Source organism: Pseudomonas sp. MWU16-30317 (assembly GCF_020515695.1).
GTDB lineage: Bacteria > Pseudomonadota > Gammaproteobacteria > Pseudomonadales > Pseudomonadaceae > Aquipseudomonas.
Window position 1 is genome coordinate 169,305 of the sequence record NZ_JAIWJA010000011.1, and the last position, 50,835, is coordinate 220,139.

At 57.4% G+C, this 50,835-nt stretch carries 49 protein-coding genes, 1 pseudogene and 1 riboswitch (1 of these 51 cut by a window edge); of the genes and pseudogenes, 35 read left to right on the top strand and 15 right to left on the bottom strand.

Features of this window, described 5'->3' with window-relative positions; translation table 11 throughout:
• A protein-coding gene (locus tag LIX93_RS25575; RefSeq protein ID WP_226506859.1) for a mechanosensitive ion channel family protein crosses the window boundary here: on the bottom strand, nt 1–1,253 show its 5' portion. 184 nt of this gene lie to the left of the window's left edge; only the first 1,253 of its 1,437 coding nucleotides appear in the window; its start codon is at nt 1,251–1,253; the stop codon falls past the left edge of the window.
• Between the two features lie 174 nt (nt 1,254–1,427).
• Here LIX93_RS25575 and LIX93_RS25580 point away from each other — a divergent pair, with 174 nt between their 5' ends.
• From LIX93_RS25580 to LIX93_RS25590, 3 genes are all read left to right on the top strand, one after another.
• Entirely contained in the window at nt 1,428–2,336 is a 909-nt protein-coding gene (locus LIX93_RS25580) for a LysR family transcriptional regulator (protein WP_226506860.1), read from the top strand.
• On the top strand, nt 2,333–3,283 hold the full coding sequence (locus tag LIX93_RS25585) for a GlxA family transcriptional regulator (protein WP_226506861.1): 951 nt from the start codon (nt 2,333–2,335) through the stop codon (nt 3,281–3,283). Before LIX93_RS25580 ends, LIX93_RS25585 begins: the two co-directional genes overlap by 4 nt.
• A gap of 120 nt (nt 3,284–3,403) precedes the next feature.
• Nucleotides 3,404–3,673, top strand: coding sequence for a hypothetical protein (locus LIX93_RS25590; RefSeq protein WP_226506862.1), 270 nt, complete (start codon nt 3,404–3,406; stop codon nt 3,671–3,673).
• Between the two features lie 7 nt (nt 3,674–3,680).
• Here LIX93_RS25590 and LIX93_RS25595 read toward each other — a convergent pair whose 3' ends face one another.
• The 5 genes from LIX93_RS25595 to LIX93_RS25615 all read right to left on the bottom strand — a co-directional run bounded on the left by LIX93_RS25595 (nt 3,681) and on the right by LIX93_RS25615 (nt 6,552).
• Complete coding sequence (locus tag LIX93_RS25595; RefSeq protein WP_226506863.1) at nt 3,681–4,016, bottom strand: hypothetical protein; 336 nt, start codon at nt 4,014–4,016, stop codon at nt 3,681–3,683.
• A gap of 30 nt (nt 4,017–4,046) precedes the next feature.
• Nucleotides 4,047–4,334, bottom strand: coding sequence for a hypothetical protein (locus LIX93_RS25600; protein WP_226506864.1), 288 nt, complete (start codon nt 4,332–4,334; stop codon nt 4,047–4,049).
• Complete coding sequence (locus LIX93_RS25605) at nt 4,331–4,546, bottom strand: hypothetical protein (RefSeq protein WP_226506865.1); 216 nt, start codon at nt 4,544–4,546, stop codon at nt 4,331–4,333. Before LIX93_RS25605 ends, LIX93_RS25600 begins: the two co-directional genes overlap by 4 nt.
• 109 nt (nt 4,547–4,655) lie before the next feature.
• Entirely contained in the window at nt 4,656–5,624 is a 969-nt protein-coding gene (locus tag LIX93_RS25610) for an ABC transporter substrate-binding protein (RefSeq protein ID WP_226506866.1), read from the bottom strand.
• A gap of 304 nt (nt 5,625–5,928) precedes the next feature.
• Nucleotides 5,929–6,552 carry a TetR/AcrR family transcriptional regulator gene (locus tag LIX93_RS25615; protein ID WP_226506867.1) on the bottom strand — a complete coding sequence of 208 codons (624 nt, stop codon included), beginning with the start codon at nt 6,550–6,552 and terminating at the stop codon, nt 5,929–5,931.
• Nucleotides 6,553–6,662: 110 nt separating this feature from the next.
• Between LIX93_RS25615 and LIX93_RS25620 the strand changes: the two genes are divergently transcribed.
• Nucleotides 6,663–7,874: an MFS transporter gene (locus tag LIX93_RS25620; protein WP_226506868.1), complete on the top strand. Its 1,212-nt coding sequence runs from the start codon at nt 6,663–6,665 to the stop codon at nt 7,872–7,874.
• A gap of 2 nt (nt 7,875–7,876) precedes the next feature.
• Here the strand turns inward: LIX93_RS25620 and LIX93_RS25625 are convergent, their stop codons facing one another.
• Nucleotides 7,877–8,518, bottom strand: a complete 642-nt coding sequence (locus LIX93_RS25625; RefSeq protein WP_226506869.1) for an HD domain-containing protein — start codon at nt 8,516–8,518, stop codon at nt 7,877–7,879.
• 114 nt (nt 8,519–8,632) lie between these two features.
• On the opposite strand from LIX93_RS25625, the gene LIX93_RS25630 reads away from it, so the two are divergent.
• The 9 genes from LIX93_RS25630 to LIX93_RS25670 all read left to right on the top strand — a co-directional run bounded on the left by LIX93_RS25630 (nt 8,633) and on the right by LIX93_RS25670 (nt 19,242).
• Complete coding sequence (locus LIX93_RS25630) at nt 8,633–9,622, top strand: GlxA family transcriptional regulator (RefSeq protein ID WP_226506870.1); 990 nt, start codon at nt 8,633–8,635, stop codon at nt 9,620–9,622.
• A 26-nt stretch (nt 9,623–9,648) separates the two neighbouring features.
• The gene (locus LIX93_RS25635) at nt 9,649–10,020 is read left to right on the top strand and encodes a MerR family DNA-binding transcriptional regulator (protein ID WP_226506871.1); all 372 of its coding nucleotides are present in this window, start codon (nt 9,649–9,651) and stop codon (nt 10,018–10,020) included.
• A gap of 66 nt (nt 10,021–10,086) precedes the next feature.
• A complete protein-coding gene (locus tag LIX93_RS25640; protein ID WP_226506872.1) occupies nt 10,087–11,268 on the top strand; it encodes an isovaleryl-CoA dehydrogenase in 1,182 nt (393 codons plus the stop codon).
• Nucleotides 11,269–11,297: 29 nt separating this feature from the next.
• Nucleotides 11,298–12,905 (top strand): carboxyl transferase domain-containing protein, encoded by a 1,608-nt coding sequence (locus LIX93_RS25645; protein WP_226506873.1) that lies wholly within the window; start codon nt 11,298–11,300, stop codon nt 12,903–12,905.
• 40 nt (nt 12,906–12,945) lie between these two features.
• Entirely contained in the window at nt 12,946–13,746 is an 801-nt protein-coding gene (locus LIX93_RS25650; RefSeq protein WP_226506874.1) for an enoyl-CoA hydratase-related protein, read from the top strand.
• Nucleotides 13,743–15,647 (top strand): acetyl/propionyl/methylcrotonyl-CoA carboxylase subunit alpha, encoded by a 1,905-nt coding sequence (locus tag LIX93_RS25655; RefSeq protein ID WP_226506875.1) that lies wholly within the window; start codon nt 13,743–13,745, stop codon nt 15,645–15,647. The genes LIX93_RS25650 and LIX93_RS25655 overlap by 4 nt, the downstream gene beginning before the upstream one ends.
• A complete protein-coding gene (locus LIX93_RS25660) occupies nt 15,634–16,530 on the top strand; it encodes a hydroxymethylglutaryl-CoA lyase (protein WP_226506876.1) in 897 nt (298 codons plus the stop codon). Before LIX93_RS25655 ends, LIX93_RS25660 begins: the two co-directional genes overlap by 14 nt.
• 43 nt (nt 16,531–16,573) lie before the next feature.
• The gene (locus tag LIX93_RS25665; protein WP_226506877.1) at nt 16,574–18,247 is read left to right on the top strand and encodes an AMP-binding protein; all 1,674 of its coding nucleotides are present in this window, start codon (nt 16,574–16,576) and stop codon (nt 18,245–18,247) included.
• A gap of 143 nt (nt 18,248–18,390) precedes the next feature.
• Complete coding sequence (locus LIX93_RS25670; RefSeq protein ID WP_226506878.1) at nt 18,391–19,242, top strand: oxidoreductase; 852 nt, start codon at nt 18,391–18,393, stop codon at nt 19,240–19,242.
• 85 nt (nt 19,243–19,327) lie between these two features.
• Here the strand turns inward: LIX93_RS25670 and LIX93_RS25675 are convergent, their stop codons facing one another.
• From LIX93_RS25675 to LIX93_RS25700, 6 genes are all read right to left on the bottom strand, one after another.
• On the bottom strand, nt 19,328–20,218 hold the full coding sequence (locus LIX93_RS25675) for an alpha/beta hydrolase (RefSeq protein WP_226506879.1): 891 nt from the start codon (nt 20,216–20,218) through the stop codon (nt 19,328–19,330).
• Nucleotides 20,219–20,304: 86 nt separating this feature from the next.
• Complete coding sequence (locus LIX93_RS25680; RefSeq protein ID WP_226506880.1) at nt 20,305–21,663, bottom strand: Fic family protein; 1,359 nt, start codon at nt 21,661–21,663, stop codon at nt 20,305–20,307.
• 765 nt (nt 21,664–22,428) lie between these two features.
• Nucleotides 22,429–24,201 (bottom strand): hypothetical protein, encoded by a 1,773-nt coding sequence (locus tag LIX93_RS25685; protein WP_226506881.1) that lies wholly within the window; start codon nt 24,199–24,201, stop codon nt 22,429–22,431.
• On the bottom strand, nt 24,191–24,676 hold the full coding sequence (locus LIX93_RS25690) for a hypothetical protein (protein WP_065992339.1): 486 nt from the start codon (nt 24,674–24,676) through the stop codon (nt 24,191–24,193). The genes LIX93_RS25685 and LIX93_RS25690 overlap by 11 nt, the downstream gene beginning before the upstream one ends.
• Nucleotides 24,673–25,833: a dsDNA nuclease domain-containing protein gene (locus LIX93_RS25695; RefSeq protein ID WP_065992341.1), complete on the bottom strand. Its 1,161-nt coding sequence runs from the start codon at nt 25,831–25,833 to the stop codon at nt 24,673–24,675. Before LIX93_RS25695 ends, LIX93_RS25690 begins: the two co-directional genes overlap by 4 nt.
• A 530-nt stretch (nt 25,834–26,363) precedes the next feature.
• Complete coding sequence (locus tag LIX93_RS25700; protein ID WP_065992342.1) at nt 26,364–26,822, bottom strand: helix-turn-helix transcriptional regulator; 459 nt, start codon at nt 26,820–26,822, stop codon at nt 26,364–26,366.
• Nucleotides 26,823–27,011: 189 nt separating this feature from the next.
• Here LIX93_RS25700 and LIX93_RS25705 point away from each other — a divergent pair, with 189 nt between their 5' ends.
• The 9 genes and pseudogenes from LIX93_RS25705 (at nt 27,012) to LIX93_RS25750 (ending at nt 37,073) form a co-directional block, all read left to right on the top strand.
• Nucleotides 27,012–27,746 carry a metallophosphoesterase gene (locus LIX93_RS25705; protein ID WP_226506882.1) on the top strand — a complete coding sequence of 245 codons (735 nt, stop codon included), beginning with the start codon at nt 27,012–27,014 and terminating at the stop codon, nt 27,744–27,746.
• An 806-nt stretch (nt 27,747–28,552) separates the two neighbouring features.
• Nucleotides 28,553–28,942: a hypothetical protein gene (locus LIX93_RS25715; RefSeq protein WP_065992345.1), complete on the top strand. Its 390-nt coding sequence runs from the start codon at nt 28,553–28,555 to the stop codon at nt 28,940–28,942.
• A 60-nt stretch (nt 28,943–29,002) separates the two neighbouring features.
• Nucleotides 29,003–29,656 carry an HAD family hydrolase gene (locus LIX93_RS25720; RefSeq protein ID WP_065992346.1) on the top strand — a complete coding sequence of 218 codons (654 nt, stop codon included), beginning with the start codon at nt 29,003–29,005 and terminating at the stop codon, nt 29,654–29,656.
• Between the two features lie 499 nt (nt 29,657–30,155).
• Nucleotides 30,156–31,127 carry a toll/interleukin-1 receptor domain-containing protein gene (locus LIX93_RS25725; protein WP_151330729.1) on the top strand — a complete coding sequence of 324 codons (972 nt, stop codon included), beginning with the start codon at nt 30,156–30,158 and terminating at the stop codon, nt 31,125–31,127.
• 588 nt (nt 31,128–31,715) lie between these two features.
• Nucleotides 31,716–33,085 (top strand): IS3 family transposase gene (locus LIX93_RS25730; RefSeq protein WP_122280370.1). Its coding sequence is split into 2 segments (ribosomal slippage): nt 31,716–32,184 and nt 32,184–33,085, totalling 1,371 coding nucleotides; the frame shifts between segments, so codons are not numbered across the junction.
• Nucleotides 33,086–33,153: 68 nt separating this feature from the next.
• Nucleotides 33,154–33,471, top strand: coding sequence for a transposase (locus LIX93_RS25735; protein WP_065992351.1), 318 nt, complete (start codon nt 33,154–33,156; stop codon nt 33,469–33,471).
• Nucleotides 33,468–33,803: an IS66 family insertion sequence element accessory protein TnpB gene (tnpB, locus tag LIX93_RS25740; RefSeq protein ID WP_065992353.1), complete on the top strand. Its 336-nt coding sequence runs from the start codon at nt 33,468–33,470 to the stop codon at nt 33,801–33,803. The genes LIX93_RS25735 and tnpB overlap by 4 nt, the downstream gene beginning before the upstream one ends.
• Before the next feature lie 50 nt (nt 33,804–33,853).
• Nucleotides 33,854–35,378: pseudogene (locus LIX93_RS25745) on the top strand (IS66 family transposase).
• Between the two features lie 214 nt (nt 35,379–35,592).
• A riboswitch (Fluoride riboswitch) is annotated at nt 35,593–35,665 on the top strand.
• 79 nt (nt 35,666–35,744) lie between these two features.
• Complete coding sequence (locus LIX93_RS25750) at nt 35,745–37,073, top strand: voltage-gated chloride channel family protein (RefSeq protein ID WP_065992356.1); 1,329 nt, start codon at nt 35,745–35,747, stop codon at nt 37,071–37,073.
• A 155-nt stretch (nt 37,074–37,228) separates the two neighbouring features.
• Here LIX93_RS25750 and LIX93_RS25755 read toward each other — a convergent pair whose 3' ends face one another.
• The gene (locus LIX93_RS25755; protein ID WP_065992358.1) at nt 37,229–38,401 is read right to left on the bottom strand and encodes a TDT family transporter; all 1,173 of its coding nucleotides are present in this window, start codon (nt 38,399–38,401) and stop codon (nt 37,229–37,231) included.
• 110 nt (nt 38,402–38,511) lie between these two features.
• Here LIX93_RS25755 and LIX93_RS25760 point away from each other — a divergent pair, with 110 nt between their 5' ends.
• The 6 genes from LIX93_RS25760 (at nt 38,512) to copD (ending at nt 44,266) form a co-directional block, all read left to right on the top strand.
• Entirely contained in the window at nt 38,512–39,432 is a 921-nt protein-coding gene (locus tag LIX93_RS25760; RefSeq protein WP_226506883.1) for a LysR family transcriptional regulator, read from the top strand.
• A 287-nt stretch (nt 39,433–39,719) separates the two neighbouring features.
• Nucleotides 39,720–39,923: a co-regulatory protein PtrA N-terminal domain-containing protein gene (locus tag LIX93_RS25765; RefSeq protein ID WP_032656495.1), complete on the top strand. Its 204-nt coding sequence runs from the start codon at nt 39,720–39,722 to the stop codon at nt 39,921–39,923.
• 143 nt (nt 39,924–40,066) lie between these two features.
• On the top strand, nt 40,067–41,923 hold the full coding sequence (locus LIX93_RS25770; protein WP_122280368.1) for a copper resistance system multicopper oxidase: 1,857 nt from the start codon (nt 40,067–40,069) through the stop codon (nt 41,921–41,923).
• Nucleotides 41,924–41,933: 10 nt separating this feature from the next.
• On the top strand, nt 41,934–42,875 hold the full coding sequence (locus tag LIX93_RS25775; RefSeq protein WP_083233251.1) for a copper resistance protein B: 942 nt from the start codon (nt 41,934–41,936) through the stop codon (nt 42,873–42,875).
• A 69-nt stretch (nt 42,876–42,944) separates the two neighbouring features.
• On the top strand, nt 42,945–43,328 hold the full coding sequence (gene copC, locus LIX93_RS25780) for a copper homeostasis periplasmic binding protein CopC (RefSeq protein ID WP_065992364.1): 384 nt from the start codon (nt 42,945–42,947) through the stop codon (nt 43,326–43,328).
• 2 nt (nt 43,329–43,330) lie between these two features.
• Nucleotides 43,331–44,266 carry a copper homeostasis membrane protein CopD gene (copD, locus tag LIX93_RS25785; protein ID WP_065992366.1) on the top strand — a complete coding sequence of 312 codons (936 nt, stop codon included), beginning with the start codon at nt 43,331–43,333 and terminating at the stop codon, nt 44,264–44,266.
• Nucleotides 44,267–44,317: 51 nt separating this feature from the next.
• Here copD and LIX93_RS25790 read toward each other — a convergent pair whose 3' ends face one another.
• Complete coding sequence (locus tag LIX93_RS25790) at nt 44,318–44,764, bottom strand: DUF411 domain-containing protein (RefSeq protein WP_065992367.1); 447 nt, start codon at nt 44,762–44,764, stop codon at nt 44,318–44,320.
• A 190-nt stretch (nt 44,765–44,954) separates the two neighbouring features.
• Between LIX93_RS25790 and LIX93_RS25795 the strand changes: the two genes are divergently transcribed.
• The 7 genes from LIX93_RS25795 (at nt 44,955) to LIX93_RS25825 (ending at nt 50,621) form a co-directional block, all read left to right on the top strand.
• Nucleotides 44,955–45,638, top strand: coding sequence for a heavy metal response regulator transcription factor (locus LIX93_RS25795; RefSeq protein WP_032656501.1), 684 nt, complete (start codon nt 44,955–44,957; stop codon nt 45,636–45,638).
• Nucleotides 45,635–47,029 (top strand): heavy metal sensor histidine kinase, encoded by a 1,395-nt coding sequence (locus LIX93_RS25800; protein ID WP_122280367.1) that lies wholly within the window; start codon nt 45,635–45,637, stop codon nt 47,027–47,029. The genes LIX93_RS25795 and LIX93_RS25800 overlap by 4 nt, the downstream gene beginning before the upstream one ends.
• Nucleotides 47,030–47,176: 147 nt before the next feature.
• Nucleotides 47,177–47,527: a metalloregulator ArsR/SmtB family transcription factor gene (locus LIX93_RS25805; RefSeq protein ID WP_226506884.1), complete on the top strand. Its 351-nt coding sequence runs from the start codon at nt 47,177–47,179 to the stop codon at nt 47,525–47,527.
• Between the two features lie 22 nt (nt 47,528–47,549).
• Entirely contained in the window at nt 47,550–48,839 is a 1,290-nt protein-coding gene (locus LIX93_RS25810) for an arsenic transporter (RefSeq protein WP_122280366.1), read from the top strand.
• A gap of 9 nt (nt 48,840–48,848) precedes the next feature.
• Nucleotides 48,849–49,319, top strand: coding sequence for an arsenate reductase ArsC (locus tag LIX93_RS25815; RefSeq protein ID WP_065992376.1), 471 nt, complete (start codon nt 48,849–48,851; stop codon nt 49,317–49,319).
• Nucleotides 49,319–50,053: an arsenical resistance protein ArsH gene (gene arsH / locus LIX93_RS25820; protein ID WP_065993189.1), complete on the top strand. Its 735-nt coding sequence runs from the start codon at nt 49,319–49,321 to the stop codon at nt 50,051–50,053. The genes LIX93_RS25815 and arsH overlap by 1 nt, the downstream gene beginning before the upstream one ends.
• A 19-nt stretch (nt 50,054–50,072) precedes the next feature.
• Nucleotides 50,073–50,621: an arsinothricin resistance N-acetyltransferase ArsN1 family B gene (locus tag LIX93_RS25825; protein ID WP_032656505.1), complete on the top strand. Its 549-nt coding sequence runs from the start codon at nt 50,073–50,075 to the stop codon at nt 50,619–50,621.
• Nucleotides 50,622–50,835: the final 214 nt, after the last annotated feature.

Genomic DNA, 50,835 nt, shown 5'->3' on the forward strand with positions numbered 1-50,835 from the left:
GTCAGCGCGGTGAAGCGCGCCTCGGACGGTGTGTCGCCAAGGATGCTCTGCTCGCCCATGATTTCGCCAGGGCCCATGCGCCCGACCTCCAGCCAGCCGTCGCCATCGGCCACGTCTGCGGTGATCACACCGGTACCGATGACCATCAGCACCTCTGCTACCTCGCCGACATCGAGAATCCGCTGACCCGCCGCGAACTCCTTGGCGACCATGGCCGCCGCCAGTTGGTCTTTGGCGTCGGCACTCAGGCCCTGGAAAATCTTCACTTCGTCGAGCAGTTCCCGCGTGCGCGTCGTGCCTTGCACGGGGGCCGTCCCCTCGGCCAGGCGGCTGATGCCGGCGGCTTCGAGATGCCGGTGGGCCAGGTCGAACAACTGATTGCGCACCTCGCCACGCTTGGCCAGGTCGGCGATAAAACCACTGGCCACATACTCGGTGACGGTCTCGCCAGAGGCTTTGACCAAGGCTTTGGGCGCTGGCGCAGACAGCAGCAGACTGGTGCCGCGCAGGCTGCGCTCCAAGGCGTCGAGCACGCGTCGCGGGCGCACGTGATTGGGCAACTGCAGGCTGATGGACACGCCGTGCAGGTTGCTGGGGCGGCTGAGGTTGATGAGCTTGGCCTTGGCCGCGACCGAGTTAGGCACCACGGCGGTGCTGCCGTCGATGGTCAGCAGGTAGGTAGCGCGCCAGTTGATGTCCAGGACCTTGCCTTCGACGCCGTCGATGCTGATCGAGTCGTCGACCTGATAGGGCTTGGTGGTGTTCAGCACGATGCCGGAAAACACATCGCTCAAGGTGCTTTGCAACGCCAGGCCGACGATGATTGCCATGGCGCCGGAGGTGGCCAGCAGGCCCTTGACTGGCAGCTGCATGACATAACCGGCCGCGGCGACGATGGCGATCAGAAATACCAGCGCGCCGATCACGTCCTGCAACAGGCGCCCGCTATGCCCGATGCGGTGGGTGAGCAGCACGCCGAGCAGTTCGGTGAGCACCCGTGCCAGGTACAGCCACCAGAAGATCGCCAGCGCCGTGGCACACATCTGCAGCAGTGTGTCGTCTGGCCAGGGCGGCGCCAGCAACGGGCTGACGCCACCGCCGATGATCATCCAGCTGTACAGCAGGAACAGGCCCAGGCGCATGCCGACCTTGGCGATAGGGTGTTGCACGGGCGCCAGTTGCCAGACCAGCAGGTCGACCACCAGCACCAGCGCGCTCCACAGCAGGAGATGATTGAACACAAGCGTTGTCATGGCGTTATCCGCAAAAGGGCAGGCTTGATGGTAGGAGGGCGCGGGGTATTGCGCCATTGCCCAAAGGTTGGGCCATTCCCAGCGCTGCGAACCCACAGGCTGCGCCAGATTAATCTGCAGCCAAACAGCCAAAAAGCCGCTATAACGAGCTTGACTGTCTACCGAGGCGAGACAATGAATGCGTTTGAAGACATGCGCCTGTTCGTACAGGTCATGGAATCCGGGAGTTTCACTGCGGCAGCCGACAAGCTCGGGCTGTCCAAGCAATACGTCAGTCGGCGCCTGATGCAATTGGAGGGCCGCCTAGGCACTCGTCTGCTCAATCGCTCGACCCGGCGCCTGGACGTCACCCCGCCAGGCCAGAGTTACTATGAATCGGCCGTGCGCCTGCTGGGGGAGGTCGAGCAGGTCGAGCAGGGCATCGCCGGCCAGAACGCCGAGCCGCGCGGCAAGATCCGCCTGAGTGCGCCGCTGTCGTTTGCCGTCGCTCATCTGGGCTGCATCCTGCCGCAGTTTCTGCAGCGCTATGCGCAAGTGTCGGTAGAAGTCGATCTCAGCGATCGCCCGGTGGATCTGCTGGGTGAGGGCTACGACGTGGTGCTGCGCATCGGCGTGCTCGAGGATTCCTCGCTGATTGCCCGGCGCATCGCGTCGATCCCGCGGGTGTACTGCTGCAGCCCGGCCTATCTGGCCGAGCACGGCGAGCCGCAGACCCCGGAGGATCTCGTCGACCATCAATGCCTGCCCTACGGCCACAGCCGCCAGGTGCAGTGGCAGTTTCAGAACCGGGGCAAGCCGCTGGCGCAGGCGGTCAGCGGGCGTATTCGTGCCAACAACGGCGAGCTGCTCAAGGACGCGGCGGTCGCCGGGTTGGGGATTACTTACCTGCCGTTGTTCATCGTCGGGGACGCACTGGCCGATGGCCGTCTTGTCAGAGTGCTGGAAACCTACGCCCCCGAAGCACTGCAGTTGTCGGCGGTGTATCCGCAGCATCGGCAAAGCTCGCGAGCGGTGCAGGTACTGGTGGAATTTTTGCGTGAATGCCTGGCCCACAACGTGGCCTTGCAGGAGAGCGTGCGATGAAGACGGTGGCCATGCTGCTGTATCCCGATTTTCTGCTGCTGGACATGGCAGGGCCGCTGGAAGTGTTCTCCATCGCCAATCGTTATCTCGATCCGGGTCAACGGTATGAAATCACCACGGTGGGCCCTGATGAAGGCCTGACTCGCGCGTCCAACGGCATCAAGGTCCAGCCCGACCTGACCCTTGCCCAGGCCGATGGCGCCTATGACCTGTTGCTGGTGCCCGGTGGTCCGGGAGCCTATACCACGCAGCACGAGGGCATCACCGCGTGGCTCCGGGGCACAGCGCACAAGGCCCGGCGCTATGGTTCGATCTGTACCGGGGCGTTCATTCTCGGCCATGCCGGCTTGCTTGACGGGCATCGGGTCACCACCCACTGGCATTACACCGAGCGGCTGCTCAAGGCGTTTCCCAAGGCCCAGGTGGGCACCGATCAGATCTACATCCATGATCGCCAGTTGATCACGTCGGGGGGCGTGACCGCGGGTATCGATATGGCGTTGTCGATCGTTGCCGAAGACCATGGCCGCAAGGTTGCGCTGGATGTGGCCAAGGTGCTGCTGGTGATCATGCGTCGCCAAGGGGGACAGGCGCAGTTCAGCCCGTTGGTAGCGGCGGTGGCGACTCAGGCTTCGCCGATCACTCGGGTACAGCATTTCATTCTGGAAAACCTTGAACAGGAACTGACCATCGAGCGTCTGTCCGGCCTCGCGGCCATGAGCGGTCGACATTTTGCTCGGGTGTTCACCCGGGAGGTGGGCATGACCCCCATGGAATTTGTCCAGAGTGCACGGATCGACCGGGCCCGCAGCTTGCTGGAGAGCACCGAACTGCCGCTCAAGACCGTGGCCTACAAGAGCGGTTTCGGCAGCGTCAGGCACATGCGGGTGTTATTCAGCGAGCGATTGGGGCGCACGCCGACGCAATATCGCCAGCAATTCACCTGATTGCAGGGAGCTTGGCCGAAATGCGCATTCGAATGGCCGTGCACGGCCCCTCGCGAATGATTTGTTTTCTCGCCAGGCTGCCAAGATAGCGCCATCTGAGATATTCCCGGGAGGCACTCCATGACCAGCAACAGCGTGACCGACGAGATCGCCGCAGCGCTGCGCGACAGCATGAGCCCGCGTGACCGTTTGGCCAGTTGGACTTTTCGCTGGTCACTGCTGTGCGGTCAACTGGTGTGCGCTCAGTGTCAGGCTTCGCAGTCTGCCAATCTGCCCGAGGCCAGTTTCGTCCATCGCCCCGGATGCCGGGCGCGGCGCGAAAATCAGCCCTGGCAGGAGCTGGAAACCTTGCTGGGTGCGGTGGCGATGCGTGAGCCGCCGCACCGGTAGCCTTCGTTCAAGGATGTTTCGCCTTGGGCGCCGCGATGGCCCCATCCCACTCGGTAACTACCGCTTTTTGCGTGGCGCGCTGGAACAGGCACAGCTCCGTGCCGCTGCGGTTGTTCATGAACTTTTGTGGGTAGGTGCCTTTGAGCAGCAGCGCGGTGTAGCCGATGCTGTCATCGAACAGCGCCGGGCTGCCGGCGGCGTGGGGGTTCTTGAGTTGGCTGGCTTGCAGGCATTTGGCGAGCAGGGTCTGGTCGTGGACGGCCCAGGCTTGCGAGGTGGCGGCTTGGGTGGTGGTGCAGGCGAGCAGGGTGATGGTCGCGAGAGATATATTGCGCAAGGTCATGGATGTTTGCCTCTGAAGTCGGATCCAGGGCTACTTCCCGGAAACGGAGCTGGGGAAATAGAAACCTATGACAAGCGTAACCAATGGAAGCGCGCCGATCTTTACCAGCTCGAACATGTTTTCCCAGGCTTCATTCGCCGGCTCCAGGCCGTAACCAATGATGACGATCATGCAAAGTACAAACAGGAACAGCAGAATCTGTTTGGCAAACCGCAGTCTATGGCCTTCATGGAAACGCACGACGTGTTCGGGTGAATGATGTATGAGGTCGATCATGTCGGCGCCCATTGACGGCCTTATATCCACTTTTTCCGTCATAGGACACGCACCTCGCAAACTGCCTGCAATCCGGTCTGTGCGTCGGCTTTCACTATCCCCATCGAACGGCCATCTCGAAGTGCGTCATCAGCGACTGAAAGCAGTGCGAAGGCCCGGCGTATCGCTTCCTCTTTGCTGATGCGGTAGCGCAGCGCAATATCCACGAGCGCGGCATCGATGTTATCGCTGACGTATAGGTCGAACCTTGCCATTGGCTTGTCTTCCCTGGGCAGGTGGAAAGTCGTCCAGTTTAGATGGGCCGCGCCAGAAAAGTCATGGGCAAGGTAGCCTTTGTCAGTAAGCAGATATTGCTAGGACCAACTAGCGAGCCGCCTGTGTTGCCGAAGGCTTCGCTCCGGCCTCGATCGCGGCGCTGAACGAATCATCGAACAAGCGCGCCGCCGGGTACGGCTTGACCAGGCCCACTTCACCGAAGAAATCCACGGTCTGTTGCGCCTGGTCGATGGCCTTGGCGTCGATCGGGCGCAAGTTGGTGGCGGCGCGGGCGAACCAGCTTTGGGCGATGTTGACGTCGGCGTGGGTCAGGTCGGCCCAGGCGGTGGCGTAGGCCTCGGTGTGCGCGGGATCGGCTGCGGCCCATTCGCGGGCCACACGCAGGCGGGTGAGGAAGTCGGCGATGGCGCTGCGCTTGCTGGCGATGGCCTTGTCGGTAGCGACGAGAAAGGTCTGCGCGGGGATCAGTCCCTTGGCCGTGGCGATGACACGGGCGCCTTGGCGTTCCTGCTGGGTGACATAGGGTTCCCAGGTGGCGATCACGTCTACCGAACCACCGTCCAGCGCGTGCGAGGCATCCAGTGCGCTGAGGTAGTTGAGCTGTACCGAATCGCGCGGGATACCGGCCTTGGCCAGCGCTGTCAGCAACAATTGCTGGCTCCACGAACCTTTCCAGATGGCAGCGCGTTTGCCCTTCAAATCAGCGAGGGTTTTGATCGGCGAATCCTTGGGCACCAGGATGGCGATGCCGTCGGGGTTCTGCTGGCTGATGCCGACCACTTTGATCGGCGCCCCCAGTGCACCGAGAAACAGCGGCGGTGCGTCACCCAGCATGCCGAGATCGAGGCTGCCCGCGTTCAACGCCTCGGCCACTGGCGACCCGGCGGTGAACTGTTTCCAGTCCAGGGTGTAAGGCAGGTCCTTGAGCACCCCGGCGGCCTCCATTACGGTGCGGGTGTTGTAGCTCTGATCGCCGACGATCAAAGTCTCGGCCTGGGTGGTGAAGCTCAGGGTGGCGGCCAGCAAGGTGGCGGCGGTGGTCAGCAGTCTGCGCATGGGGCTCTTCCGGTGGGCTCGTTGGCGAGCGAAATAGGGCGAGTCCGGTCCGCTGGTGCGGTGGCAGACACTGAGTCAGTGTGGGACGCAAAAGGGCGTGCATCGCAGGTGCGGTAGGGCGCGCCGGGGGATTTGCTTAGAAGCTGAATTGCGGTAATTCGATATTTTTATAATCTACAGCGATTTCGTTATGGTTTGAAATTCATTTTTCTCATAAGTTAATATGATTTTTTGTTATCTAATCCGCCCGGTCGGATGTCTCGCAAACGTCTGACACTCATCTGGGACAGGCCTGATATCGATTTCAATGCGCCTGCGCAGGCGGTATGGCCGGCCACACCGCCATCACCCGCGTTACTGCCGCATCCAGTACTGAAGGCGCGATCCCGTCCCTGGCCAATGGGGTCAACCCGAGCAAAAAAACTTCGAACACCGCTGCCAATACGCCTGGCTCGGTGTCGGCGGGCAGTTCGCCGGAGGCGATGGCGCGTTCGATACAGGCCGCGATGCCCGCACGGTTATCGGCGCGAGCAGCGGCCAGCGGGGCGCTGACCTGGGCGCTTTCGGCTGAGCAGCTGCTCATGGTGCCCAAGGCCACCAGGCAGCCTTTAGGGTGGTCTGCTTCGCACTGCATGCGCGCGGAGCGGCGCAACGCTAATTCGATGGCCTGGCGCGGCGGCAACTGGGTATCGAACAGGCTCTCGGTCACGCGTCCGTGGGTGGCCAGGTAGCGCGTCATGACCTCTTTGAACAGCTCCTCTTTGGAGCCGAACGCCGCATAGAAGCTGGGCGCCGAGATGCCGCCCCCGAGGTGGGTCTTGAGTTGGCTGAGCGAGGTCGAGTCGTAGCCATGCTCCCAAAACAAGTGCATGGCCTGAGTGATAGCCGTATCGCGGTCAAAGGTGCGTGGACGTCCCATCGTGGCCATGTGCGTTTCTCCTCTGCAGGACTTAAATACTAATCGATACAAAAGTCATTGACCATCGCCAGTGCGTCGGCTTACATTTGTACCGATCGATATATAAATTGGAGTGGGGCATGACACGACACGAACACGACACCGGCAAGCTGCCGATGGGGGCTTTGTTGGCGCTGGCGATGACCGGTTTCACCTGCATCGTGACCGAAACGCTGCCGGCCGGGTTGTTGCCGGCAATGGGCGAGGGCTTGCAGGTGTCGCCGTCGTTGGCAGGGCAGAGCGTCACGGTATATGCCCTGGGCTCGATGCTGGCGGTCATTCCGCTGACGATTGCTACCCAAGGCTGGCGTCGCCGCAACGTTCTGCTGCTGGCCATCTTCGGGTTTCTGTTGTTCAACTCCATCACCGCCTGGTCGCCCAGTTACACCGTGATGCTGATCGCACGGTTTTTCGCCGGGGTGTCGGCGGGCCTGGCCTGGAGCCTGGTGGCCGGGTATGCCCGACGCATGGTCGAACCTGCATTGCAAGGTCGGGCGCTGGCGGTGGCCATGGTCGGTACCCCCATCGCCTTGTCGCTCGGCGTGCCGTTGGGTACCTGGCTGGGCAATCTGCTGGGCTGGCGAGCAGCGTTCGCTTCGATGTCCGGGCTGACCTTGATCCTGATCATCTGGGTGCTGCTCCGGGTGCCGGATTACCCAGGGCAGGCGGCAAGCGAACGCATTCGCTTGCGGCCGGTATTGCTAACGCCGGGAGTGCGCCCGGTGCTGGCGGTGGTGGTGACCTGGATGCTCGCCCACAACCTGCTTTACACCTATGTGTCGCCCTTCGTCACGCCGGCGGGCCTGGGTGATCGGGTCGACGCGGTACTGCTGGTGTTCGGGTTGGCGGCCTTGCTGGGCATCGCAATGACCGGTCGGCTGGTGGATCGCCATCTGCGTAGCGCGGTATTGCTCAGCCTGGTCGCGTTCGCATTCACCACGCTGCTGTTCGGTCTGTTCGCGCACTCGGCCGCAGTGGCCTATGTCGGCGTATTCGTCTGGGGGATCAGCTTCGGGGGCGCCGCGACCTTGCTGCAGACCGCCTTGGCCGACAGCGCCGGTGACGGTGCAGACGTAGCGTTGTCGCTGAATGTGGTGGTGTGGAACGGTGCCATCGCCGGTGGCGGTGTGCTTGGCGGCATACTGCTGGACCAGCTCGGCGTGGGTGCCTTCGCCTGGGCGGCGCTGGTGCTGATACTGGTCAGCCTGGGGATAGCCGCAGCTGCCCGTGAACATGGCTTCCCCGGCGGCCATCGACAGGCGCGAACCGAAGCGCAGGCCGCGACGGTCTAGGCTCAACTCACCCACGCCGAACCGCGGATCACGCTGCAGAAATTACCCGGCTGGAACGCCGGGTCCTTGTCGACGATCACGTCGGCCTTGACGTTGCCGAAGGTGCTGCCGGGCTTGTGCTTGATGCCGTCATAGAAGGCTTGAATGATGTCTTCCTTGAACTGCTCGCCGCGTGGGTGGGCCCGCACGATGGCTTCACGCTGGGCATCGCTGTACTGCGTATAGGTCAGCCCCAGCACGTCCATTTCTACCCCCGCCGTCACCAGCGCCACCACCGGATGCATATGTTGGGGAATGCCGGGCGTGGTGTGCAGGGCGATGGCGGTCCATACCGTGTCGATGTCCTGCTGAGCGATGCCGCGCGCTTGAAGAAAGTCCCGCGCGCAGTCGGCGCCGTCGACTTCGAAGCGTTCGCAGGCGCTACTGTGTTGATGCGTCAGGCCCATGTCATGGAACATGCAGCCGCAATACAGCAGCTCGGGGTCGAAGCGCAGGCCCCGTTGCTGGCCTGCCAGCGCGGCGAAATAGAACACTCGGCTGGAGTGATGGAAGAGCAACGGCGACGCGGTGTCGCGGACCTGCTCGGTGATTTCCCGTGCCAGTTGGCTGTCAGGGATCTTGATGCCGTCGATGTTCAGGCTCATGGTCTTGCTCCGCACGCTGAATGTGGGTCCATTGTCGGTGGCCAATGATCTGGCCTCAATCGGCGTGATACGTCATATACTGCCATTTCCAGTGCAAACACGACGCCCTCCACCATGCCCAGAACCATCGCCATGCTCGCCTTGCCCGGCGTGCAACTGCTCGACATCTCCGGCCCCCTGGATGTGTTCGCCCAAGCCAACATCGAGGTGGGGCGCGCGGCCTACCGCTTGGAGATCATCGCCTGCGAAGCGGGGCCGATCCGCAGTTCCTCGGGGGCGCGGCTGCTGCCGGATCGGGTGGCGGGCGAGGCGGGCCCATCGATCGACACGCTGCTGGTGGCCGGCGCCCCCCACGCCGCGAGCCTGCGTTTGAGCCCGCCGCTACTGGGGTGGATCCACGCCACCAGCCAGCAGGTACGACGTTTCGGCTCGGTGTGTACCGGTGCCTTTGCCCTCGCCGCCAGTGGGCTGCTGCAGGGGCGGCGGGTGACCACTCACTGGGCGTGCGTGAGCGAGCTGCAGCGCCAATATCCCCAAGTGATCATCGAGGAGGACGCGCTCTATGTCCGCGACGGCAAACTGCGCACAGCGGCCGGCGTGACCGCCGGGCTGGATCTGGCGCTGGCGTTGGTCGAGGAAGACCTGGGCCGTGAAGTGGCCAAGCGGGTGGCCGCGCAACTGGTGATGTTCTTCAAGCGCCCCGGCGGCCAGCTGCAGTTCAGCCGCCAAGGCGAAGCGCGGCCGGCCGGGCGATCGGTGTTGCAGGAAGTACAACGCTGGGTCGCCGCCAACCCGCACTTGGTGTTGTCGATCGAGACGCTGGCCGACCATGCCGGGCTAAGCCCCAGGCATTTTGCGCGGTTGTTCCACGCCGAAGTCGGCATGACGCCTGCGGCCTGGGTCGAGCAGAGCCGCATCGCGGCGGCGCGTGCATTGCTTGAGGCAGGCGTCGATGCACCCAAGCAGGTGGCCGCCAAATGCGGTTTCGCCAACGCCGACACCTTGCGCCGGGCGTTTGTGAAGCATGTGGGGATCACCCCGGCGCAATACCGAAGGGGCTATGGCGGCGTAGTTGACAGCGACGACGGTGTACGTTTACGTTAACGTAAACCTGATCGGGAAATTCTACCTTGAGCACCACCTTCAGCATCAGTGATCTGTCCCGGCTATTGGACGTCACCCCGCGCACCATCAGGTTCTACGAAGAACAAGGCATGGTCGCCCCCGAGCGGCGCGGTCAGGAGCGGATCTTCTCGGCGCGCGACATGGTCGCCCTGAAGCTCATCCTGCGTGGCAAACGCATCGGCTTCTCCCTGGCCGAATGCAAAGAACTCATCGGCATGTACGACCCGTCCGGCAACAAGAAGCAGCTGGACCGGTTCCTGGAAAAGATCACCGAACGACGGGAACAGTTGCAACAGCAGATGCTCGATATCGAGCAGATGCAGCTCGAGCTGGATACCGCGGAGGAACGCTGCCGAACGGCGCTAGCCTCGCTGTAGCGAGGGGGCTTGCCCTCGAAACATATCAGTCACCGTGCGCCCAATAACAATAAGCAAGGAGTGGATATGACACTGGTACCCGGACTGGATTTCTTCCTCGGCGAAGAGATCAACATGCTGCGCGATTCCGTGGCGGCCTTCGTTGCGGATGAAATCACCCCGCGGGCGCAGGCTGCCGACCGCACCGACACCTTCCCCAGCGACCTGTGGCGCAAGTTCGGCGACATGGGCCTGCTGGGTCTCACCGTGCCCGAAGAGTACGGCGGCTCGGGCATGGGTTACCTGGCGCACATGGTCGCCATGGAGGAGATCTCCCGCGGTGCCGGCGGTATCGGGCTGTCATACGGCGCCCATTCAAACCTGTGCGTGAACCAGATCAACCGCAACGGCACTCATGCGCAAAAGCTGCAGTTTCTGCCCGGGCTGATCTGCGGCGAGCACATCGGCGCCCTGGCCATGAGCGAGCCCGACGCCGGTTCCGACGTGGTGTCGATGCGCCTGCGCGCGGAGCTCAAAGGTGATCGCTACCTTCTCAACGGCACCAAGATGTGGATCACCAACGGCCCGGACTGCGACGTGCTGGTGGTTTACGCCAAGACGGATCCCGCTGCCGGCGCCAAGGGCATCACGGCGTTCATCCTGGACACGGACACACCCGGTTTTTCGGTCGCGCAGAAGCTCGACAAGCTCGGCATGCGCGGCTCCCACACCGGCGAACTGGTGTTCCAGGATGTCGAGGTCCCGGTGCAGAACGTCCTCGGTCAGGTCGGCCAAGGCGTCAATGTGTTGATGAGCGGGCTCGACTACGAACGTGCGGTGTTGTCCGGGGGCCCGCTGGGCCTGATGCAGGCGGCGATGGACGTGGTGGTCCCGTACCTTCACGACCGCAAGCAATTCGGCCAGAGCATCGGCGAATTCCAGCTGATCCAGGGCAAGGTCGCGGACATGTACACCACCCTGCAAGCCTGTCGCGCCTATCTGTACGCCGTGGGCAAGCATCTGGATGCCATGAGCGCGGGTCACGTACGCCAGGTCCGCAAGGACTGCGCCGGGGTGATTCTCTACACCGCCGAAAAGGCCACCTGGCTGGCCGGGGAGGCCATCCAGATTCTCGGCGGCAACGGTTATATCAACGAGTTTTCGGTGGGGCGTATCTGGCGCGATGCCAAGCTCTATGAAATCGGTGCGGGCACCAGTGAGATCCGGCGGATGCTGATCGGTCGCGAGCTGTTCAACGAAACCCGCTGAGCACGTCATCCCACTCCAGGAACTGCACCATGGCCATTCTGCAAACCCAGGTCAACGTTCGCTCGGCGCCGTATCAAACCAATGCTGCTGCCATGGCTGAACACCTTCAGACGCTGAAAAAATTGATCGCCGAGGTCTGCCAGGGCGGCGGCAAGACCGCCCAGGAACGCCACCTCAGTCGCGGCAAATTGCTGCCTCGGGATCGCGTCGATCTGCTGCTGGATCCCGGCTCGCCGTTCCTCGAGATCGGCCTGCTGGCCGCCCATGAGGTGTATGACGAGAAGGTCGCCGCGGCGGGCATGATTGCCGGCATCGGCAGCGTGTCCGGCGTGGAATGCATGATCATCGCCAACGACGCCACGGTCAAAGGCGGCACCTACTACCCGCTGACGGTCAAAAAGCATCTGCGCGCCCAGGCGATCGCCCAGCAGAATCGCCTGCCGTGCGTATATCTGGTGGACTCGGGCGGCGCCAACCTGCCGCGCCAGGATGAAGTATTCCCCGACCGCGAACACTTCGGCAGGATCTTCTTCAACCAGGCCAACATGAGCGCCATGGGCATCCCGCAGATCGCTGTGGTGTTGGGCTCGTGCACCGCAGGCGGCGCGTATGTGCCGGCGATGAGCGACGAGACCATCATGGTGCGCAACCAGGCGACCATCTTTCTTGCCGGCCCACCGCTGGTGAAAGCGGCGACCGGCGAAGTGGTCAGCGCCGAGGATCTGGGCGGCGCCGATGTGCACTGTCGCCTTTCCGGGGTAGCGGATCATTACGCCGAAAACGACGAGCATGCCCTGGCCATCGCCCGTCGCTGCGTGGCCAATCTCAACTGGAAAAAGGCCGGCGAGCTGGCCTGCATTACCCCCATCGAGCCCCGTTACCCGGCCGAGGAAATGTATGGCCTGGTGCCTGCCGACCCCAAGCAGCCACTGGAGGTTCGCGAAGTCATCGCGCGCACCGTCGACGACTCCAGCTTCGATGAATTCAAGGCGCTGTTCGGCGTCACCCTGGTGTGCGGCTTTGCCCATATCAATGGCTATCCGGTGGCGATCCTGGCCAACAACGGCGTGCTCTTCGCCGAGGCCGCGCAAAAAGGTGCGCACTTCATCGAGCTGGCCTGCCAGCGCAAGATCCCGCTGGTGTTCCTGCAGAACATCACGGGCTTCATGGTCGGGCAAAAATACGAAGCCGGTGGCATCGCCAAACACGGCGCCAAGCTGGTGGCCGCTGTGGCCTGCGCCCAGGTGCCGAAGTTCACGGTGATCATCGGCGGCAGCTTCGGCGCGGGCAACTATGGCATGTGCGGCCGCGCCTACGATCCGCGCTTCTTGTGGATGTGGCCCAACGCGAAGATCGGTGTGATGGGCGCGCAGCAGGCGGCAGGGGTGTTGGTGCAGGTCAAGCACGAACAGGCCCGGCGCGCTGGCGAGCAGTTCAGCGACGAAGATGCCCAGCGCCTGCGTCAGCCCATGGTCGAGCAGTACGAGCAGCAGGCCCATGCCTTTTACTCGTCGGCGCGGCTGTGGGACGACGGCGTCATCGACCCGGCACAGACCCGGGCGACCTTGGCCCTGGCGCTGTCAGCGGCCTTGAATGCACCGATCGCCGATACGCGCTTTGGCGTGTTTCGCATGTAATCCAACGCGCACTTCCTGGCACCTCACGGAGCACTCGGCCATGCCCGATTTCTCGACCCTCGAGTTGGTCTTTGCCGACACCGGCGTCACCACGCTGTGGCTGAACCGACCCGATAAAAACAACGCGTTCAATGCGCAGATGATCAGCGAGTTGCAGGCAGCGCTCGATCAGGTGGCCGCCCACGAGGCCAGTCGATTCCTGCTGCTGCGTGGTCGTGGCAAGCACTTCAGCGCCGGCGCGGACCTGGCCTGGATGCAGGCCAGCTCGGCCCTGAGCTACAACGACAATCTGCTCGAAGCGCAAAAGCTCGGCAACCTGATGGATCACCTGCATCAATTCCCGCTGCCGACCCTGGCCGTCGTACAAGGTGCCGCGTTTGCCGGCGCCATGGGGCTGGTCTGCTGTTGCGACATGGCCATCGGCAGTGACGACGCCTTGTTCAGTCTGTCCGAGGTGCGCCTCGGCTTGGCCCCGGCGGTGATCAGCCCCTACGTGGTGCAAGCCATCGGTCAGCGGGCGGCAAGGCGTTATGCCCTGAGCGCCGATCGTTTTGATGCCCACCGGGCACGCGAGTTGGGGTTGCTGGCCGAGGTCTACCCGGCTGCCGAACTCGACATGGCGGTGCGTGGCTGGACGCGAAATCTGTTGAAGAACAGCCCGGCGGCCATGAGCGCGTGCAAGTCGCTGCTGCTCGATGTCGGCGACGGTGAGCTGACGGCGGAGTTGAAAACGCGTACCGCCACGACCATCGCCAGCCTGCGCACCAGTGCAGAAGGCCAGGAGGGCATGCGCGCCTTTCTGGAAAAACGCGCCCCGGCGTGGAATGGAGAAACGCCATGATTGCCACCTTGTTGATTGCCAACCGTGGCGAAATCGCCTGCCGGGTCATTCGCACCGCCAAGGCACTGGGGATCAAGACTGTAGCGGTGTACAGCGATGCCGATGTCGGCGCCCGGCATGTGCGTGAAGCCGATGTGGCGATCGCCTTGGGCGGTACCAAGCCGGTGGACAGCTACCTGGTGATCGACAAGATTATCGCTGCCGCCAAGGACTCGGGCGCCGATGCGGTGCACCCTGGTTATGGCTTTCTTTCGGAGAATGCCGGCTTCGCCCGGCGCCTGGAGCAGGAGGGGCTGATTTTTCTCGGCCCGCCTGCATCGGCTATCGACGCCATGGGCAGCAAGTCCGCCGCCAAGCGCCTGATGGAAGACGCTGGGGTGCCTTTGGTGCCCGGCTATCACGGCGAGGCGCAGGATCTCGAGACCTTCAAAGCGGCCGCCGAGCGTATCGGCTATCCGGTGTTGCTCAAAGCCGCAGCGGGGGGCGGTGGCAAAGGCATGAAAGTCGCCGAGCAGCCGGCGGACCTTGCCGAAGCCCTCGACTCCGCCAAGCGCGAGGCGCTGTCGTCGTTCGGCGATGAGCAGATGCTGGTGGAGAAATACCTGCTGGCGCCACGGCATGTCGAGATCCAGGTCTTCGCCGATCAGCATGGCCATTGCCTGTACCTGCACGAGCGAGATTGTTCCATTCAGCGGCGTCACCAAAAAGTAGTCGAAGAGGCGCCCGCGCCTGGGCTGTCCCCCGAGTTACGTCGCCAGATGGGCGAAGCGGCGGTGCGTGCCGCTCAGGCAATCGGCTATGTCGGGGCCGGTACCGTGGAGTTCTTGCTGGATGCGCGCGGCGCGTTCTTCTTCATGGAAATGAACACCCGTTTGCAGGTCGAGCATCCGGTGACCGAAGCCATCACCGGACTCGATCTGGTGGCCTGGCAGCTGCGCGTTGCCCGTGGTGAAACGCTGCCGCTGACCCAGGTCGAGGTGCCCCTGCAGGGGCACGCCATCGAAGTGCGTTTGTATGCCGAGGACCCGGAGGGCGGCTTTCTGCCGGCCAGCGGGCGGCTTGATCTGTATCAGGAAGCAGCGCCGGGCATCGGGAGGCGGGTCGACAGCGGAGTGGTCGAGGGCGACGCGATTTCGCCGTTCTACGATCCGATGATCGCCAAGGTCATCGCCTGGGGCGAGACCCGCGAAGATGCGCGTCGGCGCTTGCTCGCCATGCTCGGCGAGACGGCGGTGGGCGGCGTGAAAACCAATCTGGGATTTTTGCAGCGTATTCTTGCCACCCCGCAATTTGCCGCAGCCGAGTTGGATACCGGTTTTATCGAGCGCCATGCCGAGGTGCTGCTGCCCGCGCGGCCTGAGTTGACGGATGAGTTTTGGACGGAGGCCGGGCGCGCTTGGTTGGCAGGTGAGCCGCTATGGGTATCCGCTGAGGATCGGTTCTCGCCTTGGCGCCAACGCACTGGCTGGCGGCTGGGCGGGCCGAGCGAGGCGCTGGTGCATTTGCGCTGTGAAGCGACATCGCGCTTGTGCCGGATAGCATTCGCTAATGCCCCCCGCGTTCGTTACTGGCGCCGCGGCGAGGTGTTGTTCGTGGTCTGGCATGGCCAGCAATTAGAGATTCGCGCGGTCGATCCACTGGCTGAAAGCATCGGAGCCGCCGCCATCGAGGGGGGCCTGACCGCGCCTATGAACGGCAGCATCGTGCGCATTCTGGTGTCGCCCGGCCAGCAGGTGCAGGCCGGTGATGCCTTGATTGTGGTCGAGGCGATGAAAATGGAGCACACGCTGCGCGCGTCCACAGCCGGCACTGTCAGCGCGATTTTCTGCGCCGAAGGCGAGCTGGTTGGCGAAGGTGCGGTCCTCGCCGAACTGCAGGAGGCCCCCCATGACGCCGCCTGATCGGGTACGGATCGTCGAAGTCGGCCCGCGCGATGGGCTGCAGAATGAGCAGGCGTCCATCAACACCGCCGACAAGATCGCGCTGGTCGATGGCCTCAGCGATGCCGGCGTGGGCTTTATCGAGGTCGGCAGTTTCGTCTCGCCCAAATGGGTGCCGCAGATGGCCGACAGCGCGGCGGTGTTCGCCGGTATCCAGCGGCGGCCGCAGGTGGTCTACGCGGCTCTGACCCCCAACGTGCAGGGGCTAGAGGCAGCGATTGCGGCGGGTGCTTCGCAGGTGGCCGTGTTTGCCGCCGCCTCGGAATCGTTCTCGCAAAAGAACATCAATTGCTCCATCGCTGAAAGCTTGAAGCGCTTCGAGCCGTTGATGGCTCGTGCCAAGGCCGAGGGTATAAAGGTGCGTGGCTACGTGTCCTGCGTGCTGGGCTGCCCCTACGAAGGTGAGGTCGCGCCGTCCCAGGTGCGGTATGTGTCGCAGGCTCTGTGGGAAATGGGCTGTTATGAGATTTCCTTGGGCGACACCATTGGCGTCGGTACCGCCGCCCAGGCGCGGGGCCTGATCGAGGTGCTCAGCCGCGATATCCCCCGTACGTCCCTCGCCGGGCATTTCCATGACACCTATGGCCAGGCGCTGGCGAACATCTATGCCTGCCTGCAGGAAGGCATCGGCGTGTTCGACAGCGCCATCGGCGGGCTGGGTGGCTGCCCTTATGCCAAGGGGGCGACGGGCAATGTGGCGACCGAAGATGTGCTGTATCTGCTGCAGGGTTTGGGGATCGAGACGGGGATTGATCTGGAGCGGCTGATCGCGGTCAGTCGGCGGTTGACCGATGCGCTGGGCAAACCGTCCGGGTCTCGGGTGACGCGGGCCAGGGGCGGCTGATAGCAGCCGTGGGTTGTACAACAATGACAAGAAAGGCAACGCCATGAATCCTCCGAGTTACTCGCAAGGCTCCACATTGCCGCCGCTGCTCGCCCAGACCATCGGCGACGCATTCGATGCCACCGTGTCGCGATTCCCCCAGCGCCTGGCGCTGCTAGTCCCGGACCAGAACATCCGTTGGTCATGGGCGGCGTTGAAGGTCCAGGTCGAAAGTCATGCACGTGCATTGATCGCGCTCGGCGTGCGCGCCGGTGAACGCATCGGCATCTGGGCGCCGAACTGCTTCGAGTGGTGCCTGACCCAGTTCGCTTCGGCGAAAATCGGCGCGATCCTGGTCAATATCAATCCGGCCTACCGCACCAGCGAGTTCGAATTCGTGCTCGCGCAATCCGGCTGCAATTGGTTGATTTGCGCCGAAAGTTTCAAGACCTCCAACTACCACAGCATGATCGCCCAGGTCATTCCCGAACTGGCCATGTTCACCCCTGGCCGCCTGTCGAGTGAAAAACTGCCCGCCTTGAAAGGCATTGTCAGCCTGGCCGAGCAGCCCCCCGAAGGCTTGCTTAGTTGGCAGGCGCTTCAAGCCATGGCCGCTGATGTGACGGTCGAGCATCTGGCTCGGCGCCAAGCGCAGTTGCAGTTCGATGACCCGATCAATATCCAGTACACCTCCGGCACTACCGGCTTCCCGAAGGGTGCGACGCTCAGCCATTACAACATTCTCAATAATGGCTACATGGTTGGCGAGAGTCTCGGCCTCACCGAGTTCGACAGCGTGGTGATCCCGGTGCCGCTTTATCATTGTTTCGGCATGGTGATGGGCAACCTCGGTTGCCTGACCCATGGCAGCGCGATGATCTATCCGTGCGCGGCGTTCGAGCCACTCAAGGTACTGCAACGGGTCGCCAGCGAACGGGCCACCGTACTGTTCGGCGTGCCGACCATGTTCATCGCGCAACTGGATCATCCCGAGCGGTGCCACTACGATCTGTCCAGTTTGAGAACCGGCATCATGGCCGGAACGACTTGTCCTATCGAAGTGATGAAGCGGGTGATGAACGAGATGCACATGGCAGAAGTGCAGATAGCCTACGGCATGACCGAGACCAGCCCGGTGTCGCTGCAGACGGGCCCGCAAGATTCGGTGGAACATCGCGTGACTACCGTGGGCCGGACGCAACCGCACCTTGAAAACAAGATAGTCGACAGCGACGGCCGCATCGTTGCGCGCGGGCAGGTCGGTGAGTTGTGCACCCGTGGCTACAGCGTGATGCTCGGCTACTGGAACAACGACGCCGAGACGGCCGAGTGCATAGACCGCAGCCGCTGGATACACACGGGTGACTTGGCGACGATGGATGAACAGGGTTTCGTCAGTATCGTGGGGCGCATCAAGGACATGGTCATTCGCGGTGGCGAGAATATCTATCCGCGGGAAGTCGAAGAGTTCTACCTCGCCCATCCGGCTATCGCAGATATTCATATTGTTGGTATCCCGGACAGCAAATATGGCGAACAACTGGTGGCCTGGGCGCGCATTCATCCGAGCCACAGTGTTACCGATGACGAGTTACGGCTGTGGGCCAAGGACCGCATTGCTCACTACAAGATTCCCCGGCACTTCAAGTTCGTCGAGGCGTTTCCCATGACGGTGACGGGCAAGGTACAGAAGTTCCGGATGAGGGAGGTCAGTATCGAGGAGTTGCCGGGGGCTTGAGACGGCACGACAGTCGGTGCAGTTGAACCGTTACGCTTTCACGTGGGACTAACTGAGTATCTCTCGTACACCTCTGAACATGACCGGCAGCGCTTGTGAATAGAAGCGTGGGGGCATGTCTCTCACTGAAGGAGCTCTGCACCATGGCAAGCCATTTCAACGAAACGCCAGTCTGGTTTATCACCGGCTGCTCCACCGGCTTTGGCCGCGCCCTTGCGCAATTGATTGTTGATCGCGGCTGGCGGCTGGTTGCGACTGCTCGGGATAAATCGCGGGTCGCCGATCTGGCGAAAGGCGCCGAGGACCGCGTGCTCGCGCTGGACCTGGACGTCGCCATCAGTGCTCAGGTCGAACAGGCCGTGGCCGCCGCCAACGAACACTTTGGCCGCATCGACGTGCTGGTCAACAACGCCGGTTACGGCTACCAGAGCACCATCGAAGAGGGCATTGAATCTGAAATCCGCGACCAGTTCGATGCCAACGTCTTCGGCCTGTTCGCCATCACCCGCGCGGTGCTGCCGATCATGCGCGCGCAGCGCAGCGGGCACATCATCAACATCACCTCGGTGGCGGGCCTGATCGGCTTCCCTGGGTCTGGGTATTACGCGGCATCGAAGCATGCCGTCGAAGGCTTCTCCGATGCGCTGCTGGCCGAAGTCGAGCCGTTGGGCATCAAGGTAACGTGCGTCGAGCCGGGGCCATTTCGTACCGACTGGGCCGGCCGTTCGCTGCGCCAGACGGCTACCCAGATCGATGACTATAAAGACACCGCCGGCAAGCGTCTTGAAACCACCAAGTCCAACAGCGGTAGCCAGGCCGGTGATCCGGTGCGTGCGGGGGAGGCGATGATCGCGCTGACCCAGCAGGACAACCCGCCTCGGCACCTGCCGCTGGGGGCGTGGGGAATCGATATGGTGCTCAAGGATCGGCGTAGCCGGTTGGAGCAGCTTGAAGGGGTCAAGGGCATCAGCGCTGGGGCTGACTTCCCGAGTTGATACGGGGCCCATCTCCCGTAGCCAGGGGGCTTGCCCCCGATTGGCCTGCCAGCCGCAGATGATGTGACTGACAGGACGCCTCTCGCTACAGGTGCATGCCAGGCAGGCTCAGAATGGCGGAGGCGAAGGCCTGCGGCGCCTCCTGAGGCACGTTGTGCCCCACCCCCGGTATGATCTGGCGCCGATACGGGCCAGTGAAGCGGCCTTTGTCGGGATCATCGACCGGAGGCGGGGCAACGGTGTCGTCTGCGCCGTGGATCACCACGGCAGGCACCGCGATTGGCGGTTGCGGGGCCAGTCGCAGTTCGATGGGGTCGTACCGTGGATCGCCCGCCACCAATCCGAATCGATGACGATAGGAGTGGGTCACCACATCGACGAAGTCCTCATTGGCAAAGGACAACGCCGTCGTATCGAAGGACTGTTCGGTAAATGTCCAAGTGGGCGACCACATCTTCCATAACAAATGGCAGAACGCGTTGCGATTCAACGTCAGACCACGATAGCCGCGATCACCATGCAGATAGTACTGATACCAATACAACAGTTCCGCCGCAGGTGCGGCTGGCTTATAAGCCTCGGCAATATTCTGGATGCTGTAACCATCACAACTCAGCAAACCACTGACCCGTTCGGGCCACAGTGCCGCAACGATACACGCCGCTCTGCCACCCCAGTCATAGCCCGCAAGCACTGCGCGTTCGATATTCAACGCGTCCAGAAAAGCTAATAAATCCGCCGCCACCGCCGCTTGTTGGCCGGATCTCATCGTCTGTGCATCCAGGAAACGAGTCTGGCCATAACCGCGCAAGTAAGGGATCAGGCAACGCTTACCTGCGGCGGCCAGTGGCGGGGCTACTTCGTCATAGCTGTGAATGTCGTAGGGGAATCCGTGCAGCAGCACCACCGGTTGCCCCTCGGGCGGGCCCAGTTCCAGATAGGCGATTTCCAGCACGCCAGCCGTGATGGTCTTCATGAGCGTCTCCAGTTTGGCCGTGGCAGGCATTGCAGGGTTGGACTGCGTGGGGTGAGCGTAGACTCAAAATAACAGCGGCTGTAGAACTATATGCTCCAGCCCTTGATGAGTTTTTGCGCCGGGATCATGAAGTAGACCCATTCCCGGCCATCCTTGCGCTTGTTGAACAGTTGGTGCTCTACCAGGCCGTGCAAAACCGCTGAGGCAGTGTTATAGGAGCAGCCTAGGTTGTCCTTTACGGTTGTCGCGGTGAATTCCTCGCCTTTATTCCTTTGTGCCACTTGCAGGACCGTCTTTTGTTTGTCGTTCAGTTCGGTGTACAGCCCTGATTGATACAGAAAGGCCTTGAACGCCTGCATGCCCAGCAGGGTTTTTTCGTAGGTCGCTTTGAATGTACCGATGGCGCGGTTGATTACCGTGCATTGGTAATCAATGAAATACGTCAGGTCCATCTCGTCGGTTTCGGTGTACAGGTAACTTTTACCGTATTGAACAGGCGCCGACTTCAACAGCGTGCTGATCGCGATGTAACGGAAGGCGGCAAAATCGTGTTTGAACAGATACCAGTAAAACAGTGACCGAGCGACACGGCCGTTACCGTCATGGAACGGATGCTCATAGCCGATCGCGAAATGCAGGGTAATGGCTTTGATCAGCGGGTGGAGGTAGGCCTCGCTTTCAGCGTCCGTATGATCGGTGTTCAACCAATCTGCCAGGGTCTGCAGGCGCTTCTCCAGGCCTATGCCCGGAGGCGGCGTGTGTACGACATTGCCATCGCCATCTTCCACCACGATATCGTCGCTGGCTGAGCGAAACACGCCGGGTTGGTAATGACTGTCGTCGATATTCTCCACGCCGATGCAGTGCAGCTCTGCAATCAGGCCGGCGGATAACGGCCGGTCCTTGAACCGCCATGCGGCCTGCATCATCTTGAAATTGCCGACGATCATTTTTTCGTCGAGCGTCCGAGGCGCACGTTGGCGTTTGAGCAGGTCCTTGGCGACTTTTGTGGTGGTGGCCGCGCCTTCCAGTTGACTGCTGCTGATGGCCTCGTCTTCGATAAGGTCGTTGAGCAGGTAGCTGATGTGTTCCTGCTCGTCTATCTGCTGGCTCATCCACTCCAGTGCGGCGGTGGAGGCATAGCGATCGCTCGCAGAAGCGGCCTTTTGGATCGTGGTTGTGTTCAGCAGCCTGCACATCGTCATTGGGACGCCGAGTTTGACGAGGTCGGTGAGTTGCAGGCGCCGCGCGCTCTTGACCACTGACCAGGCAAGACCGTGATCGAGGTGTCTGGGGATTCTGAAGCGCAGGGTGTCGTAGTGCTGGTAGCGGCCTTTGCGGTCCGTGGGAGTGAAGAGCTGCAGGTAGTCGACTGCCAGGCTGGGGTGATCCTTGACGATTTTTTCGATCGGGTTGGGGTCGACGGGGGGCGGCCGCGTGATCATGGGTAACTCAAAATTGGCTGGTTTTGAGTTTTGAGGGTACACCGGATGAGCTGATATCTCAAAAACTCAAATTTATGAGATATCAATGGTTCATACGCGGATCGGCTTCAGTTGCGCGCCATTCAGGATGAGGCGCACAGACAACGCCCTGGATCAGCACTCGACGCCGAGAAGTCCTCAGGCGGCAGTCTCCAGCCATTTACCCCTCCGAGGCAGGTCCGGAGGAAGTCGGGGCGTGAAGATGTGGCTCTGAGCCGTAAATGGCTAAAGCAAATGGAACAGTTGGCCGAGAGGCTTGGAACTACGAAGGAGAGGTGGAGCGGGTAGAGGGAATCGAACTCTTATAGGACAAGACTTTAGGAAACTGTGTATGTGTGTAGCCATACCTACATCTTGGAATGGAACATTAGCGTGTATATGTGTATATGAGGTAGGCTATTTCCAGGGCCTCCTTCAAATTGACTATCGCTACAGCCTGGCTCCGGTGTCGGCTCACATGTGAGTAAGGGACTCGGATAAAGGCCAATTCGCCTGCACCCTGAATGCACCGCCTCTTCAGGCGCCACCTACCTACCATTCTGTTTCGATGGTGGCGACTGCGGCCCAAAAAAGGGGGCGATAGGTCACCGACGGCGCGGGATGTGGGGATGGCTTTGCGGAGAGGGTGAGAGCTGGTCGAGTGTTCCATTAACCGAGCTTGATCGCGCACCGATTGGTGCGCGGGATTCGATTTCTTAGGATCGATCAGACTGACTCCGGAGGCACCTATTCTAGTGCTTCTGGTGACCCCAAATACATCGGTTCACCAGAAGTGACGAAGCCCGGCAACCATTCTTCATCTGTTTCCTCATTGGGCGTATATCGATAACTGGAGGTCGAAAATATCACCTGGCCATTGTGTCTCGCTGCGACAGTCCGCAATTCCTGGACGTACGAGTCAAGGTGCTCATTTGGAATATCCTGCTGTTTAGGCGTGTCTAGAATGAGTACTCTGAACGGTGACAGTGGGTCGATGAGGCAAATTTCAAACAGCGCAGCATGGTAGGCCAGGACAGTCCTGGTTTTTGAACTGCCCTTGAAGATGTCCAGCTTTTCCTCTCCCATGGTTGGCTTCAGATAGGAATCAACGGTCACCAACTGAGGTATGGTTCTCGCATGCAGAATGCCGAGCCATTTCGTCATGCCTTCGGAAAGGCGCAGCCGCAGTCGTACAATCTCAGATGACTGCTCTTGCGTTCGTTGCAAGGATTCATAGAGGGTAAGGGCTCGATCACGACGTTCGATGAGTTTTGCATGCTGGGCATTCTGGTCATCGACTTTTTTGTACTTTTCTTTTTCCTGTTGCAGTTCGAAAAGATCAGTCGTGGTACGACTGATTGCTTCGATGAAGGCCTCTACCCCCGATTCTCGCTCAGCAAGCGTTCTCTGGTGAGTCAAGTCTTCAATCTGCTTTTCCACAGTAGTCCTGGCGGTATGGACGGCTTCAGCTAGCTGCATATTCGCTGCCGTAGATATTTCTAAATCTTTAATCTGGTCTTTGAGATAGAGAAGGCTTTTGCCATAGGACTCAGCACTGGCCATGAACATGCCGCAGTTTGGGGTGCTGCATAACTCGGAGAAGAGGACAAATGTCCGTCTTGCATCTTCGTTTAAACTGAGTGTCTCGATCTCACTTTCAATTTCTTGCTTAATGGTGTTGAATCCAGAAATCTTGGATTCCAAAAGATTTTGCTGCTGTAGAAGCTGTCTGAGTTGATTTTGACGTTCGAGAAAAATTTCATCTAAGCTGGAGATGGCCTCACTTTTTATATTTTTGGAGTGTTTTAGACTCTGCATGCGCTCTTTGGCGGCGGTTATAAGCTTCTCAACACTTTCTATGTTTCTTTTGGGAAGTGGTAGGTCTTGCTGGAGTCTCTCAAGCAGTTTACGACTCGCGACAACGCTGGTGTGCAGGTGGTCAATTTCTTTGCGGACGTCAATTGATTTTCGTTTTTTGTCGTAAATATTCAAAGCTGGCAGTTTGTTGATCAAACGTACCATTTCTGTATATTGGTCTTTGATAAAATTTTGTCGTGGCGAATAAAAGTCAGAGTACCCCTTGTCTTGGTCTAAATAGAATAGGGGTATCAGTCCAGTGAAATAGGGGGGTGTGGGAGTTCCGCTAGATGTAATCAAGCGGTCTGTTTTTATACCTAGCTCTTTAAAAATAAAACTAGAAAGATCTTCATCATTGTAAAAGCGGTCAACCGTTTTCTCATTTTCTCTGATGGTGACATCGAATTTTTCGGCGATGACGCGCTCAAATGAAAACAGCCTTGTGCCTATATTAATGGTTAGTCTAGCGAGTCGGCAGTTTTGGGTAATGTCCGCCCTAAACTTTATGTCGAGGCCTAAGCAAAAGAGGATCGACATTATAAGCGGAGTTTTACCGCTTTCGTTGATTGCATAAAGTTGAGTGATAACTTCGCCAAACCTTAGCTCACCCGAACCCCAACCTGATGGGCCATTAGGTATAATTTCAAGAGTTTCAAATCTCATGAAGCTTCGCCTCTTCTGCGTTTTCCTTACAAATGTTCCGATAGGCCCGCTGAGCGGTCAGCAGAAATAAACATAGTTTCGTGTTCTCTTCTGTAAGCTTGTCTAGGATTTTACGTCCAGAGGTGGTGGTCTCAACTCTGTAGGTGTTTTTGTTAACCTTTACAAACTCGGCGGTCTCCAGAAAGGTGAGCGCGCGCACCGTCCGGATTCTTAGGTTTGCTGACCACCCCAACTCTTGACTAGAACCCTTGAAAGTCGACAGGCTCTGCTCGAAACACATGCCAACAAACATGCCTATCTCATCGGCCCTAGGCTTCGAACTGCCTTTGCCGAGTAGCATGATCGTCAGCGCAATCAAAGGCATGTGAAACAAGCTTTCATTTTGTAAAGCGTCTTTCCGAGAACGTGGCGCACTGTGTGTAATGAATCCATCTGCCTCTTCGCTGGCGATATTAATAGCTTCTAATATGCTCATGAGACCTCTCCTCTAACCAACTCGGATAACACTGCCCCAAGGGTTAGTTCGAGAGTGATGTCCTCACGGCAAAGCTGTACTTTGAGTGCGGCATTGAGGGTTCTTACTTCAAGTGTAAGGTCTGGCATTTTTATTGTGCCCCATGCCAGTTTTCGAGCAGATTCAATTATCATTTCAGTGGCTACTGTCATGAGAAAGTCAGGAAGCTCGTGGCGATGTATACGATGCCAGCTTTCCCATTGGCATTTGTATCCAGCAAATGTGTCGACGGTGTTTGCTGAAAACCCTGACCTCAAAAGCATTTTTTGAAGAATAGATGCGGATTTTAGTGCTTTCTCATCCCCACCAGCTCGCAGCATCTCGTAGGTAGACTTTGTGATAGAAAGCGTATTAAGCACGTCATCTATGCAAATGCTCGCAAAGCTGTCCAAATCCTTTTCTTGAATGTTGAAGTTGAGTACGCCAGATGATTTTTCTTCAATGCAGGACAAAAGTTGAATGATGATCTTTTTTACTTCGTCAGGCGTGAGGTTTATTTCGCTGTATCGGAATATCTTACTAGAAGCTAGTGACACAAAGAGCTCGTCATCTTCGTCAAGGATGCTGTGTCTAGGCTCTATCTTCAAATGTGATAAAAACTCAATAACGTCTTGCTGATCCTTGCCGTCTAAACTTAATATTAGCTTCTTAGTCTCTGCGATGAGAGCAGATGTGTGGTCTCCGATGGTGCCTTTTTGTTCGATTTCGGCGATGATGGCTTCTACTTCATCATCGAAGTTTATATTTGTCTTGATCTCGATAGAGTGACAGCTATCCCCAAAGTTTTCGATATGCAGCAGAAGTTTTCCTGCAAAGCTGTCGGGCAATGCATGCTCCGGGTTTTTCTTTGGTCGTTTTTTTAAGCCAAATACTTCGAGTATGGTGTAGCGATAATTAAGTTGGGATTTTGTTTTGACTTGGACGAATCGGTACTGTGCCTTTGAGTCTGTGACGTATTTTACGACATAGTCTTCATGGTAGTCGCAGTAAATTCTCTCAATGTCTTTGTTCTCTAGTAAGGCCAGGCTTTCAATTGTAGCAGCCCTGAACTGAGCGCGAAAACGATTAATCGTGTCTCTACCTGATTGCTCTCGGGTGGCTACTTCATGTAATTTCATTTAAAACACCGATGAATATCGTTGGGGGCGGTGCCATCCGATATAGGCTTGATCTGGCGTTGGTAACAAGAATTGACTATTTCATAAAAAACTTGAAAACAATCGCGCGTAGTCGCTGAGCGTACGGCCAGCGGAGCGCTGGTGATGGCCACGATCTTCAAATCGCACTGAACGAGTGCTGAGGCCTTCACGGCGCGTGAGGCTGATTCAGAATACAGATAACGAGGGGAGGCTTCGAAATGTGTCGGCCTCAGTTCTATTACGGTTCGCGATGTCACAGCTGCCGTCCTGGCTAGGTAATAGTGGCCAAAAGATGGCGCCTAGATTAACCGGTTCTCGATAGGTGGGGAAGATGGTCATGACTTTGGTCGAATTACCCAGGAGAGCATTCAGCCTTCGCCCATGAGCCTTCAACGGCAAACAGATCGTCCTACGTTCTAATGGGATCAAGCGCAAAAGATGAATGCACTCATCCATCATGGTATGGCCTGTCCGCCCATCAGCCGATCAAGCGAGCTAGCCTGACTAATTTATAAATTCCAAAGATCTGCGACGGTCGATTTTGCGAGCTTCAGCCTCTGAGCCGCTTCACGCTGGGTCATGCCTGCAGCTTTGCACTCCTGGACGGCCTCAAGCCGCTTCTGGCGCTCGTGAACTCGGCTGACCATCGCTCCGTTTTTGACCTGGCGATCCAATGCATCAAAACCACCCGCCACTTCAAAAGCGTCCAGCTCAGATTGCACAACCTGCAAGATATTGGAGGCGGCTTGATCAGAACTCGAAACAGCTCCGAGCACCATGAGAGTGATGGGGTGTATTCCGACGGCTTGAGCGATCTCATCAAGCTTGCCGAGCGTAACGTCCGACTTGCCTTGCTCGATGCGATAGACAAACTTCCGATCAGCAGCTTCCCCAAGATCGCTCTGCGCGAGTCCTCGTATGGCCCTGACTGCTCTGAGAGCGGCAGCCAAGCCTGCGCGATTCGACATTGGGTTTCCTCAAAAGTGAGGATGTAGCCATGTTGCACTGCCCGGAACTACGGTCTATATTGCCCATTCCGGGCACGGCTATTGCCTTGTCGATGGTTTCTGCCGTCCGGTCGCTGAAAGCGCTGAGCCTTCGCGGGTGCATGGTTTCGCTATGAAATATCAATAATCACCTAAATCGAGTTTAGCCGCATGCGACTGTATGTCGTCTCAGACCTTCACAACGAATTTCATCTCTTCCATCCGCCAGCCCTTGATCCCGCTGTCGACTTGGTCATCCTTGGCGGTGATATCGATAAAAAGGCAAGGGGTGTGAAATGGGCCAATGAGACATTCAGTTGCCAAGTCGCGTATGTCTGCGGTAACCATGAGTTCTATGACGGGCATATCGACCGCACGCTGCAGAAGATGAGAGACGCTGCCGAGCCTCACGTCCATGTGCTCGAAAATGACCTCGTCATCCTCAATGACATTCGGATCTTGGGCTCGACCGGATGGACTGATTTCAGCTCTACTGGCAGTCAAGTTGCAGCGACAGCGATGGCTTGGGAGCGTATGAACGACTTCAACTATATCCGCATCGATGCAGGGTATCGACGTTTGAGGCCGGCTGATCTAATCGTCCGAAATCACATGGCCAGAGCCTGGTTGGCGCAGGAGCTCGCGAAGCCGTTTCAGGGGAAGACTATCGTGGTCACTCACCATTCCCCGTCCTCGGCAGTAGTCGGAGGCAAGCACGAGGGGAATCTCAATGCCGCCTATACAAACGACTGGCCCGAGTTAATTCAGGAGGCTGATCTCTGGATCTTTGGGCACACCCACGAATTTGTCGACGTGGAGTTGGCGGGTTGCCGAGTTGTTTCAAATCCTCGTGGCTACCCCAATGAATCAACGGGCTTTGATCCCTTTTTTGAGATTGAAATCTGAGGAGCGCATGTGCTTTGAAATCAAACGTTATTCGTCTCACAGGCTGCGAGTCCCATCGTAGCGGAGCGCAGGGGCATTCGCCGCCGAGCGAGGTTGCTCAGGCGAAGTCTCAGGAATGGGGCGTCTTTGTAGATGCGTATCTCGTGGATGCTGCACGCGTCGGCAATCGTTACGCAGCTACCGTCTATTGTGATCAGTCGGGCTCGCCCGATGGGGCGACTGTGGCGACTCCCCCGGTACGGGAAATTTCGAAGAAAGGGGGCTTCGCGCTGCTTCAAACCATCGATGCTCAAGATCATTACGTCATAGCCTCGGAGCACGTTACCCCGGGGTGTGACTAATGGCGACCGTCGTAGATTGGCCGCCACAGGTTCTGGCTGCAGCTGCCTTGAAATTCACCACGCCAGTAGGTGCATTCTTGTGGATGCCGGAGGTTGAATTCCCGTGTCTGGTCGGTCGGGTGTTTATGGATCTGAGCAGTAGATTTCAGGACGGACGTATGATCCGTACGTCACAGATCATACGACTGCAGGAAGAGCGGGGCTGGACGATAGCCATCACGTTTTCGGGCAGTTACTACTTACTGGTTCATGAAGGGGAAAATCCCTTTCTGGGACAGACCAGGCTTTTTCGGTCGAACCCTGGTGACGCTGTTAGCAATTTGCATTGAGTCAGCTGTGCGTCCGTGGTCGGTCGGTACGTGATCGACTCTAAGGCCCCAGACATGAGCAATCTTTGTCGTGGGACGGCTTCCGACAGGTCAGGTAAACCACGCTTCGGACGGATTTAATGAAGAAGGAGCAACCATGCAGGACTTTGATATCCGGCAAATGATCGGCCCGAGCTCAGTCATGACAGCAAGTCAAATCGAGCTTGATGAGGCAATTCGAGTTACTCACCAGAAATTCCCAGGCCGTAGCTTTTGTATACCGGGCGAATGGGTATGGCTCGACCTAGAAGCCCCCGATCTCGTTGTTGAAGAGCTAAACGTCGAAGGAAAAAAACCGATGATGTTGCTGGTCTTCGACACGCTGTACGACAGCTCGACGTCGGCTAAGTCGCAATGGTTTCGTACGACGCCTTTGGTTGATTTTACTGACGGAATGTTTTTCCTGACTGAGAACAAAATCTACGTGTTGCTTGGGCGTGGACGTCGAACATCCATGACCCTTTCCGCTGCAGTGCGGTTGTTTTGAAAGGTATGGGAGGTCATGGGTAATGACTCTGTCCACGGTTACCGACATGAGGCTAGCTGAATGATTAATGCCGTGGTGCTCGATGCATTCGGAACAATTCTTCGAATCGATCACCCAACAAACCCCTATAGGGAGCTCATCAGGGAGGGGCGTCGGCAGGGCATCGCTTCAGGTTCAGAAAGCCTTGGCCTTGTCATGACGAAAAACCTGGCGATCGACGAGATGGCTTCATTTCTAGGCATAGCGCTAACGCCATTGCAAAGGGAGAAAATGAGCCAAGCATTAGAGTTGGAGCTCTCGTCTATCAGACCTTTTTCTGACGCCTTGGAGGCCATCCCCCGCCTGCTGGATGCAGGGCTGAAAGTGGGCGTCTGTTCAAATCTAGCCAGCCCTTACGGGCCGGTCGTCAGGCGGTTATTCCCAAAACTGCATGGCTATGCATACAGCTATGAGCTAGGTCTGATGAAACCTAATCCCGCTATCTACCAAGCGGTTTGCGCTCACATGGGGATAGAGCCGGGTCATTATCTGGACGAGAGAAAAGGTGGGGTTGTCATGACTGGAGACTCTAAACGATGTGATCAAGATGGCCCGAGGTCGGTCGGGATAATGGGCCTTCACTTAGATCGTACGGGTCGAGGGTCGATCAATGACCTCCTGCAGTTCGCCGAACTGGTAATAGACCATAACCTCAAATTTAGCTCGGTCAGTTGATGGAGAGCAGCATTGCAGGTTTCTGGCAACTGAGATCGAGGGCGCCAGCAGCGTTGTTCGTTACGTATGCCTGGCTACGATTAGGTTGTACGCGCCGAGTCTGGGCGCTGGGCGACGTGCATAGAGTTTGCCGGTGAATACCGTCTATATGATCGGTGCTGCTTTGGGGTCATTGCCAGCCTGGCTCAGCACTAACTTCATGATGGCCGCCCGATCCCTGAAGTGACTGCGCAAGGTGACAGGTATCTAGCTTCCAACTGATCTGTATCTGACTTTCAGCTTGGCAAAGGGAGGCTGTCTCGCATGCTCAGGCGCCGTGCATCGGGGGCGCTGGAGCTTTCGATCAGGACACCTACGCAAGAAGCCTTCTCCACATCGGGGAAATCATCGACGATCAGACAGCTTTTTTGGTTCCACGCCAGCATCGAGGTGATCGGTTTGAATTGGATTGCATTTAGGTCGTAAGATCGAGTCGCCCAACCTGCATGGAGTCATTACCTTGCCGAACGTATTTTTCTCCTACTGCCATGCAGACGAGGGGTTGCGAGACCAGCTCGAAAAACAGCTGTCCATGCTGAAGCGTCAGGGTGTTATCGAGACCTGGCATGATCGGCGAATCAATGCTGGCCAAGAGATTGATGCTGCCATTGATGAGCACATCAATACCGACGAGATTATTCTGCTGTTGGTTAGCCCCGATTTCATTGCATCCGACTACTGCTACAACGTCGAAATGACTCGTGCCATGGAACGGCATGACGCGAAGCAGGCGATTGTCATTCCCGTAATCCTGCGGGCCTGCGATTGGCACTATGCTCCATTCGGTAAGCTGCTCGGCACCCCCTCGGACGGAAAGCCAGTAACCCTCTGGGCTGATCGGGATGAGGCATTCCTGCAGGTAGCGAAGGAAGTTCGCAAGGCAGCTGAACAATGGCGAACCGATAAACCTGTGGCGCCTCTGAGAAGCGTACGCCCCGATTATGCGATGCCAGTTGCAGCAGCCCTTAGTCCCAGCCCGGGGCCGCGTTCCAGCAACCTTAGGTTAGCCAAGTCCTTTACCCAACTCGATAAGGATCAGTTCCAACTTGAATCTTTCGAGTATATAGCTCGCTACTTTGAGAATTCGCTGGCGGAGCTGCAGGCTCGAAACGAGGGATACCAAGGCGTCTTCCGCCGGATTGATGGAAACCGTTTCTCTGCGACCATTTACAAAGATGGACGAGACATAGCCAAGGCTTCTGTCTTCGTCGGCGGCCAGCTGGGAGCTGGCATCTATTACAGTCAAGGCGATTCGTTCAGCGGTGGCTCCTTCAATGAGGCCCTTCACGTCGAATCAGACGACCAAACCCTTTACTGGCGGACTATGGGGATGGCGTCGTTTCGCAGCCCGAAAGACCAGAAGCTGTCTCAAGAAGGCGCCGCCGAGGCGCTTTGGGACATTGTCATCTCGCCTCTTCAGCGAAGTCGTTGAAGCCCAAGTGGAGCGTCTATGTGTTCTCCGCATTGGCCTAGCCAAGCCGGGGTAAACGACATAGTCGATATCCGTGCACCTCGGCTGGGCCCTATGCGAGCAGGCCTAGCCGTGACCAAAAAACTCAATGACCTCTTGTTTGTTTACCTTCTGCGGACACTCGTAGGATAACTCTCATTTGGAACCACATAGTGGCCAGTCGTAAATGGGAGAGGATGTCCCGCCTGCGTTGCGACTTGGTCAAGTAACGATGGCGCAGAGCCTTTGATCCCCAGCTTGAGGATAGCCGCGTTTCTCAGATTCCGGGGGCTGCGCTGAGGGGGAATAAGTTGAGCATCCTTTTCCCACGATCGAAAAATCTGCAATAGCTCATCCTAGTTCTTAAGGATGATCCTCGGAGGTCAGGTGACGCGCGACAATAAGCCAAGACAGCTTACGGCCCAAGAGTTCGAGCTAATGATGGGCGAGCTAGATACAGCTCAGTAACCGTCCGGTGATGTCACCTACCGAAATCCAGCATTAAGGGCGATGGTGTCCGCGTATTTTGATCTGACCCCGAAATGTTGGACATCAACATCCAGGGGGCTCATGAAAAAGTACACAGAGCAGGCGAAATTGTCGGTTGTTGAAGATTACTGTTCGGGGAGCGCAGGTCACCGAGAGGTAGCGCATCGCCACGGAGTCAATTCTTCTTCGCTTCGAAAATGGATTGCGGCCTATCAGGCGCTTGGTGCCGCTGGCCTCAAAAGTAAGAGAAAGAAGAACTACAGCCCTGAGTTCAAGCTGGCTGTATTGCAGCGCATGCGAAAGGAAGAGCTGTCCTATCGCCAAGTCGCTGCGCTGTTTGATATCCGGAAATCCGACATCATTGGCGAATGGGAGCGCAGGTATGATGAAGGCGGTTTGGAGGCCTTGTCCCGGCAGCCAGGAAGCGGACGTCACCAGAAAATGACAAAACCTATCCCGCCCATTCAGCTTGAATCTTCGGACGACGAAGCTCGTACGCATGATGATTTGCTGGCCGAATTGAGCCAGTTGCGGATGGAGATCGCTTATTTAAAAAAGCTCGATGCCTTAGTTCAAGCGAAGGAACGAGCAGCGCAGCGGAAAAAGCGCAAATCGTGATTGAACTGAGGCAAGAGCACCCTCTGGAAGGCCTTCTGAGAGTGGCGGGCTTGGCCCGTAGCACGTTTTACTATCAACAAAAGGTGCAGCAAGCCGTTGATAAATACGCGGTACTGAAGACCAGAATTTGCTCGATCTTCGACGAGCACAAAGGCCGATATGGCTATCGCCGCATCACTGCTGCCGTTCGGCGAGCTGGACACCTCGTGAACCACAAGACTGTTCAGCGCCTCATGGGCGAGCTTCAGTTGAAAAGCCGTGTGCGCACAAAGAAATACCGGGCCTACAGAGGCGAAGAAGGTCAGGTTGCGCCGAACCTGCTGAAGCGGAAGTTCAATGCCAAAAGACCAAATCAGAAATGGGTTACGGATGTGACGGAGTTTCGGGTCGGCGGGCAGAAGCTTTACCTCTCACCGATACTTGATCTCTACAACGGCGAAATCATCGCTTTCAAGACAGCCAGGCGCCCGCTGTTCGATATGGTCGGCGGAATGCTACGACAAGCCTTTGAACGGCTACGGCCACGCGATGAACCAATCTTGCATTCTGACCAAGGATGGCAATATCGAATGCCTATTTACCGTCGCGTCCTGAGCGAGCGAGCAGTCAAGCCGAGCATGTCTCGCAAAGGAAATTGCTATGATAATGCGGCTATGGAAAGCTTTTTCGGCACCTTGAAGTCGGAGTTCTTTTACCTGAACAAATTCAGCAGTCTTGATGAGCTTGAAGCAGGGATAGAGGGGTACATACACTACTACAATCATTCGCGAATCAGGCTGAAGCTGAGTGGCCTAAGCCCTGTGGAATACAGGACTCAAGCACGGCGGGCATAGAAGGCGTCCAACATTTCGGGGTCAGATCATTTTAAGCGGACGCGATCACCCTTATCGCCAGGATTTCCATGCGCCAACGAAGCTCTTACCCCAAACCATTCAAAGCCCAGGTCGTCCAGGAATGCTTGCAACCCGGAGCGACAATTTCCAGCGTAGCCATCCATCACGGCATCAATGCTAACGTGATCCGCAAGTGGCTACCGGCTTACCGGGATCAATCGCCTGTAACCTTGCCGGCTTTCGTTCCGGTAAAAACGGTACCAAGGCGAGCAACAGAAGAGATGGTGATCATCTCGCTGCCTCTGGGTGATAAATCCATCACCGTAAAATGGCCAGCCTCGGATCCGGACGGCTGCGCCTGTTTGATTCGTGGCCTGGCCCAATGATTCGCGTCGATGCCATCTGGCTCGCCACCGAGCCTATGGACATGCGCGCCGGCACTGAGACTGCGCTGGCCCGAGTGGTCGCGGTATTCGGTGCGGCGAAGCCGCACTGCGCTTACCTTTTTGCAAACCGCCGGGCCAACCGCATGAAAGTCCTGGTGCACGACGGCGTCGGTATCTGGCTGGCGGCACGGCGTTTGAATCAAGGAAAATTTCATTGGCCGGTCATCCGTCGCGGGGCGGAAGTCGAACTCGACCCCGAACAACTCCAGGCGCTGGTACTGGGATTACCCTGGCAAAGAGTCGGTGCGGGCGGCGCAATTACATTGCTTTAAATGCTGCCTTTTAGCTGAAGCAGTCGGGCTGCTTTGGTAAAATCCAGCCCATGACTTCCTTGCCCGATCTCGACCAAATGACCCCCGAACAACTGCGCGCACTGGCTGCGCAATTGATGTCCAAGGTCGATACTATGGGCCGAAAGATCCATCGCGATGAAACGATCATTGAGCAGCTCACTCACGAGATCGCCATCCTTAAACGGCACAAGTTCGCCAAGCGCAGCGAGCAGATCAGCCCGGCGCAGGGCAGCCTGCTCGATGACCTGCTCAATACCGACCTAGAAGCCATCGAGGCGGAGTTAAAAGCCCTTCATCCCGCACCTGCGCAGGAAGAGCCACGCCAGCAACCCAAGCGTGCGCCGTTGCCACCGCAGTTCCCCCGCACTGTAGTCCATCACGAGCCGGACAACACCCAGTGCGCGTGCGGCTGCCAGCTTCAGCGCATCGGTGAAGACGTCAGCGAAAAGCTGGACTACACACCGGGCGTGTTCACCGTCGAACAGCATGTGCGTGGGAAATGGGCCTGCCGGCAGTGCGAAACACTGATCCAGGCCCCGGTACCCCCACAGGTGATCGACAAGGGTATTCCCACTGCCGGCCTGCTGGCGCACGTGATGGTAGCCAAGTTCGCCGACCACCTGCCGCTGTATCGACAGGAAAAGATCTTCGGCCGTGCCGGCCTGGCTATACCACGTTCGACCCTGGCGCAGTGGGTGGGCCAAACCGGCGTACAGCTTCAGCCGCTGGTCGATGCATTGCGCGAAGTGGTGCTGGCCCAGCGCGTGGTTCACGCCGATGAAAAGCCGGTACAAATGCTGGCGCCCGGCGAGAAGAAAACCCACCGCGCTTATGTCTGGGCCTACAGCACTACGCCATTCTCGGCCCTCAAGGCCGTGGTCTACGACTTCAGCCCCAGCCGTGCCGGTGAACACGCACGCAACTTCCTGGGCACCTGGAACGGCAAGCTGGTCTGTGACGACTTCGCAGGCTACAAGGCTAGCTTCGAGCTGGGCATCACCGAAATCGGCTGCATGGCCCATGCACGCCGTAAGTTCTTTGACTTGCATGTAGCCAACAAAAGCCAATTGGCAGAGCAGGCGCTTCACTCGATTGGCGGGCTTTACGAAGTCGAGCGACACGCCAAGGAAATGAGCGACGAAGACCGTTGGCGATTACGCCAGGAAACAGCGGTGCCCATCGCTGGAAAACTGCATGAGTGGATGCTGGCCCAACGTGAACTTGTGCCCGACGGCTCAGCCACGGCCAAGGCCCTGGATTACAGCCTCAAACGCTGGGTAGCGCTCGCGCTACCTGGCAGATGGTGCTGTGCCCATCGACAACAACCAGATCGAGAACTTGATCCGGCCTTGGGCGCTTGGGCGCTCGAACTGGTTATTTGCAGGGTCGCTGCGCAGCGGCAAGCGGGCGGCGGCGATCATGAGCCTGATCCAGTCGGCGCGCATCAATGGGCATGATCCGTATGCTTATCTCAAGGATGTGCTGACGCGGTTGCCGACGCAGCGGGCCAGCGAGATCGAGCAGCTGCTGCCGCATCAGTGGATGCCTGCCTGATCTGTGCAAGGTTTGTTTGCTGGCCGCTTACATTGCATGGACTTAACCAGGGCAAGGGACTCGCCTTGACCAGTAGAAATCGGCTGAAGCAGACACTTGAATTTACGAGTGAGATGCGACTCGATGCTCCTGTTACTCATGACAAGCTTTTAGGAAAGCTATTCGTCCTTCTATCTGATGATCAAGTTTACATCTCCGGGAGAGATCGCTATATTCGGGCCCTGGAGATGGCATTCCTCCACTTACCAACCGCTGCGCCCGTAGCAGCTGATGATGCCTACAGACACCTGATCAACACAGGGCTGTAGGCGTTCGCGCGAAATATCCCTTTTTGGTCAGGCTCACTTTCCTTGTGTGGCCGACCCCATGTCAAAACTCCGAAAACCTGAACAACTCGTCCTGCTTCCCTACATCGGGAAATGGCTGGTACTTGCCAGCGCCGTGGCACTTTTGGCGGGATCGGCATCCGCGCTATTTCTGTTCTCCCTCGATCACGCCACTCAATGGCGCGAGACCCACCGCTGGGCGATCTGGCTGCTGCCGCTGGCAGGCTTTGCTGTAGGGCTGGTTTACCACCTGGTTGGCAAGCCGGTAGACGCGGGCAACAACCTGCTGATCGACGAGATTCACGACCCGAAGCAAACCGTGCCGCTGCGCATGGTGCCTCTGGTGCTTGCGGGTACGCTAATTTCGCATCTATTTGGCGCATCGGTCGGACGCGAAGGCACCGCCGTGCAAATGGGCGGTGCTCTGGCCGATCAGATAACCCACCTGTTCCGACTGCGCCCCGAAGATCGCCGAATCATGCTCATGGCAGGCATCAGCGCAGGCTTCGCTTCGGTCTTCGGCACCCCGCTGGCGGGAGCATTGTTCGGCCTTGAAGTGCTCGCCATTGGCCGCATGCGCTACGACGCGTTGTTCCCATGCATGGTCGCCGCTATCGTCGCCGATCAAGTCGGGCTGCTCTGGGGCGTCGTGCACACCCACTACGTCATCGGCGAGATCGCGCCCGTGCAGTTCTGGACAGTGGTGGCAATGGTTGTCGCAGGCATCGTGTTCGGACTCGCGGGGCTGCTGTTCGCCACAGCCACCCATACCCTCGGGGCGTGGATAAAAAAGCTGATTCCCTATTCGCCTTTGCGCCCTGTTCTCGGCGGGATAGTGGTGGCCACGGCGGTGTGGGCATTGGATGCCTATCAGTACGTCGGCCTAGGCATTCCGAGCATCGTCCAGTCCTTTGCAGCCCCCGTTGCGCCATGGGACTGGTTCGGCAAACTCGCGTTTACCGTCGCATCACTCGGCACAGGCTTCAAAGGTGGCGAGGTCACGCCGCTGTTCTACATCGGCGCGACGCTGGGCAACGCGCTTGCGCCGCTGCTACACCTCCCATTCTCGATGCTCGCCGGTATCGGCTTCGTCGCAGTCTTCGCCGGCGCCGCCAACACACCACTGGCGACCATCGTCATGGCCATGGAGCTCTTCGGCCCAGAGATTGCCCCACTTGCCGCGATTGCCTGCATCGCCAGTTATCTGGTGTCCGGCCATACCGGGATCTATCACGCCCAACGCGTGGGCCACAGCAAACACCGCCATGCCCTACCGACTGATATCCGTCTTTCGGACATCAATAAATTTCACTCTCAGCGCAACGCCGTGAGCGCCCCGAAAAAAGTCGAGGAGGACGAACCAAAATGAGCAAGTCAGAACCCGATTCATGAGGTAACAGGCGGTCACCTGGGCCTGTTCGAAATGCCACACCCGAGCCCGCTTTCAGTGTCTACAAATCCCAACGCAGCCAAGGCTATCGTTGCGACGCTGTCGCGGGCATCGAGGCGGCTACATGATTTGAATTAACGCTGGGCCTGCTTTGCCTTGAGAGAAGCAATGCAGGGGGATACGAACAGATTCCCTCGGTAAGCACCTATGGTGGTCTTCGCCGCCACCACCAACCACATTACCGTCAACATCAGCACCAAAATCACACCCAGAACGTTAAAAAATGCCAAGTCCAAGATCACGCCCAACTTCAGGGTGGTCACGGCGTAGACGCCTAAAGGAAATGTGAAGCCCCACCAGCCCAGGTTGAATGGAATACCACCTTTCGCATATCGAGCAGTGATAAGCAGTGCCAAAAGCATCCACCACAAGCCAAGGCCCCAGAACAAAATGCCAGCGATCAGGCCAATCCCTGCTGCCACGGCTCCAGCATTAGCCATGCCGTGAGCGGCAAAGATGGCAGGGGCGTCGCCGCCGATGACCAGCATGCCTAGCGCTCCTGTTCCAATAGGCCCCAGCGATAACCACGATGATGCAGCCATGTTCTCGTGAGGCAATTTATGAAGCGCCAGGCGTAGCACCAGGATCACCAGAATGCTCAAGGCTACAGGGACGGAATAGGCCCACAGCACGTAGCTGGTAATCAGCATATTGAACTGCGCGCTCGCGTCGGCTAAATGTGGAGCGATCACCCCACCACTGGCGGCAGCGACTTCCGCAGCGACAACGGGAAGTAACCACACAGCAGTCATCTGGTCGATGCTGTGCTCTTGCCGCGTGAACATCATGAATGGAATGAGAACACCGCATGCCAGTGCCATGGCGACATCTAGCCACCACAGGCCATGGGCTAATGGTATTAGGGCATCACCCCAGGTCGGTACGCCATACTGCATCAAGCCGTTGATGATGGTTGCCAGCCCCATCGGGATCGTGCCGAAAAACATAGAGACGGTTGAATGACCGAAGATTTGCTTGGCTTCGTTGAAAAAGAAAACCCAACGTGCCGCGTACATAAGCGTAAAAGCACTGAAAAGCACAATGTTGAACAGCCAAAGTGCTTTTCCCGCGTATGACAGCAGCGCGATATTTCCTGGAAGCTGTCCTAACGCCAGGGCCAGGATGCCCGTACCCATCGTGGCGGCGAACCAGTTCGGGGTGAACTGCCGGATCGCTTCCCTTGGATTTGAGAGCGCCGACAGCGGCTGCCCTCCTTGCATTACTTTTGACAAGCTGATGTCTCGCATGGTGCCTCCACGGCGTGCTTCATCGGAGCAGTGCCTACAGAATAGCGGGGTGAATTTATCTAGAAAAACGGGTAATTTCTCTATGCCATACCCACTTAATAGGTAAGCTCGTGAAGCTGACTCTCCGCCAGCTCAACATTTTTCGAAGCATCGCTCAACTCGGCTCGACGACCCGGGCGAGTCTTGCACTGGCTTTGTCCCAGTCAGCTACGAGCGCAGCCCTCCAGGAATTGGAAGGCGCACTGGGCATCCAGTTATTTGATCGGGTCGGCAGACGCCTCGTGCTGAATGACAATGGGCAAACGCTTCTACCTCAGGCCATCCGGCTGCTTGAAGCGGCGGCTCAAATTGAAGAAGGTTTTCAAACGGACACGACGGCTCGGATGAGGATCGGTTGCAGCACTACAATTGGCAATTACATCATGCCCCTGCTGATCGAACGTTTGGCTGCGCGAGCGCCGGGCATTCAAGTCGATGTCATCATGGGCAACAGTGCAGATATCGCCAAGCAAGCCGCACAGCTTTCGATTGATATCGGCCTGATTGAGGGGCCGTGCCGCCAACCCGAGCTGACGATTCGTCCATGGTTTGAGGACGAACTGGTGATCATCGCAGCCTCAAATCATCCCCTTGCCGCTCAGGAAAAGCTGACTTCAGACGACCTCAATGCCGCTACCTGGCTGATTCGCGAGGACGGCTCAGGAACTGCTGATGAGGTGCTTCAATGGCTACTTCCCTACCTTGGCGACTGGAGCGACGCTCGCCGGATCGGTAGCTCCGAAGCCATTAAGCGAATGGTCGTTTCTGGAATCGGAATAAGCTGTTTGTCTTACTGGGTAGTGAGCGATGCAATCGCGGAAGGTAAGCTGAGGTTGTTGAATCATGACCTGCCGCCTCATAAGCGACAGCTCCACATCGTGCATCACCGCGAAAAATTTATTTCTCGCTCTCTCGAAGTTTTCTTACGGGCTGTGGAAGATTTTGAAGTGAATGGAGCTGAAAGGCTCGAAATCACATCCAATTCAATGTGAGTTTGCTGAACGCTTACGCTACGCTTAGCGTACTGACGGAAAAGCCTCACTCGGGGGCATCATTCCCATGGCAAAACATCCACTCACATAGCGGCTGGTGAGAGTTGTTCCCCCGATGTTACTTGCTGGCAGCGCTAAAAAAATATCCCCGCCTCTTATGGGGTTCCTGTCAAAAGTGTAATCGCTGCCTAAGCATACTGACAGGTGCCTCCCCTCATCATCCTCATCGAGCCGACGCTCAAACGCTCCAGATTCATCGAGAGTCAGTTCCTTTGAGGAGATGTATCATGAAAGCTATCAACGTTGTGGTTATTGCAATCAGTTTGGCTATGTCGTCACTGGCCTTTGCCGAAGGCGGCGGTGATCGCACCTATGAGCGCATGGAAAAAGCTCGTGTGGCTGCACTGGAGAACCGCAAACCAGTCTCTGAAGCGCAAGAAGATGTTGCGCAAGAAAAGCCTGCGGCTGAAAAGCAGAAGCATCACTGCTAAGTCGACCAGCTTACGGAAATGTAATCACGCCATTTTTTGGCTTATGGCATCTTCGATGTATCAAACGCACTCGCTATCCAAAAGGGCGAACCCTCGGGAATACAGTGCTGTGCGTGCACCTGACTGACAGGACATGAATCGGTATGCAATCCAAAACTTCTCGGCGCACCTTCGTAAAAGGGCTGACCGCTGGCGCGATTCTCGGTGGCTTAGGGCTCTGGCGTACGCCTCTTTGGGCGGCCACCAGCTTTGGCGAGACAAATGTCCTGTCGGGCACAGAGTTCGACCTTTTCATTGGAGAAACGCCGGTAAATATCACCGGAAGCCCCCGGACTGCCTTGACCATAAATGGTGGTATCCCAGGGCCTCTGCTGCGCTGGCGTGAAGGGGACACCGTCACCTTACGGGTCAAGAACCGCCTCAAAGACATGACCTCCATCCATTGGCACGGGATTATTCTTCCCGCGAATATGGACGGTGTGCCGGGCCTTAGCTTCGGTGGGATCGCGCCTGATGGAACGTACGTTTACCAATTCAAGGTCAAGCAGAACGGAACGTACTGGTATCACAGTCACACCGGCTTCCAAGAGCAGGTAGGTGTATACGGCCCGCTGGTAATTGAAGCAAAAGAGCCAGAGCCTTTTGAGTATGACCGTGACCACGTGGTGATGCTCACTGACTGGACGGATGAAGATCCGACTGCGCTAATGAAGACGCTCAAGAAGCAGGCGGACTACTACAACAACCACAAGCGAACAGTCGGTGACTTCATTAAGGACGTAGCGGATAGCGGTTGGTCAGCGACTGTCGCTGATCGCAAGATGTGGGCCGAGATGAAGATGAATCCTACTGACATTGCAGACGTCAGTGGCGCGACATACACCTATTTAATGAACGGCCACGCCCCGGACTCGAACTGGACAGGCACTTTCAAACCTGGCGAAAAGCTTAGGTTGAGGTTCATCAATGGTTCGGCCATGTCCTACTTTGATGTCCGTATTCCGGGCTTGAAGATGACCGTTGTAGCCGCCGATGGCCTGTATGTGAAGCCTGTGACCGTGGATGAATTCAGGATCGCCACAGCTGAGACCTTCGACGTGATCGTCGAACCAACTCAGGACGCCTACACACTGTTTGCGCAGTCGATGGATCGAACGGGGTACGCCAGAGGCACCTTGGCCGTCCGGCCTGGTCTCGCTGCCCCAGTACCTGAGCTTGACCCTCGTCCTCTCGTCACCATGGCCGACATGGGTATGGCCGGGATGGATCATGGCTCAATGTCTGGTATGGGCGATATGGCTGGAATGGATCACAGCAAGATGGCCGGTGCGCAAGACAACTCAATGCAGGGTATGTCGGGAATGGACGGCGGCGACATGAAGGGTATGAATCATGGCGCTACGCGAGACATTTCTGGCATGGACAGCATGGCTGCAATGGATCACAGCAAGATGTCTATGGGTGGCATGGAAGAAATGCAGCAGCACCCGGCCTCAGAGTCCAACAACCCTCTCGTCGATATGCAGGCCATGTCGACGTCGCCAAAGCTTGATGATCCCGGTATGGGCCTTCGCGAGAATGGCCGAAAGGTACTGACGTACTCTGATCTAAAAAGCACGTTTGAAGATCCAGATGGCCGTGAGCCAAGTCGCACCATCGAATTGCACTTGACCGGTCATATGGAGAAGTTTTCCTGGTCTTTCAACGGCGTGAAGTTTTCGGACGCCGAGCCTTTAAAACTGAAATATGGCGAGCGAGTCCGCATCGTTCTCGTGAACGACACGATGATGACGCATCCCATCCACTTGCATGGCATGTGGAGTGACCTTGAAGATGAAAACGGGCAATTCCTCGTCCGCAAACACACCATCGATATGCCGCCAGGATCAAAGCGCAGCTACCGAGTGACCGCCGATGCGCTAGGACGCTGGGCCTACCACTGCCATCTCCTGTACCACATGGAAATGGGCATGTTCCGTGAAGTGCGTGTAGAGGAATAAGGAGCCGACTATGAGCAATTTCTTTTGCGAGACTCGCATGCACTCAGCTGTATTCACGGTTGCTTTAACCGCTGCTTTTATCTTGCCTGTAGCCGCTGAACCGGGCCAGGGCACGAAAGACGGGCAGATGCAGGGTATGGATCACAGCCAGATGCAGGGCATGGATCACAGCAAAATGCAGGGTATGGATCATAGCCAGATGCAGGGTATGCAGCCTCCCAAGCAGCAGACCCAGACCCAAAGCCGGACACCGATAGCGGCTCTAACCGATGCGGATAGAGCCGCAGTCTATAACGCTCCTGGTGGTCACGAAGTCCACGACACTGCCCTCAACTCTTTTTTTATATTTGAGAAGCTGGAATGGCAGGATGCTGACGATGGGAGCGCGCTTAACTGGGAAGCCCAAGGTTGGATAGGTGGAGATGTTGATCGTCTATGGCTGCGCTCCGAAGGCGAGCGCACCAACGGAAAGACCGAAGAAGCTGAGGTTCAAGCTCTTTGGGGCCATTCCATCAGCCCTTGGTGGGATCTGGTCGGCGGGGTTCGTCAAGACTTCAAACCAGGCGACCCTCAAACGTGGGCGGCTTTCGGTATCCAGGGCTTGGCTCTCTACAATTTCGAAGCCCAGGCCACTGCTTATCTGGCTGAAGGTGGCCAGACCGCAGCTCGGCTGGAAGGTGATTACGACATCCTCCTGACCAACAAGCTCATTTTGCAACCGACGGCGGAATTCAATTTCTACGGTAAAAACGATCCCCAGCGGGGCATTGGTTCAGGGCTGTCAGAGAGTGAGGTCGGTTTGCGTCTTCGGTACGAAATCAGGCCAGAATTCGCACCTTACGTAGGTGTGACCTGGAATCGGGCTTATGGAAAGACCGCTGATTACGCCCGCGACGAAGGCGAAGACAGTAACGAAGCACGCCTCGTGCTTGGCGTCCGAGTGTGGTTCTAAATCAAAGTTAGAAGCACCAAATAATTATCTAACCTCATAACAACAGCTTTGCGCTGTGAGGAGCCTTGCATGTCTGTATTTAAATCCTGTGTTGTGGCCGTTGCTCTTTCTTCCAGCCTTCTGCTCAGCGCAGTTGCCCAGGCTCACCCGAAGCTGCTGTCTTCGACTCCGGCTGAAGGGGAGAGCGGCCCAGCTCCTGCGAAGATAGAACTGCATTTTTCCGAAAACCTGGTTACCCAGTTTTCCGGGGCCAAGTTGGTCATGACGGAAATGCCTGGCATGGCACATTCCCCTATGCCCATGAAGGCCAGCGTGGCTGGAAGTAGCGATCCTAAAACCATGATCTTGACTCCGGCAGCACCTCTCACTGCTGGCACCTACAAAGTGGAGTGGCGGGCGGTCTCCTCTGATACCCACCCGATTATCGGCAACGTTACGTTCAAAGTGAAGTAAGCATGAGCGACCCCCTGAATGTGGTGCTGCGCATAGCGCTTTATCTGGATTTGATGCTCTTGTTCGGCCTAGCGGTGTTTGGGCTGTACAGCTTTCGAGGTAAAGAGCGCGTATCCGGAGCGGTACTTCATTTTGGGTGGATACTGCCCGGCACCGCTGCTATAGGCATGCTGTTGTCCATAGCAGCTTTCGTGGTTATGACAAGCAATATGAGCGGCGCCTCCGATTGGGTCGAGCTGCGGCCTCACATAGAAATGATGCTGTACGAGACTGAGATCGGCTATAGCTGGGTGACGCGCATGATCTCGCTAGCGGTGGTCATTGTTGTCGCAAGCCAAAGCAAGCGATGGCCAACAGAGAGTCTATGGGTTGCTACCTTGGCGGGCAGCATCGCCCTAGCGACGCTCGCGTGGACAGGTCATGGAGCCATGGATGAAGGTGCTAAGCGGTTCTGGCACTTTGCCGCTGATATCCTGCATTTACTTGCCGCTGGCGGGTGGATCGGTGCCCTCGCGGCGTTTGGTTTGATGTTGAGGATAAAAGGGTCTGATCCTGAGCTACTTGTCCGAGTACTTTCACGAGCACTCAGCGGATTCGAAACAGCCGGTGCTCTGATCGTTGGTACGGTCATAGTGACCGGTGTCGCCAATTACCTCTTCATCGTTGGGCCGACAGTGGCCAATGTCATATCAGGCGCCTATGGCGTTCTTCTACTCGTGAAAATCGTGCTGTTCGCCGGCATGATCGGACTTGCTACCCTGAATCGTTTCTACCTGAGTCCTGCCCTTGAGCGGTCTGCGCAGGCCGGTGATTACTCTCTGGCAGTGACTGCTTTGAGAAAAAGCGTGGTGCTCGAATCCACCTGTGCCGTGGTCATCGTCGTCCTGGTGGCTTGGCTGGGGACTTTAAGCCCATCAATCGACATGGCTCAAGGGTAAGCTCGATGCCAGATCTGGGCGGCTCCAAGAGGGGCCCAGATCCAGCCAACACTATTGGCTGAGTGGGTAGGTAGCCACCACTTCTTGCGCACCTGCCTTGGTGACTCCCATGACTTTATACGGCTGATAATTTTGACCGTATTCCATGCCTGGAGAACCTGCTGGCATGCCTGGCACTGCAATCCCTACGAGATCGGAGCGGCCGCTCAGCTTCTTGATTTCGTCGGCTGGTACATGACCTTCTACGAATTTGCCGCCAATCACAGCGGTATGGCATGAGGCGAGTTCCTGTGGAACACCCAGTTTCTGCTTGATAGCGCTCATATTGCTTTCTACATGGTCGACCACTTTGAATCCACTCGACTCAAGGTGTTTGACCCACTCCTTGCAGCAGCCGCAGTTCGCGTCGCGGTGTACATCTATTGTGAGCGGCGCTGCCGCCTGGGCGGCACCACAAATCATCAACGCCACAGCCAGCGATAGCTTTCGTTTGAACATTCCATGCACCTCATCAAGGTTAGTCTGCGGTTGCTTAGGCGCCCTTGGCCTAGGCCGCGAGTGGCGCTTACTTACCGGTTACAACGTAGGTTAAGCGCAAAGAATCAGATTGCCGATTACATTTGCGTCAGCTTGCGCATAGCGGCCAATTTGGTAGCACAATTGAACGCCGCACAACCGGAGCCCAAGCATGAAACTCTTGGTAGCAGAAGACGAACCCAAAACAGGCATGTATCTACAGCAAGGTCTAGTAGAGGCCGGGTTCAGTGTTGATCGGGTTGTGACCGGTACGGAAGCACTGCATCAAGCACTGAGTGAGACCTACGATCTCCTAATTCTGGACGTGATGATGCCGGGCATCGACGGCTGGGATGTCGTCCGAAGCGTTCGCGCAGCTGGGCGCGCAGTTCCTGTGCTGTTTCTGACGGCCAGAGACGGAGTTGATGATCGGGTCAAGGGGTTAGAGCTAGGAGCTGACGATTATCTGGTTAAGCCATTCGCCTTTTCCGAGTTGCTTGCTCGCGTAAGAAGCTTGCTTCGCCGTGGTTCCGCCGCGCCCAACCAGACATCAATCAAGATCGGGGATCTGGAAGTCGATCTTCTGAAGCGCCGCGCCATGCGCTCTGGTCGCCGGATAGACCTCACGGCTAAGGAGTTTTCGCTACTTGAATTGCTGATGCGCCGTCGGGGGGAAGTCTTGCCAAAATCCCTGATCGCATCGCAGGTCTGGGATATGAATTTCGACAGCGATACCAACGTAATCGAAGTCGCTATTCGCCGCCTCCGAGCCAAAGTCGATGATGATTTTGACACCAAGCTGATCCAGACCATGAGGGGAATGGGCTACATGCTAGACGCTCCCGAAACAGAATGAAGCGCGCTTCCCTTACCCTCCGTTTGAGCATGATGTTTGTCTGTGCCGTGGTCGCCGTGCTGGTAGTGGCGGGCTTTACTTTCGATGCGTTTAGCCAACATCACTTCAAGGTTCTTGACCGTCAAGCCATGACGGAAAAGCTCGAATCCATCCGCCAAATCATGGAAGGCGAAGCTGGCTCCGCAGACTCATCAGAAGTCGTGCTGCAACTACAGGCTTTGCTTGGTGCACATCAGGAACTCTCCGCCTCGATTACCACCAAGGAAGGGAGGACGATCTTCGCCACACAGAATGCAGTTGAGCATCCTCCTTCCCACTCGGGCGATCCTGGAGAAGACATGTGGGAGTGGACTGTTGGCGGCCATATGTACCGTGGCATGCAGGCCCAGGTTCGATTAGTAAACGAAGCCGAGCCGCTGAACGCGTGGTTGAGTCTAGATATCACTAGCCATCTGCATTTCGTTGAAACCTTGCGGTGGTGGCTGGTGATCGGACTGACGATTAGTGTCTTGGTCAGCGCAGCTTTAGGGTGGTTGGTGGCGCGTAGTGGGTTGAAGCCGGTCGCACAGGTGACGCGGGTCGCAGCCTCGATGTCAGCGGGATCGCTCAAAGAGCGTATCCCGATGGACTCGGTGCCTCGTGAGCTTGAAAGCCTAGTCTCCTCGTTCAACGCCATGCTTGCTCGCCTTGATGAGTCTTTTGTTCGGCTGTCCAACTTTTCGGCTGATATCGCGCACGAGCTGCGCACTCCTATCAGCAATCTGCGGACACATACAGAAGTCATCCTCGCAAAGAAACGTGCGCCCGAAATCTATGAAGAGAATCTCTATTCCAACCTTGAGGATCTGAACCGCCTCTCAAGCATTATTGATGGCATGCTTTTTTTGGCCAAATCGGATAACGGTCTGATTCTACCAACCAAAGAAAAAATCGAGTTGCGTTCGGTCGTCGAAAAGCTCTTCGAGTATTACCAGTTGCTGGCAGACGACACTGGGGTGACGCTACAGCTTTCCGGGCATGGCGCAGTGTACGGCGACGACACTATGTTGGATCGGATGATCTCTAATCTGCTGTCCAATGCGCTCCGGTACACACCACCAGGCTCCGTGATCTCCATCAGAATCGAACCTGATGGCGACATGATCAGCTTGTCAGTGCAAAACCCTGGAGAGGAGATAGCAGCACAACATTTACCCCGGCTGTTTGATCGTTTTTACAGAGTCGATCCTGCTCGCAGAGAGGGCAGCACCACAAACGCGGGGTTAGGTTTGGCAATCGTCAAATCACTGGTTGACGTTCATGGCGGCACCGTTAGATGTGTCTCCGGGGGAGGTTATACGGCCTTTAAGATCAGCCTGCCAGCGTGGGACAGCGATGCTCATAGTGTGTGAGCTATACGAACGCAGCGGCCCCCTCCCAAGGAGAGTGCGCTGGAGGTAGCGGAGGTCGTTAAATACATTCGCTTGGTGTTTGTGCATGCGGTTTGAATGTGGTTACATCTGTATATTCGGTTATCCACATGTATTGGGCGGTCGCTTATGAGCCTGGCACCACACACCTTCTTCAAGTGCCTGGGGGACGAAACTCGCGCTCGGATCATGCTCATGCTTTCGGCTGAGGGTGAGTTGTGCGTGTGCGAGTTGATCTGGGCACTGGACGATAGCCAGTCGAAGGTCTCCAGGCATCTTGCCCAACTGCGGGCTTGCGGGTTACTCGCAGATCGGAGGCAGGGTCAGTGGGTTTACTACCGGCTGCATCCCGAGCTTGAACAGTGGGCACTGGATGTTCTGAACGTCACTACGCAGGCGCACCAGTGCTGGGTTAACGACAGTCAAGGAAGGCTGGCTTCGATGGAAGACAGACCCGTGCGCCAAGCCTCCTGCTGCTGACCTTCTGATTCGGAACATACCCATGCTCATCGCTGCGTCAATTTTCGTAGTTACGCTTGTCTTTGTTATCTGGCAACCCAGGGGGTTAGGTGTCGGCTGGAGCGCGGCAGTGGGTGCCGTCCTGGCATTGCTGACTGGCGTCGTGAGTCTGGGGGATGTGCCGGTTGTGTGGCACATCGTCTGGAACGCTACCGCGACCTTCATTGCAGTGATCATTATCAGTTTGCTGCTTGATGAAGCGGGATTCTTTAACTGGGCGGCGCTGCATGTGGCTCGCTGGGGTCAGGGCAAAGGTGGACGCCTGTTTGCGCTGATGATCCTGCTCGGTGCAGCCGTCTCGGCACTGTTCGCCAATGATGGAGCCGCACTGATTCTGACCCCAATCGTCATCGCGATGCTGACGGCGCTTCGTTTCAGTCCGGCATCCACTCTGGCATTCGTGATGGCCGCAGGCTTCATCGCGGATACCGCCAGTCTGCCCATGGTCGTGTCGAATCTGGTCAACATCGTTTCGGCTGACTTTTTCAGCGTGGGTTTTGGTGAGTACGCCTCGGTGATGTGGCCAGTGAACCTGGTGGCGGTGGCCGCGACGCTGTTCATGCTCTGGATGTTCTATCGCAAGGACATTCCAACCCAGTACGACGCTAATCAGCTTGAAGCCCCAGATGCAGTAATTCGTGACCGGGCGACATTCATTGCTGGCTGGTGGGTACTTGGCCTGCTGCTGCTTGGCCTGTTCGCACTGGAGCCGCTGGGCATCCCCATCAGCGCCGTTGCTGCTGCGTGTGCGGTGATCCTGCTGATCATTGCTGGAAAAGGCCACATCATCTCCACGCGAAAGGTCATCAAGCACGCGCCTTGGCAAATTGTCGTGTTTTCGCTGGGCATGTATCTGGTGGTCTATGGCCTGCGTAATGCCGGGCTAACCGACTCGCTCTCGGCGCTGTTGAACATATTTGCTGAGCATGGCCTATGGGCCGCTACCTTGGGCACCGGTATCACCGCTGCGCTGTTGTCCTCGATGATGAACAACATGCCGAGTGTGCTTATCGGCGCTCTGTCCATTCAGGGCAGCGACGCTACGGGACTGGTGCGTGAGGCCATGATCTACGCCAATGTCATCGGTTGCGATCTCGGCCCAAAGATCACGCCCATCGGAAGCCTGGCCACGTTGCTGTGGCTGCATGTTCTGGCACAGAAAAACATCCGCATCACCTGGGGCTACTACTTCAAAGTCGGCAGCATCCTCACTCTTCCTATCTTGCTGGTAACGCTAGTGGCACTGGCGTTGCGGCTGAGCATCCCTGTCTAGGAGAAACCCATGAAAGTGTTATTTATGTGTACGGCAAACAGCTGCCGGAGCGTTCTCTCGGAGGGGTTGTTCAACCATCTGGCCCCGAGCGGCTTTACTGCCGTCAGTTCTGGCAGCTTCCCTAGCGGGAAACTGAATTTACGCGCCGTGAGTACGCTGCAAGCGCTGGGTATCGATACCTCGGGGCTTTACAGCAAAGGCTCAGAGGTCTTTTCGGACTCACCACCGAATGTTGTGATAACCGTGTGTGACAAGGCTGGAGGCGAAACATGCCCGGTCTATTTTGGGCCTGCTGTCAAAAGCCACTGGGGGCTTGCCGATCCTTCCGATGTGGAAGGAACAGACAGCGAAATCCAGGCCGCATTTGACGCAACCGTCGTCCAGATTAAAAAGCGTTTCGAGGCATTCTTCAGCTTGGATCATTCGACGCTTACACCGCAGGAACTGAAGCGCGAGCTAGATCGTATAGGTGAGCTGTGATGGACGAATTTTCGTCGGAGAGCAGTCCGGATCTACCTAATCTGGATCAGGCGCTGATTGACGTCGCCACACTGGATCGTCTGCAAGGCAACGAGCAACCGACTCACAAGCCGCGCATCTTGTTGCTGTATGGCTCAACCCGTGAGCGCTCTTTCAGCAGGCTACTGACCCAAGAGGCCGCGCGCATCCTGACCCTAATGGGAGCCGAGGCAGTTATTTTTGATCCCTCGGGCTTGCCTCTCCCTGATGACGCTCCGGAAGACCATCCAAAGGTTAAAGAGCTGCGGGATCTGGTTCTGTGGTCAGAGGGACAGGTTTGGTGTTCGCCGGAGCGTCACGGCGCGATGTCTGCTGTATTCAAAGCCCAAATCGATTGGATTCCGCTCACGATGGGGGCTGTCCGGCCCAGCCAGGGCAAGACCCTGGCCGTCATGCAGGTCTGCGGTGGATCACAGTCGTTCAACACGGTAAATCAGCTGCGAATTCTCGGGCGCTGGATGCGGATGATCACCATCCCAAACCAGTCGTCAGTACCCAAGGCCTTCCTGGAGTTCGACGACGCAGGCCGTATGAAGCCATCTGCCTACTACGACCGTGTGGTCGACGTGATGGAGGAACTAATGAAGTTCACGCTGATGGTTCGGGGCCGGGAAACGTATCTGGTAGATCGCTACTCGGAGCGAAAGGAAAGCGCCGAGTCGCTCTCGAAACGAGTCAATCAAAGATCGATTTGAGCCACCAAGGGGATAGAGGATGAGCAAGACGACAGTAAGGATTGCGCAGGTTTCGGACGCTCAAGCCATCCAGGCAATCTACGCACCAATGGTTGAGAGCACTACGATTTCGTTCGAGCTTGAGCCGCCTTCAGTCGAAGAGATGGCCATGCGGATTGAGTCGACTCTGCTAACTTACCCGTACCTGGTTGCGGTGCGAGACGGCCAGGTCATCGGCTATGCATATGCCAGTCAGCACCGGGCTCGTGAGGCCTATCGCTGGTCGGTCGACGTCACCGTTTATATATCGCCAGAAGCGCACCGTAGTGGCGTCGGTCGGGCACTGTATGACGTGTTGCTGCCAACATTGAAGAAGCAAGGTTTTCACGCAGCCTATGCCGGGATCGCTCTGCCCAATGATGGCAGCGTGGGACTACACGAAGCACTTGGCTTCGCTCACATTGGTACGTATCCAGAAGTAGGATTCAAGCATGGCGCTTGGCGTGATGTTGGATATTGGCGTATCGCGCTGGATTCAACGAATCCGCCAAAACTGCCCGTGCTTTTCAGTGAGATCAGTCTCTTCTGAATCAGCCACGACCAGCAGATCAAGTGCGCTTGCCCCCTCAAAAAGAAAACCCCTCAGCTAGCTGGAACAGCATCTCTTCAACCTGGCTGTCAACGCCAACCCAAAACTGACCCCTTTACTGCATTTTTCGCCAACTGAAATCTGACCCCCTCGGCCTGCTTTTAAACGCTCTTCACCGCTCGCGCAGGGCTGGTACCCGCCTTGCGTTTATCCT

Excerpts from the sequence above, each read along its gene's own strand:
- LIX93_RS25580 (WP_226506860.1), top strand. The coding sequence starts at position 1,428 with ATGAATGCGTTTGAAGACATGCGCCTGTTCGTACAGGTCATGGAATCC.
- LIX93_RS25585 (WP_226506861.1), top strand. The coding sequence starts at position 2,333 with ATGAAGACGGTGGCCATGCTGCTGTATCCCGATTTTCTGCTGCTGGAC.
- LIX93_RS25590 (WP_226506862.1), top strand. The coding sequence starts at position 3,404 with ATGACCAGCAACAGCGTGACCGACGAGATCGCCGCAGCGCTGCGCGAC.
- LIX93_RS25595 (WP_226506863.1), bottom strand. The coding sequence starts at position 4,016 with ATGACCTTGCGCAATATATCTCTCGCGACCATCACCCTGCTCGCCTGC.
- LIX93_RS25600 (WP_226506864.1), bottom strand. The coding sequence starts at position 4,334 with ATGACGGAAAAAGTGGATATAAGGCCGTCAATGGGCGCCGACATGATC.
- LIX93_RS25605 (WP_226506865.1), bottom strand. The coding sequence starts at position 4,546 with ATGGCAAGGTTCGACCTATACGTCAGCGATAACATCGATGCCGCGCTC.
- LIX93_RS25610 (WP_226506866.1), bottom strand. The coding sequence starts at position 5,624 with ATGCGCAGACTGCTGACCACCGCCGCCACCTTGCTGGCCGCCACCCTG.
- LIX93_RS25615 (WP_226506867.1), bottom strand. The coding sequence starts at position 6,552 with ATGGCCACGATGGGACGTCCACGCACCTTTGACCGCGATACGGCTATC.
- LIX93_RS25620 (WP_226506868.1), top strand. The coding sequence starts at position 6,663 with ATGACACGACACGAACACGACACCGGCAAGCTGCCGATGGGGGCTTTG.
- LIX93_RS25625 (WP_226506869.1), bottom strand. The coding sequence starts at position 8,518 with ATGAGCCTGAACATCGACGGCATCAAGATCCCTGACAGCCAACTGGCA.
- LIX93_RS25630 (WP_226506870.1), top strand. The coding sequence starts at position 8,633 with ATGCCCAGAACCATCGCCATGCTCGCCTTGCCCGGCGTGCAACTGCTC.
- LIX93_RS25640 (WP_226506872.1), top strand. The coding sequence starts at position 10,087 with ATGACACTGGTACCCGGACTGGATTTCTTCCTCGGCGAAGAGATCAAC.
- LIX93_RS25645 (WP_226506873.1), top strand. The coding sequence starts at position 11,298 with ATGGCCATTCTGCAAACCCAGGTCAACGTTCGCTCGGCGCCGTATCAA.
- LIX93_RS25650 (WP_226506874.1), top strand. The coding sequence starts at position 12,946 with ATGCCCGATTTCTCGACCCTCGAGTTGGTCTTTGCCGACACCGGCGTC.
- LIX93_RS25655 (WP_226506875.1), top strand. The coding sequence starts at position 13,743 with ATGATTGCCACCTTGTTGATTGCCAACCGTGGCGAAATCGCCTGCCGG.
- LIX93_RS25660 (WP_226506876.1), top strand. The coding sequence starts at position 15,634 with ATGACGCCGCCTGATCGGGTACGGATCGTCGAAGTCGGCCCGCGCGAT.
- LIX93_RS25665 (WP_226506877.1), top strand. The coding sequence starts at position 16,574 with ATGAATCCTCCGAGTTACTCGCAAGGCTCCACATTGCCGCCGCTGCTC.
- LIX93_RS25670 (WP_226506878.1), top strand. The coding sequence starts at position 18,391 with ATGGCAAGCCATTTCAACGAAACGCCAGTCTGGTTTATCACCGGCTGC.
- LIX93_RS25675 (WP_226506879.1), bottom strand. The coding sequence starts at position 20,218 with ATGAAGACCATCACGGCTGGCGTGCTGGAAATCGCCTATCTGGAACTG.
- LIX93_RS25680 (WP_226506880.1), bottom strand. The coding sequence starts at position 21,663 with ATGATCACGCGGCCGCCCCCCGTCGACCCCAACCCGATCGAAAAAATC.
- LIX93_RS25685 (WP_226506881.1), bottom strand. The coding sequence starts at position 24,201 with ATGAGATTTGAAACTCTTGAAATTATACCTAATGGCCCATCAGGTTGG.
- LIX93_RS25690 (WP_065992339.1), bottom strand. The coding sequence starts at position 24,676 with ATGAGCATATTAGAAGCTATTAATATCGCCAGCGAAGAGGCAGATGGA.
- LIX93_RS25695 (WP_065992341.1), bottom strand. The coding sequence starts at position 25,833 with ATGAAATTACATGAAGTAGCCACCCGAGAGCAATCAGGTAGAGACACG.
- LIX93_RS25700 (WP_065992342.1), bottom strand. The coding sequence starts at position 26,822 with ATGTCGAATCGCGCAGGCTTGGCTGCCGCTCTCAGAGCAGTCAGGGCC.
- LIX93_RS25705 (WP_226506882.1), top strand. The coding sequence starts at position 27,012 with ATGCGACTGTATGTCGTCTCAGACCTTCACAACGAATTTCATCTCTTC.
- LIX93_RS25715 (WP_065992345.1), top strand. The coding sequence starts at position 28,553 with ATGCAGGACTTTGATATCCGGCAAATGATCGGCCCGAGCTCAGTCATG.
- LIX93_RS25720 (WP_065992346.1), top strand. The coding sequence starts at position 29,003 with ATGATTAATGCCGTGGTGCTCGATGCATTCGGAACAATTCTTCGAATC.
- LIX93_RS25735 (WP_065992351.1), top strand. The coding sequence starts at position 33,154 with ATGCGCCAACGAAGCTCTTACCCCAAACCATTCAAAGCCCAGGTCGTC.
- tnpB (WP_065992353.1), top strand. The coding sequence starts at position 33,468 with ATGATTCGCGTCGATGCCATCTGGCTCGCCACCGAGCCTATGGACATG.
- LIX93_RS25750 (WP_065992356.1), top strand. The coding sequence starts at position 35,745 with ATGTCAAAACTCCGAAAACCTGAACAACTCGTCCTGCTTCCCTACATC.
- LIX93_RS25755 (WP_065992358.1), bottom strand. The coding sequence starts at position 38,401 with ATGCGAGACATCAGCTTGTCAAAAGTAATGCAAGGAGGGCAGCCGCTG.
- LIX93_RS25765 (WP_032656495.1), top strand. The coding sequence starts at position 39,720 with ATGAAAGCTATCAACGTTGTGGTTATTGCAATCAGTTTGGCTATGTCG.
- LIX93_RS25770 (WP_122280368.1), top strand. The coding sequence starts at position 40,067 with ATGCAATCCAAAACTTCTCGGCGCACCTTCGTAAAAGGGCTGACCGCT.
- LIX93_RS25775 (WP_083233251.1), top strand. The coding sequence starts at position 41,934 with ATGAGCAATTTCTTTTGCGAGACTCGCATGCACTCAGCTGTATTCACG.
- copC (WP_065992364.1), top strand. The coding sequence starts at position 42,945 with ATGTCTGTATTTAAATCCTGTGTTGTGGCCGTTGCTCTTTCTTCCAGC.
- copD (WP_065992366.1), top strand. The coding sequence starts at position 43,331 with ATGAGCGACCCCCTGAATGTGGTGCTGCGCATAGCGCTTTATCTGGAT.
- LIX93_RS25790 (WP_065992367.1), bottom strand. The coding sequence starts at position 44,764 with ATGTTCAAACGAAAGCTATCGCTGGCTGTGGCGTTGATGATTTGTGGT.
- LIX93_RS25795 (WP_032656501.1), top strand. The coding sequence starts at position 44,955 with ATGAAACTCTTGGTAGCAGAAGACGAACCCAAAACAGGCATGTATCTA.
- LIX93_RS25800 (WP_122280367.1), top strand. The coding sequence starts at position 45,635 with ATGAAGCGCGCTTCCCTTACCCTCCGTTTGAGCATGATGTTTGTCTGT.
- LIX93_RS25805 (WP_226506884.1), top strand. The coding sequence starts at position 47,177 with ATGAGCCTGGCACCACACACCTTCTTCAAGTGCCTGGGGGACGAAACT.
- LIX93_RS25810 (WP_122280366.1), top strand. The coding sequence starts at position 47,550 with ATGCTCATCGCTGCGTCAATTTTCGTAGTTACGCTTGTCTTTGTTATC.
- LIX93_RS25815 (WP_065992376.1), top strand. The coding sequence starts at position 48,849 with ATGAAAGTGTTATTTATGTGTACGGCAAACAGCTGCCGGAGCGTTCTC.
- arsH (WP_065993189.1), top strand. The coding sequence starts at position 49,319 with ATGGACGAATTTTCGTCGGAGAGCAGTCCGGATCTACCTAATCTGGAT.
- LIX93_RS25825 (WP_032656505.1), top strand. The coding sequence starts at position 50,073 with ATGAGCAAGACGACAGTAAGGATTGCGCAGGTTTCGGACGCTCAAGCC.